At 69.8% G+C, this 55,242-nt stretch carries 55 protein-coding genes (1 of these 55 only partly in view); 20 read left to right on the plus strand and 35 right to left on the minus strand.

Annotated elements, in window-relative coordinates; translation table 11 throughout:
* The first annotated feature begins 142 nt into the window (after window positions 1-142).
* Both ACWIGI_RS21920 and ACWIGI_RS21925 read left to right on the plus strand, forming a co-directional pair.
* The gene (locus tag ACWIGI_RS21920; protein WP_454204285.1) at window positions 143-325 is read left to right on the plus strand and encodes a hypothetical protein; all 183 of its coding nucleotides are present in this window, start codon (window positions 143-145) and stop codon (window positions 323-325) included.
* Between the two features lie 318 nt (window positions 326-643).
* Entirely contained in the window at window positions 644-1,558 is a 915-nt protein-coding gene (locus tag ACWIGI_RS21925) for a LysR family transcriptional regulator (RefSeq protein WP_454204286.1), read from the plus strand.
* Between the two features lie 4 nt (window positions 1,559-1,562).
* Here ACWIGI_RS21925 and ACWIGI_RS21930 read toward each other — a convergent pair whose 3' ends face one another.
* From ACWIGI_RS21930 to ACWIGI_RS21950, 5 genes are all read right to left on the minus strand, one after another.
* The gene (locus ACWIGI_RS21930; protein ID WP_454204287.1) at window positions 1,563-2,375 is read right to left on the minus strand and encodes a carbohydrate ABC transporter permease; all 813 of its coding nucleotides are present in this window, start codon (window positions 2,373-2,375) and stop codon (window positions 1,563-1,565) included.
* Complete coding sequence (locus tag ACWIGI_RS21935) at window positions 2,365-3,258, minus strand: carbohydrate ABC transporter permease (protein WP_454204406.1); 894 nt, start codon at window positions 3,256-3,258, stop codon at window positions 2,365-2,367. Before ACWIGI_RS21935 ends, ACWIGI_RS21930 begins: the two co-directional genes overlap by 11 nt.
* Before the next feature lie 414 nt (window positions 3,259-3,672).
* The gene (locus tag ACWIGI_RS21940) at window positions 3,673-4,521 is read right to left on the minus strand and encodes a metallophosphoesterase (RefSeq protein ID WP_454204288.1); all 849 of its coding nucleotides are present in this window, start codon (window positions 4,519-4,521) and stop codon (window positions 3,673-3,675) included.
* Complete coding sequence (locus tag ACWIGI_RS21945; protein ID WP_454204289.1) at window positions 4,518-5,882, minus strand: ABC transporter substrate-binding protein; 1,365 nt, start codon at window positions 5,880-5,882, stop codon at window positions 4,518-4,520. Before ACWIGI_RS21945 ends, ACWIGI_RS21940 begins: the two co-directional genes overlap by 4 nt.
* 21 nt (window positions 5,883-5,903) lie before the next feature.
* Window positions 5,904-6,998, minus strand: a complete 1,095-nt coding sequence (locus ACWIGI_RS21950; protein WP_454204290.1) for an ABC transporter ATP-binding protein — start codon at window positions 6,996-6,998, stop codon at window positions 5,904-5,906.
* A gap of 165 nt (window positions 6,999-7,163) precedes the next feature.
* Between ACWIGI_RS21950 and ACWIGI_RS21955 the strand changes: the two genes are divergently transcribed.
* From ACWIGI_RS21955 to ACWIGI_RS21965, 3 genes are all read left to right on the plus strand, one after another.
* Window positions 7,164-7,856, plus strand: coding sequence for a hypothetical protein (locus tag ACWIGI_RS21955; RefSeq protein WP_454204291.1), 693 nt, complete (start codon window positions 7,164-7,166; stop codon window positions 7,854-7,856).
* A gap of 102 nt (window positions 7,857-7,958) precedes the next feature.
* Window positions 7,959-8,657: a hypothetical protein gene (locus ACWIGI_RS21960; protein WP_454204292.1), complete on the plus strand. Its 699-nt coding sequence runs from the start codon at window positions 7,959-7,961 to the stop codon at window positions 8,655-8,657.
* Between the two features lie 146 nt (window positions 8,658-8,803).
* Entirely contained in the window at window positions 8,804-9,229 is a 426-nt protein-coding gene (locus ACWIGI_RS21965; protein ID WP_454204407.1) for a transcriptional regulator, read from the plus strand.
* 51 nt (window positions 9,230-9,280) lie between these two features.
* On the opposite strand, the gene ACWIGI_RS21970 is transcribed toward ACWIGI_RS21965, so the two are convergent.
* From ACWIGI_RS21970 to ACWIGI_RS21990, 5 genes are all read right to left on the minus strand, one after another.
* A complete protein-coding gene (locus tag ACWIGI_RS21970; RefSeq protein WP_454204293.1) occupies window positions 9,281-10,216 on the minus strand; it encodes a phosphotransferase in 936 nt (311 codons plus the stop codon).
* Window positions 10,217-10,275: 59 nt separating this feature from the next.
* Window positions 10,276-11,028: a hypothetical protein gene (locus ACWIGI_RS21975; RefSeq protein WP_454204294.1), complete on the minus strand. Its 753-nt coding sequence runs from the start codon at window positions 11,026-11,028 to the stop codon at window positions 10,276-10,278.
* A 208-nt stretch (window positions 11,029-11,236) separates the two neighbouring features.
* A complete protein-coding gene (gene atzF / locus ACWIGI_RS21980) occupies window positions 11,237-12,949 on the minus strand; it encodes an allophanate hydrolase (protein WP_454204295.1) in 1,713 nt (570 codons plus the stop codon).
* Window positions 12,946-16,563, minus strand: coding sequence for an urea carboxylase (gene uca / locus ACWIGI_RS21985; protein ID WP_454204296.1), 3,618 nt, complete (start codon window positions 16,561-16,563; stop codon window positions 12,946-12,948). The genes atzF and uca overlap by 4 nt, the downstream gene beginning before the upstream one ends.
* A gap of 5 nt (window positions 16,564-16,568) precedes the next feature.
* A complete protein-coding gene (locus tag ACWIGI_RS21990; protein WP_454204297.1) occupies window positions 16,569-17,279 on the minus strand; it encodes a GntR family transcriptional regulator in 711 nt (236 codons plus the stop codon).
* 282 nt (window positions 17,280-17,561) lie between these two features.
* On the opposite strand from ACWIGI_RS21990, the gene ACWIGI_RS21995 reads away from it, so the two are divergent.
* Window positions 17,562-18,101 (plus strand): SRPBCC family protein, encoded by a 540-nt coding sequence (locus tag ACWIGI_RS21995; RefSeq protein ID WP_454204298.1) that lies wholly within the window; start codon window positions 17,562-17,564, stop codon window positions 18,099-18,101.
* A 53-nt stretch (window positions 18,102-18,154) separates the two neighbouring features.
* Window positions 18,155-18,553, plus strand: coding sequence for a DUF4440 domain-containing protein (locus ACWIGI_RS22000; protein WP_454204299.1), 399 nt, complete (start codon window positions 18,155-18,157; stop codon window positions 18,551-18,553).
* A 21-nt stretch (window positions 18,554-18,574) separates the two neighbouring features.
* Here the strand turns inward: ACWIGI_RS22000 and ACWIGI_RS22005 are convergent, their stop codons facing one another.
* Window positions 18,575-19,096, minus strand: a complete 522-nt coding sequence (locus tag ACWIGI_RS22005; RefSeq protein WP_454204300.1) for an O-acetyl-ADP-ribose deacetylase — start codon at window positions 19,094-19,096, stop codon at window positions 18,575-18,577.
* 439 nt (window positions 19,097-19,535) lie between these two features.
* Between ACWIGI_RS22005 and ACWIGI_RS22010 the strand changes: the two genes are divergently transcribed.
* Entirely contained in the window at window positions 19,536-19,799 is a 264-nt protein-coding gene (locus ACWIGI_RS22010) for a hypothetical protein (protein ID WP_454204301.1), read from the plus strand.
* A 55-nt stretch (window positions 19,800-19,854) separates the two neighbouring features.
* Here the strand turns inward: ACWIGI_RS22010 and ACWIGI_RS22015 are convergent, their stop codons facing one another.
* Window positions 19,855-20,670, minus strand: a complete 816-nt coding sequence (locus ACWIGI_RS22015) for an acyl-CoA thioesterase (protein ID WP_454204302.1) — start codon at window positions 20,668-20,670, stop codon at window positions 19,855-19,857.
* A 25-nt stretch (window positions 20,671-20,695) separates the two neighbouring features.
* A complete protein-coding gene (locus ACWIGI_RS22020) occupies window positions 20,696-21,295 on the minus strand; it encodes a TetR/AcrR family transcriptional regulator (RefSeq protein WP_454204303.1) in 600 nt (199 codons plus the stop codon).
* A 65-nt stretch (window positions 21,296-21,360) separates the two neighbouring features.
* Between ACWIGI_RS22020 and ACWIGI_RS22025 the strand changes: the two genes are divergently transcribed.
* The 3 genes from ACWIGI_RS22025 to ACWIGI_RS22035 all read left to right on the plus strand — a co-directional run bounded on the left by ACWIGI_RS22025 (window position 21,361) and on the right by ACWIGI_RS22035 (window position 23,793).
* The gene (locus tag ACWIGI_RS22025; protein WP_454204304.1) at window positions 21,361-22,254 is read left to right on the plus strand and encodes an oxidoreductase; all 894 of its coding nucleotides are present in this window, start codon (window positions 21,361-21,363) and stop codon (window positions 22,252-22,254) included.
* 179 nt (window positions 22,255-22,433) lie between these two features.
* Entirely contained in the window at window positions 22,434-22,946 is a 513-nt protein-coding gene (locus ACWIGI_RS22030) for a GNAT family N-acetyltransferase (RefSeq protein ID WP_454204305.1), read from the plus strand.
* Window positions 22,947-23,046: 100 nt separating this feature from the next.
* Window positions 23,047-23,793 (plus strand): class I SAM-dependent methyltransferase, encoded by a 747-nt coding sequence (locus ACWIGI_RS22035; protein WP_454204306.1) that lies wholly within the window; start codon window positions 23,047-23,049, stop codon window positions 23,791-23,793.
* An 89-nt stretch (window positions 23,794-23,882) separates the two neighbouring features.
* Here ACWIGI_RS22035 and ACWIGI_RS22040 read toward each other — a convergent pair whose 3' ends face one another.
* The 5 genes from ACWIGI_RS22040 to ACWIGI_RS22060 form a co-directional block, all read right to left on the minus strand.
* Entirely contained in the window at window positions 23,883-25,097 is a 1,215-nt protein-coding gene (locus ACWIGI_RS22040) for a hypothetical protein (RefSeq protein ID WP_454204307.1), read from the minus strand.
* Window positions 25,058-25,747, minus strand: coding sequence for a hypothetical protein (locus tag ACWIGI_RS22045; protein ID WP_454204308.1), 690 nt, complete (start codon window positions 25,745-25,747; stop codon window positions 25,058-25,060). The genes ACWIGI_RS22040 and ACWIGI_RS22045 overlap by 40 nt, the downstream gene beginning before the upstream one ends.
* Window positions 25,748-25,768: 21 nt before the next feature.
* A complete protein-coding gene (locus tag ACWIGI_RS22050) occupies window positions 25,769-26,329 on the minus strand; it encodes a hypothetical protein (RefSeq protein WP_454204309.1) in 561 nt (186 codons plus the stop codon).
* 175 nt (window positions 26,330-26,504) lie between these two features.
* Complete coding sequence (locus tag ACWIGI_RS22055) at window positions 26,505-26,843, minus strand: DUF4913 domain-containing protein (RefSeq protein ID WP_454204310.1); 339 nt, start codon at window positions 26,841-26,843, stop codon at window positions 26,505-26,507.
* Window positions 26,844-27,003: 160 nt separating this feature from the next.
* Window positions 27,004-28,239, minus strand: coding sequence for a site-specific integrase (locus ACWIGI_RS22060; protein ID WP_454204311.1), 1,236 nt, complete (start codon window positions 28,237-28,239; stop codon window positions 27,004-27,006).
* 120 nt (window positions 28,240-28,359) lie between these two features.
* On the opposite strand from ACWIGI_RS22060, the gene ACWIGI_RS22065 reads away from it, so the two are divergent.
* On the plus strand, window positions 28,360-29,163 hold the full coding sequence (locus ACWIGI_RS22065; protein ID WP_454204312.1) for a class I SAM-dependent methyltransferase: 804 nt from the start codon (window positions 28,360-28,362) through the stop codon (window positions 29,161-29,163).
* 6 nt (window positions 29,164-29,169) lie between these two features.
* On the opposite strand, the gene ACWIGI_RS22070 is transcribed toward ACWIGI_RS22065, so the two are convergent.
* The 4 genes from ACWIGI_RS22070 to ACWIGI_RS22085 all read right to left on the minus strand — a co-directional run bounded on the left by ACWIGI_RS22070 (window position 29,170) and on the right by ACWIGI_RS22085 (window position 32,912).
* Window positions 29,170-30,372: an ABC transporter permease gene (locus tag ACWIGI_RS22070; protein WP_454204313.1), complete on the minus strand. Its 1,203-nt coding sequence runs from the start codon at window positions 30,370-30,372 to the stop codon at window positions 29,170-29,172.
* Window positions 30,369-31,247, minus strand: coding sequence for an ABC transporter ATP-binding protein (locus ACWIGI_RS22075; protein ID WP_454204314.1), 879 nt, complete (start codon window positions 31,245-31,247; stop codon window positions 30,369-30,371). The genes ACWIGI_RS22070 and ACWIGI_RS22075 overlap by 4 nt, the downstream gene beginning before the upstream one ends.
* Before the next feature lie 385 nt (window positions 31,248-31,632).
* On the minus strand, window positions 31,633-32,538 hold the full coding sequence (locus ACWIGI_RS22080; protein WP_454204315.1) for an alpha/beta fold hydrolase: 906 nt from the start codon (window positions 32,536-32,538) through the stop codon (window positions 31,633-31,635).
* 20 nt (window positions 32,539-32,558) lie between these two features.
* Complete coding sequence (locus tag ACWIGI_RS22085; RefSeq protein WP_454204316.1) at window positions 32,559-32,912, minus strand: hypothetical protein; 354 nt, start codon at window positions 32,910-32,912, stop codon at window positions 32,559-32,561.
* A gap of 204 nt (window positions 32,913-33,116) precedes the next feature.
* Between ACWIGI_RS22085 and ACWIGI_RS22090 the strand changes: the two genes are divergently transcribed.
* Together ACWIGI_RS22090 and ACWIGI_RS22095 are read left to right on the plus strand one after the other, a co-directional pair.
* The gene (locus ACWIGI_RS22090; RefSeq protein WP_454204409.1) at window positions 33,117-35,753 is read left to right on the plus strand and encodes an alpha/beta fold hydrolase; all 2,637 of its coding nucleotides are present in this window, start codon (window positions 33,117-33,119) and stop codon (window positions 35,751-35,753) included.
* Window positions 35,754-36,058: 305 nt separating this feature from the next.
* Window positions 36,059-37,102, plus strand: a complete 1,044-nt coding sequence (locus ACWIGI_RS22095; RefSeq protein ID WP_454204317.1) for an FAD-dependent oxidoreductase — start codon at window positions 36,059-36,061, stop codon at window positions 37,100-37,102.
* Window positions 37,103-37,142: 40 nt separating this feature from the next.
* Here the strand turns inward: ACWIGI_RS22095 and dinB are convergent, their stop codons facing one another.
* On the minus strand, window positions 37,143-38,369 hold the full coding sequence (dinB, locus tag ACWIGI_RS22100; protein ID WP_454204318.1) for a DNA polymerase IV: 1,227 nt from the start codon (window positions 38,367-38,369) through the stop codon (window positions 37,143-37,145).
* A gap of 101 nt (window positions 38,370-38,470) precedes the next feature.
* Between dinB and ACWIGI_RS22105 the strand changes: the two genes are divergently transcribed.
* A complete protein-coding gene (locus ACWIGI_RS22105) occupies window positions 38,471-39,694 on the plus strand; it encodes a serine hydrolase (protein WP_454204319.1) in 1,224 nt (407 codons plus the stop codon).
* Here ACWIGI_RS22105 and ACWIGI_RS22110 read toward each other — a convergent pair.
* On the minus strand, window positions 39,685-40,575 hold the full coding sequence (locus tag ACWIGI_RS22110; RefSeq protein WP_454204320.1) for a sterol desaturase family protein: 891 nt from the start codon (window positions 40,573-40,575) through the stop codon (window positions 39,685-39,687). The two genes, ACWIGI_RS22105 and ACWIGI_RS22110, sit on opposite strands and share 10 nt — an antisense overlap.
* Window positions 40,576-40,623: 48 nt before the next feature.
* Window positions 40,624-41,376: a helix-turn-helix transcriptional regulator gene (locus ACWIGI_RS22115; protein WP_454204321.1), complete on the minus strand. Its 753-nt coding sequence runs from the start codon at window positions 41,374-41,376 to the stop codon at window positions 40,624-40,626.
* Window positions 41,377-41,492: 116 nt separating this feature from the next.
* Between ACWIGI_RS22115 and ACWIGI_RS22120 the strand changes: the two genes are divergently transcribed.
* The 3 genes from ACWIGI_RS22120 to ACWIGI_RS22130 all read left to right on the plus strand — a co-directional run bounded on the left by ACWIGI_RS22120 (window position 41,493) and on the right by ACWIGI_RS22130 (window position 44,966).
* A complete protein-coding gene (locus ACWIGI_RS22120; protein ID WP_454204322.1) occupies window positions 41,493-41,822 on the plus strand; it encodes an ArsR/SmtB family transcription factor in 330 nt (109 codons plus the stop codon).
* Complete coding sequence (locus tag ACWIGI_RS22125) at window positions 41,822-43,846, plus strand: heavy metal translocating P-type ATPase (RefSeq protein ID WP_454204410.1); 2,025 nt, start codon at window positions 41,822-41,824, stop codon at window positions 43,844-43,846. The genes ACWIGI_RS22120 and ACWIGI_RS22125 overlap by 1 nt, the downstream gene beginning before the upstream one ends.
* Window positions 43,847-43,949: 103 nt before the next feature.
* The gene (locus tag ACWIGI_RS22130) at window positions 43,950-44,966 is read left to right on the plus strand and encodes a DUF1353 domain-containing protein (protein WP_454204323.1); all 1,017 of its coding nucleotides are present in this window, start codon (window positions 43,950-43,952) and stop codon (window positions 44,964-44,966) included.
* 54 nt (window positions 44,967-45,020) lie between these two features.
* Here the strand turns inward: ACWIGI_RS22130 and ACWIGI_RS22135 are convergent, their stop codons facing one another.
* The gene (locus ACWIGI_RS22135) at window positions 45,021-45,167 is read right to left on the minus strand and encodes a hypothetical protein (protein ID WP_454204324.1); all 147 of its coding nucleotides are present in this window, start codon (window positions 45,165-45,167) and stop codon (window positions 45,021-45,023) included.
* A 677-nt stretch (window positions 45,168-45,844) separates the two neighbouring features.
* Here ACWIGI_RS22135 and ACWIGI_RS22140 point away from each other — a divergent pair.
* Window positions 45,845-46,996, plus strand: coding sequence for a DUF5925 domain-containing protein (locus ACWIGI_RS22140; RefSeq protein ID WP_454204325.1), 1,152 nt, complete (start codon window positions 45,845-45,847; stop codon window positions 46,994-46,996).
* An 88-nt stretch (window positions 46,997-47,084) separates the two neighbouring features.
* On the opposite strand, the gene ACWIGI_RS22145 is transcribed toward ACWIGI_RS22140, so the two are convergent.
* The 7 genes from ACWIGI_RS22145 to ACWIGI_RS22175 all read right to left on the minus strand — a co-directional run bounded on the left by ACWIGI_RS22145 (window position 47,085) and on the right by ACWIGI_RS22175 (window position 52,557).
* Window positions 47,085-47,228, minus strand: coding sequence for a DUF3309 family protein (locus ACWIGI_RS22145; RefSeq protein WP_454204326.1), 144 nt, complete (start codon window positions 47,226-47,228; stop codon window positions 47,085-47,087).
* A 282-nt stretch (window positions 47,229-47,510) separates the two neighbouring features.
* Entirely contained in the window at window positions 47,511-48,518 is a 1,008-nt protein-coding gene (locus ACWIGI_RS22150) for a hypothetical protein (protein WP_454204327.1), read from the minus strand.
* On the minus strand, window positions 48,515-49,351 hold the full coding sequence (locus ACWIGI_RS22155) for a hypothetical protein (protein ID WP_454204328.1): 837 nt from the start codon (window positions 49,349-49,351) through the stop codon (window positions 48,515-48,517). Before ACWIGI_RS22155 ends, ACWIGI_RS22150 begins: the two co-directional genes overlap by 4 nt.
* Window positions 49,348-50,385 carry a hypothetical protein gene (locus tag ACWIGI_RS22160; protein WP_454204329.1) on the minus strand — a complete coding sequence of 346 codons (1,038 nt, stop codon included), beginning with the start codon at window positions 50,383-50,385 and terminating at the stop codon, window positions 49,348-49,350. Before ACWIGI_RS22160 ends, ACWIGI_RS22155 begins: the two co-directional genes overlap by 4 nt.
* Complete coding sequence (locus ACWIGI_RS22165) at window positions 50,382-51,374, minus strand: hypothetical protein (RefSeq protein WP_454204330.1); 993 nt, start codon at window positions 51,372-51,374, stop codon at window positions 50,382-50,384. The genes ACWIGI_RS22160 and ACWIGI_RS22165 overlap by 4 nt, the downstream gene beginning before the upstream one ends.
* 153 nt (window positions 51,375-51,527) lie before the next feature.
* A complete protein-coding gene (locus ACWIGI_RS22170; RefSeq protein ID WP_454204331.1) occupies window positions 51,528-51,875 on the minus strand; it encodes a hypothetical protein in 348 nt (115 codons plus the stop codon).
* A gap of 241 nt (window positions 51,876-52,116) precedes the next feature.
* A complete protein-coding gene (locus ACWIGI_RS22175) occupies window positions 52,117-52,557 on the minus strand; it encodes a response regulator (RefSeq protein ID WP_454204332.1) in 441 nt (146 codons plus the stop codon).
* Window positions 52,558-53,097: 540 nt separating this feature from the next.
* On the opposite strand from ACWIGI_RS22175, the gene ACWIGI_RS22180 reads away from it, so the two are divergent.
* Window positions 53,098-53,799 carry a GAF and ANTAR domain-containing protein gene (locus tag ACWIGI_RS22180; protein WP_454204333.1) on the plus strand — a complete coding sequence of 234 codons (702 nt, stop codon included), beginning with the start codon at window positions 53,098-53,100 and terminating at the stop codon, window positions 53,797-53,799.
* Here the strand turns inward: ACWIGI_RS22180 and ACWIGI_RS22185 are convergent.
* Both ACWIGI_RS22185 and ACWIGI_RS22190 read right to left on the minus strand, forming a co-directional pair.
* On the minus strand, window positions 53,794-54,417 hold the full coding sequence (locus tag ACWIGI_RS22185; RefSeq protein WP_454204334.1) for a TetR/AcrR family transcriptional regulator: 624 nt from the start codon (window positions 54,415-54,417) through the stop codon (window positions 53,794-53,796). The two genes, ACWIGI_RS22180 and ACWIGI_RS22185, sit on opposite strands and share 6 nt — an antisense overlap.
* A gap of 8 nt (window positions 54,418-54,425) precedes the next feature.
* Window positions 54,426-55,242, minus strand: partial view of an N-acyl-D-amino-acid deacylase family protein gene (locus ACWIGI_RS22190; protein ID WP_454204335.1) — the end only. Its footprint extends 926 nt past the window's final position; only the last 817 of its 1,743 coding nucleotides appear in the window; its start codon lies beyond the right edge, outside the window; its stop codon occupies window positions 54,426-54,428.

A 55,242-nucleotide genomic window follows, 5' to 3' on the forward strand; every position in this document is an offset into this window, starting at 1 on the left:
GGGGTGGGGGGGGGGGTGGGGGGGGTGCGGGGGGGGGGGGGGGGGCCCGCCGGTATGGGGCGGCTGGGGGGGATTTTTGGGCTTTTGGGCCATCTGGGGCACGGGGGGGGGGGGGGGCTGGGGGGGGGGGGGGGGCGTCTGCATGCCCGCCCCGCCGAAGCGCTGGAAGGCCGCCTGGCGGGAGGTGCCGAAGATCTCGCCGATCTCGGCCCAGGTGCGGCCCTCCTCGCGGGCCTGGCGCACCAGCGAGCGCAGGACGTCGTCGACGACGCTGTCGAGATTGCGGGCCGCGCGCAGGGCGGCCATGACCGACGGGGTCGGATGACCCTCGGCCGGATACAGGACCTCGGCGACGAATTCGGCGTTGGAGGAGAGCATCTTCGCCAGGACCGCGCGCTCGTCGGCGGGATCCCGGTGCTGGGAATCGTTCATGTGTAAATGCTGCCTTTACGCGAACGACGTTGTCAAGGAATCGTTTACATCACGAAACGGCCCGGGGTTTGCTCGCACCCCCGGGTTATCGCCTTGGCGCGCAGCAGCGTTCACACGCCGGCCACGGGATCGGTCCTCGGCGTGCGAATCGGATTCATCGGCGGTTATCCGGCGCCGCTAGCGTGACCCCCAGCCGGAAGGAGGCGGTGCCATGGAGCTTCGGCATCTGGTGTCGTTCCTCGCGATCGCCGAGGACCTGCACTTCGGGCGCGCGGCGGCGCGCCTGCACATCACCCAGCCGAGCCTGAGCGCCCAGCTGCGCAAACTCGAGAAGGCCGTGGGTGTCCAACTGGTTGCCCGCAATTCGCACGAGGTGCGATTGACCGCCGCCGGGCGCGAATTCGAGATCCAGGCGCGCCAGATCGTCGCCCACGTCGACCGGGCGGCCCGCGCCGCGCGGGCCACCGCGGCCGGACGCTCGGGCACGGTGAACGTCGGCTACAACGTGCCCGCCAGCCGCCACGTGCTGCCCGACGCGCTGGTGCGCATGACCGCGCGGCACCCCGACATCGCGGTATCGCTGTGGGAGAAGCGCACCGGGCCCCAGCTCGCCGCGCTGGCGTCCGGATCGCTGGATGTGGCGCTGGTGTACGGGCACCCCAGCACCGCCGACTTCCGGTATCGGCGCATGCTGCACCGGGTTCCGCTGGTGGCGGTGGTCGGGCGCGGGCACCGATGGGCCGAACGGGCCGGGGTGCCGTTCGCCGAACTCGCGAGCCAGGAGTGCGTGCTGTTCGAGCGCGAGCAGTGCCCGGCCATGTACGACGCGATCTTCCGCGCGGCCGCCCAGTCCCGAATCGCCCTGACCATCGGACATTCCGCCGATGACCCCGGCGCGACCGCGCACATGGTCTCGGTGCGGCCGATGGTCGGGTTCGCCTCGCTGCCGCGCGCGATCTCCATGGGCATGGGGACCCCGGGCAGCAGTTCGGTGGCGGTGAAACTGGTCGATCCGGTGCCCACCCTCGACCTGTACGCGGTGTGGCGCGCCGAGGAGGACAACCCGGCGGTGGCGCAGTTCGTGCAGTGCCTCACCGAGGCCGCCGCGGTGCCGATCCCGGCCTGAGCTCTCACTTGAGGCCCGAGCGCACGAACCCGTCCACGATCTGGCGCTGCAGCACCACGTACAGCACCAGCACCGGCAGGCACGCCGCGCCCGCCACCGCCATGAGCGGGCCCCACTGATCGCCCTCGGTACCCATGAAACTCCGCAGCCCCAGTTGCACAACGGCATTGGAGCGGCGCAGCACCACCGCGGGCCAGAAGTACTCGTTCCAGGCGTTGATGAACAGCAGAATGCCCAGCGCCGCCAGGGCCGGTCGCAGATTGGGCACGACCACCGTCCACAGGATCGACCACGACGAGCGACCGTCCACCCGGGCCGCGGCCACCAGCTCACGGGGGAAGGCCGCCATGTGCTGGCGCAGCAGCAGGATCGCCAGCGCCGAGCACAGCGTCGGCAGGACGGTGCCGATCAGGGTGTCCAACAGTCCGAACCGGTTGAGCAGCAGGTAGTTCGGCAGCATGGTGACATGGAACGGCACCAGCCAGGTGCCCACGAACGCCAGGTACAGCAGCCGTTGCAGCGGGAAGGTGTACATGGCGAAGGCGTAGGAGGCCAGTAGCGCGATCAGCAGCTGCCCGGCGGCCGATCCGGCCGCGACGAGAAAGGTGTTGAGCAGCAGGCGCGCCAGGTCCACCTGCTGCGCGGCGTCGACGTAGTTGGCGGTCGAGACCGGCCACGGCAGGACCGAGAGCGAGTACACGTCCTCGGGACGGCGCACGCTGGTGGCGAACATCCAGTAGATCGGGAACGCACACAGCAGGGCCGTGCCGGCGGGCAGCAGATGCCCGCCGAGGCGGCGCAGCCGGTCAATCGTCATGGAAGCTCACCTTTTCCGAGAGCCACACCAGTACCCCGGCGATGGCGGCGAATCCCAGGAACAGCAGCACGCCCGCGGCCGCGCTGAGTCCGGCGTCGAAGCTGTGGAAGGCGTACTCCCACAGCAGGTAATAGATGTTCGTGGTCGACTGCGCGGGCCCGCCCTGGGTCATCGAGTCGATGATCGGGAAGGTCAGCACCGGGCTCAGCAGCACGGTGGTCAGCACCAGGAACACCAGCGTCGGCGAGAGCAGCGGCAGGGTGATCCACCGCCGGATCTGGCCCGTGGTGGCCCCGTCCACCCGTGCCGCCTCCCCGTAGTCCCCGCTGATCGCCGCGACCCCCGCCGAGACGACCAACTGCGCGAACCCCAGCAGTTGCCACCCGGTGATCACGATGACCACCGCGAGCGCGGTACTCGACTCGTACACCCAGTTGCGATCCGAGCCCAGCACCCGATCCACCAGCCCCGACCCCGGATGCAACAGCCACCGCCACACCGCGGCCGCGGCCACCGGGGCGACCAGGAACGGCGCGAACACCAGCGCCTGATACACCCCGCGCGCCCGCCCCGAGATCCGCTGCCCCGCGAACGTGAGCGCCACCGGCAGCACGACCGTGAACGGCAACAACCCGACGATCAACACCGCGGTGCGCGCCAGCGAGTCCCGGAACGCCGGAAGATCCAGCAGCCGCCGGTAGTTCGCATCCCCGACCGGCCGCATCGGCACGGTCGGCAGCAGATTCCACGAATAGGTCGACAGCTCCACCGCCTGTGCCAACGGCCGATAGGTCCACACCACCAGCAACACCAGCGCCGGCGCGAGATACAGGTACGGCACCGCTCCCCGCCCGGCCCGCCGCACCCGCTCCCCGGTGACCAGCGGTCGACCACGGCGACCGGGACCCGAACTCGCTCGGCCGGCGGTGGCCGTAAGGTGCGGGAGCCGACGTGGACGAGGCCGGGGTTGATCACCCGTCCCCGTGACCGATGCCCCGATCCCGGCGCGTCGAATCAGGCGGAGTGCGGGAGAGCGGTTGGACCGCATGGGTCTCGCCTGCGACTTCTTGTCTACTGATGCTGGGCTGCCTACCGGCGTTCGCGCTGCCCCAGCCGGATCCTCGACGCCGCGATCGCCGTTATCCGAATCGCGTGCACCGGCGGTTTGCTCCCGTGCACCGGCGCCGGTGCCGGTGTTATCACGGCTCGGCGGTGGCGCGCTCACGGTAGCCGCGGCCGGCCCGGGTGAACCGGATTGTGGGAGTTGCGATTCCCGGTCGTCGATGACGAACACGGGTTATCCGTGGCCGGGGGACAGGGCGGCGAGGCGGCGCAGTTCGGCGGCCTCGTCGCGGTCGTACAGCGGGGGTGTGGCGGCCACCTCGATCGCGGTCAGGACAACGGTGTCCTCGACCAGATCGATGCGGGTGTAGCCGCACCCCGCGGTGGCCCGCTGGCGGCCGGCGGGGGCCATGCCCTCGATCCGGTAGGCCACCGCGGGGCCGATCCAGGCCGGAATCCCCGCCACGGTGCTCGCGGCAGTGAGGTGGTGGTGACCGGAGATGATCTGGCGCACATCGGTTCCGGACAGGACCGCGGCCAGCTCGGCGGTATTGCGCAGACCCAGGACCCGCGCCGCGGCCAGCGTCGAGGGCAGCGGCGGGTGGTGGATCGCCAGCAGGGTGCCGCGCGGGGCCGGGGTGCTCAGCTGGTGTGCGAGCCAATCGAGCTGGCTCGGTTCGAGGTTCCCGTCGTGGCGGCCGGGGATGGTGCTGTCCAGCGCGATGACGCGCAGGCCGCCGACCTCGAGCACCGAGTCGTGCGGCTCGGCGGAATCGGTTGTCCGGCCGAGCAGTTCGGCGCCGAAGCCGATGCGTTCGTCGTGGTTTCCCATGACGTAGACGATCTCGGCATCGAATCCGGCCGCCACCGGTTCGATCGCCGCACGCAGGCGGCGGTAGGCGGCGGGGTCCCCGGTGTCGGTGAGATCGCCGGTGAGCAGGAACGCGTCGATGGGTCCGCCGTACTCGCGCAGGCGGTCCAGCACCCGGGTCAGGTTGGCGTAGGTGTCCACGCCGTGCTGCACCGGGGCGTCGTCGGCGCGAATGTGAGTGTCGGTCAGCTGGACCAGCGTGCGGGCGTTCATGCGGCGGGCAGGAGGTCGGCGCCCTGGGCGCGAGCAGCGGCGAGCGTGGTCTGCGGATCCTTACCCTGGAAGACGACGGCCTCGACCGCGTCCATCATCCCGTCGCGGATCTGCAGATAGTTGGTGCCCGGCAGGGACACCCACGGTTCCATGACCGCCAGCTGGGCCACGTTCGGCGCGAGCAGCGGGTTGCGCCGGGACCAGTCGTACAGGGCGTTGGGCTCGGTCAGCAAGCCCGTGCGCAGGGGCAGGTACCCGATCTTCTCGGCGATGACGGTGTAGGCCGACTCGCTGGTCAGGAACTTGATCAGCTCCCAGGCGGCGCGCTGCTTGGCCGGATCCCCGGACAGGATATGCAGTCCCGCACCGGAATTGGTGGGCACCACGGGCTTGTCGCCGAACCGCGGCATGGGCGCCGAGCGCAGCTCCCACTTGTCCTTGGCGCCGGTGACGAAGGTGCCCTGGATCGCGCTGGTCTCGAGGATCATCCCGACCTCGCCGCGCGCGAACGCCTCGTACCCCTGCTTCTGATTGAGCCGGGGCATCGCCCCGGTGTTCACCAGATCCTGTGCCATGCGGGTCACTTCGACCGCGGGCGCGTCCGCGAAGCCCAGCGCGCGCCGGTCCTGCGACAGCACCCGGCCGCCGTTGGAGCGCACCAGCGATTGGAAGCACCAGTCCTTGGCGCTCTTGGTCAGGCAGTCGATGTACACCCCGCCCTGCCCGGTGCGGGTGGCGATGGCCCGGGCGGCGTCGGCGACCGCGGCCCAGGTGGCGGGCGGGGAGTTCGGATCCAGGCCGGCGGCGCGGAACAGGTCCGCGTTCAGGTACAGCACCGGGGTCGAGAACACGAACGGCACCCCGTAGGTGTGCCCGTCACGGTCGTCCAGGGTGCGGGCGCGCTCGGCGTACGGCAGCGTGCCGTCGAAGTTGCGCTGCACCTCGTCCCGGCCCAGCAGCACGTCCAGGGGTTTGGCGCGCAGCTGGTCGATGGTGAATTCCAGGTCGCTGAAACCCAATTGGGCCACATCCGGGGGAGAGCCGGCCACCAGCTGGTTCTGGATGCTGGAGATGGTGTCGCTCGCGGGATTGGGGCTGTTGCCCTGCGGCTTCTGCGCGGTCACCGTGATGTTGGGGAACTTGCGGCCGAAATCGGCGATGAGCCCGTTGAAGGTGTCGGTCCAGGCGCCGGCCAGACCGTAGTTGTAGGACTCGAACACGATCGAAACCCGTTGCTCAGGGCCCAGTTCCGGGATGCGCTCGGCGCTGGACTCGGTGGCGACGGTGCCGCCGAGCCCGCACGCGCCGAGCGTGAGGGCCGCCGCGAGCGCCAGGCTCGCGTGGGACAGGGTGCGTTTCACGATGGTTCTCCTCGGGAGGTGTCAGTGCACGGCCGCGGCGGCGGGCTGCCAGCGCAGGCGCAGACCGGAATCGGGCTGGAAGAGGTGGATGTCGGCGGGATCGGCCCGCAGGCCGATGAGCGCGCCGCGGGTCACCCCGCACGGGCGCGGTAGGCGGGCGCACAGCGACCCGGCGGCGGTATCGAGGTGCACGAGTTCCTCGCTGCCGAGGTTCTCGACCATGCGGACCCGGCCGCGAATGCCGCCGCCGGAGTCCAGGCGCAGGCGTTCGGGGCGGATACCGGCGATGACCGCGGTCTCGGCCGGTGCGGTGGCGGGCAGATCGAGGTCGGCGTCGAGGTCCGCGGCGCGCAATCGCAGGGCGCCCGCGTGGGAAATCACCTCGGCGGGAAACAGATTCATGGGCGGTGAGCCCAGGAACCCGGCCACGAAGGTCGAGCGGGGCCGGTCGTAGAGCGTCTCGGGGGTGCCGACCTGTTCGACGCGGCCCGCGTTCATGAGCGCGATCCGCGAGGCCATGGTCATGGCCTCGACCTGATCGTGGGTCACGTACACGAACGTCGAACCGAGTCGCTGATGCAGGGCGATCAACTCCGCGCGGGTCGCACTGCGCAGCGCCGCATCCAAATTCGAGAGCGGCTCGTCCATCAGGAACGCCCCGGGATCGCGCACCATCGCCCGGGCCAGCGCCACGCGCTGGCGCTGCCCGCCCGAGAGCGCGGCCGGGCGGCGATCGAGCAGGTCGCCGAGGTCGAGCACCCCGGCGACCTCGGCGACCCGCCGCGCGATCTGCGCGCGACCGTGCCGGCGGGCGCGCAGCGGGAACCCGATATTGCCCGCGGCCGTCAAATGCGGGTACAGCGCGTAACTCTGGAACACCATCGCCAGATCCCGCTGCTGCGGGGACTGTTCGGTGATGTCACGCCCGTCCAGCAGAATCCGCCCGTCCGTGGGCGATTCGAGTCCCGCGAGCAGGCGCAGCAGCGTGGATTTGCCGCACCCGCTCGGGCCCAGCAGCACCAGGAACTCACCGTCGGCGATGTCGAGACTCACCTCGCGCACCGCGCTGTGCCCGCCGAATTGTTTGGATACCCCGTCGATCTGCAGCCGAGCCATGGGCCCAGTCTCTGGCCGAGGAGGTGCTCACGGCGGTGGCGATAGGCAACCGCGATCGCCCGAATCGCAGTGCCGCACCACCGCTCACCGGGCGGCGAGCTCGGCCACGGTTGTGCCGACGCGCGGGGAGGCCGCGCCGTCGCCGCTCGACAAGAAGGACCCGACATGCAGCACAGCACCCGCATCCTGGCCACCGGCCTGACCACGCTCGCGGCGGTCGCCGCGCTCGAACTGCCCGCCGCGGCCGCCCCGGCCGACCCGGTGGTCAACTACACCGCGACCACGTCCGCGACGAGCACCGTGATTCGCACCGACGCCGGCACCCTGGCCGTGGACGACGGTGTGTTCACCGTGCGCTCGGCGGCCGGTGACATCCTCGCCGGGACCGAATTGTCCTTCCGCGTCGATGATTTCGTGTTCCCCATCACCGCCGAGATCGCCGATCGCCGCGCCGTGCTCACCCCGCGTTTCGACCTCGAGCACGCGCGCTATCAGCCGGTGGCGCTGCCGTTCGAGAACCAGGCGCCGTGGAAGACCGAATACGATCGCGAGGTGGCCGCCTGGAACCGCATGGGCACCACGATCAGCATGGGCGCGACCATCGGCACCGTGGTCGGCGGCATTTCCGGTGCGGCGCTGGGCTGTTTGCTCGGCGGTGCCGGGGGCGCGGTGCTGACCGGCGCGCTCTCGGCCATGTTCGGCGCGCTGCCGGGAGCGCTGGGCGGATGCCTGGCCGGTGTCGCGGTGGTCGGTTTTCTCGGAACCCTGGCCGGGCAGCTGCTGGTGACCGCACCGGTCGCCGTGCTGGCCGCCGCGCAGTACTTCACCACGATCAATTCGCCCTTCCCGGGCAAATGATCGGTTCGGCAACTCCCGATTTGCTGGAAGAGGGTTCGGGGCCCGCGGCACGCCTATAACCTCGGAACGCGAGCGGAGGTGCGGGGTGAGGATGCCGATGTTATGACCGATACGGAGAACGAGCACGCGTTGTTCGAGCTGGTTCGCAAGGCGGGTTTCGAGGGACCGCCGTGGACTCTGCTGGCGGAGAGACTGGTTCGGCACGGATTGGCGGTGGTGGGGCCGTGGATCCGGTCGGGCCGGATATTCTCGGTCGCGGCGCAGAAGGGCTGGCCGCTGCAGCCCACCATGCAGGAGCGCAGAACGGTCGCGGGCCGGCTCCACGAGGACTTCCTCCAGGAGACGGTGACCCTGGCGCTGGAGAAGTTCCGGCGCAAGGCCATCGAGGGCGAGGGCTGGCGCTCGGACGGGGGCACCAGTCTCGCAACGTATTTCATCAACGCCTGTGTGCAGGCGTTCGTCGACTACTTCCGCCGCAGCCGCCGTTCGGGCGAGCTGTACGACGTCCACATCGATTACGCCCTACCGGGGTTGGTCGAGGACGGACCGGCCGCGGTGGAACTGGTCCCGTGCCGTACCGATGTCGCCGCGCTGGTTGTGAATCGGATGGCCTGGCACAGCAGGCTGGCCCGGCTCGGGGATCGCGATCGCGGGCTGGTATGGGGCAAGACCGTTGGCCTGCGCGGGGCCGAGATCGCCGAGTTGTTCGGCTGGCCATCGACCAAGGCGGTCGAGCAGCGCTGGTCCAGATTGAAGCGCGATACCGAGTGGATTCGCGGTCTCACCGGGACGGAGGAGTGATGGGCAACGAGAACGAGGATCTCGCACGGCGGGTCGCCGCGCTGCTCGAGGAATCCTCGCTGAATGATCCGGTGCTGCAACGCCTGCGCGAGCGGGTGCCGCAGGACCTGGTCGACGCCATCGTGCGTCGGGTGCCCGGCGGCACCGTGTGGCAGCCCTCGGATTTCGCGACCCGGCTGAACAAACTCTTCGAGACGGTCCACCCCCCGGGCCGGGCGCCGCACACCAACTCCGAGGTCGCCGCCGCGCTGACCGCGGCCGGTCACCCCATCGCCAAACCGTATCTGAGCCAGTTGCGTTCGGGCAGGCGCACCAATCCCTCGGATCAACTGGTGGTGGCCCTGGCCAACTTCTTCCGGGTCCGTCCCGCCTACTTCTTCGACGACCGGTACGCCGCGACGATCGATCACGACCTCGAGCTCCTGTCGTCCCTGCACGCCTACAACCTGCGCCGCCTCTCCTCCCGCGCCTACGACCTCAGCGAGGAGTCCGCGGACCTGCTGACCGCGATGGCCGAGAAGCTCCGTGCCAGCGAGGGCCTGCCCGAGATCCCACCCGACGTCATCGATTAGGAGGCGGGTTGCGGCGGGCGGTCGGCGCGATTCCGGCTCCCGGCCGGCGGGTCAGCGCTCGAATCGCCGTTGGAGCCACTCGCGGGTCAGCACCGCCCGGCTCGCCTGGTAGCGGCGCAGATTCGGCGAGCGCGGCGGCGCGGGCAGCCGGGAGTTGCGTTCCCAATACCCGGTCAGCGCACAGAACAGCGCCTCGATCGCGGACGGGTCGACCGCGGCCAGGACCGGCCGGGTCAGCAGTGCGGTGTCCGGATCCACCCCGGCGTCCAGGAGTTCGGGCAGCAGGGAGGCCAGGTCCACCCACGCCGCACCGCGACACGACCACGCCCAGTCGACCAGCAGAACGGTGCCGTCGGGCCGCAACCGCATGTTGTCGGGCCGCAGATCGGTGTGCAGCAGCGTGGTACCCGCGACCTCGGCGGCCCAGTCCGCTTCGCGCGCGGCCAGTTCCGTCAGACGCGCGCGTGACCACGCGTCCAGGTCATCCGGCGGGCCCTGCGCGAGAAAGTTCCGCCACCCGGTGAGCTCGGGCCCGAGCGAGTCCTCGATGGTCGGGACAGCGTCCATCGGCGACGGTGTCAGCGTGCGCGACGAGAGCTCGACCGCGTCCAGCGCGGCCGCCAGCTCCGCGGGCCGATCGAACCGCGGATGCCGCCCGGGGACCGCCTCGAACACCATGACCAGCCATCCGCCGCCGTCCAGCGAGCAGAGCAGACGCGGCGCGGGTGTCCCCGCCGGAAGCGCGGCCCCGGTAGCGGCCTCGGTTCGGTAGGACTCGATCAGTCCGTCCCCGACCTCGATCGCCTTTCCGAAAACCACCCGCCCGTCACCCAATTCGAGCAGCGCCGCCATCCCGTGGCTGAACCCGCCCACCACCGTGCCGGCCCCGGTGACCGCGGCTCCCAGCCGCTCCTCGACCGCTGCCCGCACTCCGTCGGGCAGCTGCTCCCACCGCACCCGGTCCGCACCCCGCGCCACGTTGGCCATCGCGTCATCGTGCCGCGCCGGACCGGATTCGGCGACGCAATATCGATCCGGCGCGTGGGTCAGCCTTCGGTCGCGAGGGCGCAGAAGTGGGCGCGGGCGGCGGACACGGTCTTGTAGGCGGTCTTGCTCAGGCCGGGTGCGCTGGTGATGGTGCACTGGGCGGGGGCGTTGTTGCCGTTGGTGAAACGGGACTCCGCGATCACGACGGGCACCATGAGGTCGTTCTCGTACGACCAGAAGGTGTGGGTCGTGGACTGGTAGCCGTCCTTGTGGGAGGTCAGGGCCAGGCCGTCCGGCGTGGGGTTGATGCCCATGGCGGGGAACTCGCCGGCGCGGGTGTACTCGGTGGCAGTGCCCGTCGCGTGGTAGACGACGAACCGGTACCAGTACGGGCCGACCTCGACGGGGATGATCAGTTCGTCGCGGCCGTCGGAATCGGTGTCGGCGACCCGGGGCGCGGCGGAAGTCTCGGCGAGCTGCTCGGTGATCGTCTGGGCGACGGCGCCGTCGAGGGTGACGACCTCGACGGTGAGCAGGCCGTCGGTGCCGTGGCGAGCGTCGAAGGCGATGCCGGTCGAATCCTGCGCCCGCACTCGGCAATCCGTTCGTGCGGTGCCCGGATCCGGACAGTCCGGCAGGGCCGCCGGAGCCGCGGCGGTGGTCGTCGTCGGCGTGGTCTGCTCGGCGCTCGAGGTCGTCGTCGCGGCCGCTTCGGCGGGCTTGGGATCGGTGTCGAGACCGCTGACGCTGTCGCAGCCCGAGACCAGGACGACGGTGGCGAACGCGAAGCAGACCGCGGAGTTCCTCCCCATGCGGGAGAGCATAGTGATCAACTTCGGATTTGCGAATTTGCCCCCGGAGCGGGGGCGAACAGCGCGGGACAGACGGGCACGGGTGTGGGGCACAGAAGATTTCATCGCCCGCGAGTGTGCACGCGGCGGGGGAGTTCACGGCGTGTCGCCGCACCGACCGCACACTCGCGGGATCGAGGAACCGTAGGTACCTCGCTGAAACCCGTTGTCAGCGTGGACGGGACAGGTACGCGAGCCAGCCGCCGTACTCGGTGATGTCGGTGGCCGTGGCGGTCGCGTCGTGCGTGGCGGTGAAGCCGACCACCGAACGCCCGTCCGCCAGTTCGACACTGGTCAACGCCATCGGCGCCGGCAGCGCCGCCAGGAACCGGCCCAGCCCGGCCTCGGACACCAGGAACAGCTCGCCCACGATGGGCGCGCCCGCACCCGGCCCGGTGCGCACCAGACCCGGCTTGAGCGGGACGGTGTCCATGGCGGTGAGCCGGTACGCGTCGGTCGTGTGGATCTCCCCGGCGAACCGCGCACCCAGTTCCTCGAGCTGCCAGTGCAGTGGCTGCCCGCGCAGATGCGCGCCGAACACCGCCAGGTGCACCCCGTGCTCGACGAACAGCGGTGCGGGACCACCGGTCTGCAGGCGCGAGGCGATATCGACGGCGACCTGATCGGCGAACGCCGGGACCACCACCATGACCCCGAACGGCGCACCCGCGGCCGTCGGCACCCCGGGCACGGCCACCGCGGCCATGTCCAGCAGATTGCAGAAGTTGGTGAAGGTGCCCAGCCGCCGGTTGATCCCCACCGGATCCTGTTCCACCGCAGCCAGACTCGGGTGCTCGGTGGTGGTGGGCAACAGCATCGCGTCGAACGACTCGAGCAGCAGCGCCGCCTCGGTGCGGGCCCGCGCGAGCGCGTCCAGATCCCGGGCGAACGCGGCGCCGGTGGCGTCGGCGGCCGCGCCGATGATCGCGGCCACGGTCGGATCCGCACCGGCCGGACCCGATGCCAGGAATTCCCCGACCGCCGCGTACCGCTCGGCCACGATCGCCCCGTCGTACAGCAGCCTGGCCGCGTCCAACAGTGTTGTCAGATCGACGGTTTCGACCTTGCACCCGGCCTCGACCGCCGCCGCCACGGTCTGTTCGAACGCCGCGGCGTACTCCGGGCTCAGCGCCTCGAGATTCGCGGCCACGGGAACGGCCAGGCGCGGGGTGTGCGGCGCGGCGAGCCGGACATCGGCAGGCCAGGCCCGGCTGCGCGGATCCCGCGATTCGGGCCTGGCCATGACGCGCGCCGCGGTCGCGGCCAGCTCCAGCGAACCAGCGAACACGGTGAGCGCGTCGTAGTCCGCGCACGCGGGCACCACCCCGTGCGTGGGGATGATCCCGAGCGTGGCCTTGATCCCGACGATGTCGTGGAACGCCGCGGGCACGCGCCCGGAACCCGCTGTGTCGGTGCCGATTCCGATATCGGCGACACCCAGCGCCACCGCGACCGCCGAGCCCGAGCTCGAACCGCCGGAGATCAGCGCGGGATCCAGGGCGTTGCGCACCGCGCCGTACGGGCTGCGGGTGCCGACCAGGCCGGTGGCGAACTGATCGAGGTTCGTCTTGCCCAGCACGATCGCACCGGCGGCGGTGAGCCGTTCCACCGCCGCGGCGGTGTCACCCGGGGTGTACGCGAATTCCGGGCAGCCCGCCGTGGTGGGCAGGCCCGCGACATCGACGTTGTCCTTGACCGCGACCAGCAGCCCGGCCAGCGGCAGGTCCGCGCCCGCCGCGACCCGCTGTTCCACCGCGACGGCATCGGCGGCGACCTCGGCCTCCGGCCGCAGGGTGATCCACACTTCGGGCCGATCGGCCGCGGCGATACGCGCGTACGCGGCCGCGACACGAGCGGACGGGGAGATCTCCAGGTTGGTCATTCAGCGACTCCGATCACGGCTAGTGGGGTTCCGGGTTCCACCTTGGCGCCGGGCGCGGCGAGTACCCGCAGCACGGTGCCGGTGGCCGGACTGGGCACGGGCAGTTCGAGTTTCATGGCTTCGAGGACAGCCACCGGATCACCCTCGGTCAGGCGATCGCCGACGGCGATGTCGACGCGCCACACATTGCCGACCATCGGTGCGGTGACCACGGTCGCGCCCTCCGGCAGGTCGGCGAGCAGATCGTCCCGGGGTTCGGCCGGCGGCGCGGCCACCACCGAGCGATCGAATTCCCCGGCGGCGTGCCAGGCGGCCTTCTCCGCGGCGAACGCCGCGGCCTGACGGGATTCGAAAGCCGCGATGTCCGCGGCGTTCTCCTCGAGCAGGCGCAGATGATCGGCCAGGGCGAAGGTGCCCTCGCTGACATCGGCGTCGAAACGGCCCGCCTTCGCGGCGGCGCGCTGTTCGAGCAGCTGTTCGGCGCTGACCGGCTCCCAGACGATGCGGTCGAAGAACCGGAACAGCCACGGGGTCCCGTCCTCGAACGGCGCGGACTGACGGTAGCTGGACCAGATCGGGATGGTGCGCCCGACGAGCTGATAGCCGCCGGGGGAGGCCATGCCGTACACGCACAGGTACTTGCCGCCGATGCCGACCGCGTCCGAGGGCGTCCAGGTGCGGGCGGGGTTGTACTTGGTGGTGACCAGGCGATGCCGGGGATCGAGCGGAACCGCCAGAGGCGCACCGAGATACACATCGCCCAGGCCGAGCACCAGGTATTCGGCGTCGAAGACCGTGCGGCGCACGTCGTCCACGCTGTCCAGGCCGTTGATGCGGCGGATGAACTCGGTGTTGGACGGCAGCCACGGCGCGGTGTCGCGAATACCGCTGCGGTAGCGGTCGATCGCCTCGGCGATGGAGGGATCGTCGAAGGACAGCGGCAGGCGGATGGTGCGGCTGGGCACCACCAGGTCACCGGTGGCGGGCAGTTCACGTTCGAGTTCGGTGAGCAGGCCCAGCAGCCGATACTGCGGCAGCACATCGGGATCGAAGTGGATGTGCAGCGACCGCACGCCGGGGGTGACGTCGATGATGCCGGCCGGGGCGGCGGCGGTCAGCGCCCGCGAGAGCGCGTGCACGCGCATCCGCAGGCCCAGATCCAGAACCATCTCCCCGTACTCGACGAGGATGTTGTCGTCGCCGCCACGCAGGTAGCGCACCGCGGGACGGTCGTTCTCGTGCTCGATCGCGCCCAGGACGCCCCGATCACGCAGTGCCGCACCCTCGTCGGCGAGGACGCCGGTGGCACGGGTCGCGGTGTCGGCGCGCAGCGCGGTGGCGGTGTCGTCGCCCACGGGGGCGAAGCGCAGCGCGTCGCCGGGACGCAGTTGCCCGAGCTTCCAGCGGTGCGCCGAGACCACGGTGAGCGGGCAGGCGAAGCCGCCGAGGCTGGGACCGTCCGGGCCGAGCAGGATGGGGGTGTCGCCCGAGACGTTGAGCGCGCCGACGCTGTACGGGTTGTCGTGCAGGTTGGACGGGTGCAGGCCCGCGTCACCGCCGTCCGCGCGCGACCATTCGGGTTTCGGTCCCTCCAAACGGATTCCGGTGCGATTGGCGTGACTGCCGACCCGCCACGGCTGGGCGTAGAACTGCGCCATGTCGGCGTCGGTGAAGTACGCGGGCGCGGTCTGCGGGCCTTCGCCGACCGCGAGTTCCCAGTCGTGGGTGAAGGCGGGGCGGTGCGCGAGCGGCACCGGACCGGCGACCGGATCGGCGTCGGGGGCGATTGCGGCGATGCCGAGCACGTCACCGTCGGCGACCGCGCGGCCGTTGATGCCGCCGAAGCCGCCGAGGGTGAACGTCGAGGCGCTGCCGTGGTAGAGCGGTGCGTCGATGCCGCCGCGCACCGCGAGGTAGGTGCGCAGACCGGCGTCCACGGGTGCGCCGATGTCCAGAACCGAGCCGGCCTCGACGGTGATCGGTTCCCACTGGGGGACGGGGTCGCCGTCGACGGTGACGGTGACGGGTGCGCCGCCGACGCAGATCACCGCCGCACCCGCGAAGCGCAGGCGCGGACCCTGCAGGGTGCACTCCAGGCCGGGGGCGCCGGGGGCGTTGCCGACGGCGATGTTGGCCAGGGTGAACGAGAGGTCGTCCATCGGGCCCGACGGCGGAATACCGACCTCCCACAGCCCGATTCGGCCCGGATGGTCCTGCACGGTGGTCATGGTGCCCGCGCGCACCACGTCGACGCGGCGGCTGGCGAAGTCGATCCCGGCGAGGCTGCCGGTGATGTGGTCGCCCGCGCGGACGATCGGTGCGGCGGCGGCCGCGCGCAGCTGGGCGAGGTTGGTCTGCACGCCGTAGACGCGGGTCTCGGTGAGCGCGGCCCCGAGCCGGTCGAAGGCGTCGGCGCGGGTGTCGCCGTGGGTGATGACCTTGGCCAGCAGCGGGTCGTAGTAGGCGCTGACCTCGGTGCCGGTGCCGATCCAGGAATCGACCCGGGCCTGCTCGGGAAAGTTTGTCTCGGTGACCAATCCGGCGCTGGGGCGGTAGTCGTTGCCGGGATCCTCGGCGTACACGCGCGCTTCCACGGCCCAGCCGGTCAGCGCGGGTCCGGCGTCGGGCAGGGCGTCGAGCATGGCCGCGTCCCCGCCGGCCAGGCGCAGCATCCACTCGACCAGGTCGACGCCGGTGATCGCCTCGGTCACCGGATGTTCCACCTGCAGGCGGGTGTTCATCTCCAGGAACGAGGCGGCCTCGCGTTCGGTGTCGTACACGAACTCGACCGTGCCCGCGGACCGGTAGGCGACCGAACGGGCCAGCGCGCGTGAGGTTTCCAGGAGTTCGGCGGTGACCTCCTCGGACAGGCCGGGCGCGGGGGCCTCCTCGATGACCTTCTGGTTGCGGCGCTGCAGCGAGCAGTCGCGGGTGCCGAGGCTGACGACCCGGCCCGCGCCGTCGCCGAAGACCTGCACCTCCACGTGGCGGGCGCGAGAGACGAAGCGCTCCAGGAAGACTCCGGCAGAGGAGAAGTTGGCCAGCGCCAGGCGCTGCACCCGGTCGTAGGCGGCGACCAGCTCGTCGGTGGTGAAGCAGGCCTGCATGCCGATGCCGCCACCGCCGCCGATGGCCTTGAGCATGACCGGGTAGCCGATCCGGTCGGCTTCGGCGACCGCGTGTTCCACCGAATCGAGCACGCCGCTGCCCGGGACCAGGGGCACGCCCACGGCACGGGCGGCCTCGCGGGCGGTGTGCTTGTCGCCGAACACACGCAGCTGCTCGGGGGTGGGGCCCACGAACGCCAGGCCGGAGTCGGCGACGGTGGTCGCGAATTCGGCGTTCTCCGAGAGGAATCCGTAGCCGGGGTGGATCGCGCCGGCACCGGCGGCCAGCGCGGCCTCGATGACGCGATCGGCGCGCAGATACGATTCGGCGGCCGGGCCGGGGCCCAGGCGCAGGGCGGTGTCGGCCATGCGGACGTGGGCCGCCCCGAGATCGGCGTCGGAGTACACCGCCACGGTCTTGAGCCCGAGGGCCCGGGCGCTGCGCATGATGCGACAGGCGATCTCCCCGCGATTGGCCACCAGCAGGGTGTCGAAATTCAGGCTCATGTTTCCTACTCCTCGGTCGCCAGGGACATGGCGACCATGGCCCGGCTGACTCGGTCGAGAACGACATCCAACGATTCGCCGATATGCAGGCGCAGCAGGTCGTAGGCGAGCGGAAGGTTGTCCGCCAGCACGGCATCGAGGATCGCCAGGTGTTCGGCGATGGTGACCTCGATGCGGTTGTTGACCATGAAGTCGTACATCCGCACGTGGCGGATGCGGGCGTTGACCGCCACCAGGGCGCGCACCATCTCGGTGTTGCCCGACGCGGTCAGCAGTGCGATGTGGAATTTCTCGTCCACCACCACGAACGAGGGCTCCTGCTCCGGCGGGTTCGCCCGCAGGGCCAGCCAGCGTTCGCGTTCGGCCCACAGCAGGGCATGATCGTGGCGCACACCGGGATTGGTGATCGCGCGCTGAATCCCGCCCAGTTCCAGGGTGATTCGCAGCTCGTACAGGTCGCGAACCAGGGGAATGCTGGGGCGGACGGGGCTGAAGCCGACCTCGTCGCGGCGCAGCAGGCCGTCCGAGCACAGCATGGCCAGCGCCTCGCGGGCCGGGGTGCGGGAAATCCCGAAGCGGGTGGAGACTTTCGGTTCGGTCAGGCGCTGACTGAATTTGATGCGCCCGTTCATGAGTTCGTCGCGCAGGGTGGAATACACCATGTCGCGCAGGTGTCCGCTCGCTGCGGCGGAGCGTGAATCCACTGTGGTCGACATGCTTGAATACGCTATTGGCCTGGGGTTTCCCGAAAATCACCTCCGGTAACGGGAGAGTAAGCAACCCCTCACAGCGCGGGGGCGGGTGGTGAGATGCGGACTCGGCCGCACGCTAGGTCGTTGCAATCGCATCGGCCGTGCGAGTGCTGGGCGCTCGGTGCGGCGGTGCAGGGGAATCGTCGTCGTACTGCTGATCAGCTCGGGTGCGAGGGTTTCGCGCCGATCGCTTGCCCGAGTCGATGTGCCGCGTTACGCTGAATTGTCTCAGACAGTGAGGTGGGTATGGCTGACCAGTGCGACTCGGCGTTCGGCCGATACCTGCGCCCACCCGAGGGCGTGATCCGCACCCGCACCGAGCACGCCCGCACCGACGCCATGTCGGTGCTCATCGCCGCACCGCGCGAACGGATCTGGGAGCTGGTCACCGATGTCACCGCGATGGGCCGGTGGAGCACCGAGAACCGGCGCGGCTACCGGCTGTACCGCGGCCCGGGCCCGCGCACCGGTTCCTGGTTCGTCGGACTGAACCGGATCGGCCCGGTCGTGTGGGCGACGCCGTGCGAGGTGACGGTCGTCGCGCCACCGCGGCATTTCGAGTTCCGCGTGCACGTCGTCGGCCCGCACTGGGGCTACTGCCTGGACCCGCACCCCGACGGCACCCTGGTCACCGAGTATCGGGAATGGCCGCACTCCTCGGCCTTCCACCGCCTGCTCCGCGTCACCGGCCCCCTCGGGCTACCGCGCGACAATCACGCCCTGCACGGCATTCCCGCGACCCTGCATGCCCTCAAGGCCCACGCCGAGTCCGGCAGCAGGTTCTGACCGACGCCCGAGGCGTGGCTTTCGGCATCACGCCATCTCCGTACGATCGCAGGGTGACCGACAACCGCGCAGCGGGCGACATGGCAGATGTGGTGCAGACGCTGCACGAGGACCTCGCGACCTGGCTGGGAACCGAGGCGGGCCCCGAGGTCTTCGAACGCTTCGCCGCCGCCCAGCACCCGGAATTCACCCTGGTGGCCACCGACGGCACGGTCGCCACCCGCGAGGCCCTGCTGTCCGGCCTGCGCGATGCTCGAAACGCGGTCCCCGGCTTGCGGATCGACACCGACGAGGTCACCGAACTGACCCGTGCGGGCGATACGGTCGTGGTGCGCTTCCGTGAAACCCACCGCGCACCCGCGGGCGTCACCGCCCGGCGCGTGACCGCCGTGCTGATCGCCGGAGCACAGGGCTATCGCTGGCATTCGGTGCACGAGACCGCGATTCCCTGACCGGTCCCGGCGCGGCCCCGGTCACCGACCCAGTTCGTGAATCGCCGCCTCGAAGATCGAGTACGCGCGCTCGTCGAACAACACGAACCGCACCAGGTCCAGGGCCGACTCCGCCTCGTTGACCGTCTCCACCGCGATGCGCGCCCCGTCGTCCATCGGCCAGCCGAAGATTCCCGTGGAGATCGCCGGGAACGCGACCGTCCGCGCACCCAATTCGGTTGCCACCCGCATCGATTCGCGATAGCAGGAGGCGAGCAGTCCGGACCGGTCCTCGGCCTCCGACCACACCGGGCCTACCGTGTGGACCACCCACCGCGCCGGCAACAGTCCCGCCGTGGTCGCCACCGCCTGCCCGGTCGCCAATCCACGGCCGTAATGCGAGGCCCGCAGCGCTTGGCACTCCGCCAGAATCTCACCCCCGCCCTTGCGATGAATGGCTCCGTCGACCCCGCCGCCACCCAGCAGCGACGAGTTGGCCGCGTTGACCACCACGTCCACCTGTTGTTCGGTGATGTCCCCGCGCACAGCCTCGATCCGCGTCATTCCCTCATTCTGCCGATTCCTCCGGGTTTCGAGTCCGATCGCGCGAGGCCGGGCACGCACGTGCCGTTGTGAACCCGGCCCGGCCGTCTCCACGCCGACTTCCGACCCGGCCCAGCGGTCGCAATCCCGGTGGATGCCGGCGACATCGGCGACTCGCGCGCGCCTTCGGAAGCATTCGCCGGCGCCGCGCGCACGGTGCTTCCCGGCCGCCCGGACAAATCCGTTGTGCCACATCGCGTGCTGTCACGGAACGGATTCGGACGGGGCGCATTTCCGGCAGGCCGGTGCATCAGGCATGATGCACGCCGGTCCCGGGAACTCCCGTGCTACACGCACGGAGCCCGGAATCGGCTCCGGTCGCACGAGCCCGAAACCGACTGTGCGGCAAGAAACGATGATCGACCCGCGGCAACCGCCGCGACACGAGGTGAACAGTTCTATGACAACGATGGGCGATGCCGAGCCCGCAACGGCACACGATCCGGACCTGGCGGAACAGGCAATAGTCCTGGTGCGCGCACACGCGCCCGATGCCCGCTTCGGCAATTTCACGGCCGCGCCGGTCCCGAACCGTCGCGACACCTGGCAGGTCACCCGCGTGAACGCCGACGGCCTGATCCTGCGCGACGGCTGGACCTTTCTGGTCAACCTGCGCACCAAGGCCGTGACCCGCAAGTCCTGGAAGTCGCTGAACCCGGAGTAGCCCCGGGTCACCCGGCGGACCGTGGTTCGCCGGTATCGCTACACCGGGGGGATGATCACGCCTTGAAATAGACCAGTTGATGGCTGGTGGCGAGCAGGGTTCCGCCGCCGGTCCACAGCTCGGCAGTCTGATCGGCGAAGCCGGCACCGAAATGCTGGGAGCGCGCGGTGGCCAGCACGGGCTCGTCGCCGACCTTGCCGACCGCGGCGGCGTCGGCGTGGAAGTAGATGCTCAGCGAGACGGTCCCGGCGGGAACCAGGCGCCCCAGCCGGACCATGATCCGGGGAACGAACACATCGCTCAGCGCGGTCAGGGACACGTGGTCCAGCAGCCGCGGCGGATGATCGCGGACCCACAGCGTGGTGGTGGAATCGCTCGCCGTCGCCGCGTCCAGCGTGCTGAGACCGCCTGCGGTGAAGCGCATTTCGTAGTTGTCCATCCACGCGATGGCTTCGGGGGTGTGTTCCGGGGCGACCTCGCTCGCCACCGGAACCGGCGGCGGCTCGATCTCGGTGGTGCCGAAGGATTCGCGGCGCACGCCGAAAACCGCTGTGGCGGTGGTGGTCACCACGTCGTCCTGGGTGAGCGTGAGGCTCCAGTGCTGGGTGGATCGGTTGGTCCGGGTGGGATTCGCGGTGACGGTGAAGGGGCCGTCTGCGATCGGCGCGGCGTAATTGACGGTGAGCGAGAGCGGTTCGCCCAGGCGCTCGGGGTGCTGTACGACGGCCTGCAGCAGCGTCGCCGCGGTGATGCCGCCGAACGGGCCGACCATGTTCGCGTAGCGGGGATCGGTGTGCCCGGAGTAGTCGTTGCCGCCGGTGGCGGTGAGCCGGACGGCGTCGTCGAACGGATGGTGGATGGCGTCGGTCACGGGATTCTCCTGCGGGGAAGGGGTGTCAGGGGCGCGGCATCAGGCCGCGGGTCAACCGGGTCACGGTCTCATCGAGCAGATCATCGATGCCGTCGCGGTCGACGAGGCCGGCCCCGGCGAAACTCGCCAGGCCCTGCAGCGCGACCGCGACCGTCCAGCCGATCCGCAGCGGGTCGCCCGCCACCACCTCACCGCGCGCCTGGCCCTCGGCGGTGATGGCCACCGGCACCGCGAACGCGCGGGTGACGGCCTCGGCCATCGCCGCGCCACCGGAGGCGCTGTGCTTGCGCGCGAACATCAGCGTCAGCAGCGTCGGATTGTCCAGCGCGAACGTGAGATACGCGCGAGCCAGTGTCCGGAAGCGGTCCTCGACCGGCAGTGACGCGTCGGTCGCGGCGGCTTCGAACGCGTCGCCGAGCCGGCGGAAACCTCTCAGCGCCAACGCGTCCAGCAGTGCCTGCTTGTCGGGGAAGTGGCGGCTGGGCGCGTTGTGGGTGACGCCGACCTCGCGCGCGACCTGGCGCAGCGACAGGTGTTCGACTCCGTTTTCGCGCAGCGCTTTCTCCGCGCCGTCGAGGAGTTGATCTCTCAGGTCACCGTGGTGGTATCGACGATCGGGGGCCATAGTGCCTCGAGCCTACAGCTATGTGGACATTGACCACTTTGTGGACAGTGTCTACATTGGTAATCATGACGAACTCACAGTGGAACGCATCCGATCTCCCCGATATGAGCGGCCGCACGGTGGTCGTGACCGGCGCGAACAGCGGCCTGGGTCTGGTGACCGCCCGCGAAGTGGCTCGCGTCGGCGCCCGAGTCGTCCTGGCCGTACGCGATGTCACCCGCGGGCAGGAGGCCGTCCAGCACATCGACGGCGACACCGAGGTTCGCGAACTCGACCTGGCCGACCTGGCCTCGATCCGTCGCTTCGCCGACCGCTGGTCCGGCGACCTCGACGTCCTGGTGAACAACGCGGGAATCATGATGGTGCCCTTCGGAACCACCGCCGACGGGTTCGAGCGACAGTTCGGCACCAACCACCTCGGCCACTTCGCGCTGACCACCCTGCTGCTGCCGCACATCACCGACCGCGTGGTCACCCTCTCCTCGCAGGCGCACCGGCGCGGCACGATCGATCTGACCGATCTGGACTGGCAGCGCCGCGGTTACAACCCCGTAGCGGCCTACGCCCAGTCGAAACTGGCCAACCTGCTGTTCACCCTCGAGCTGCAACGCCGCTTCGACGCGGCCCACGATTCGCGTCGCGCGCTCGCCGCGCACCCCGGCTGGGCCGCGACCAACCTCCAGAGCCACACCGCCCGCCCGATCCTGGACATCGCGATGCGGGCGGGCAACAGGTACATCGCCCAGACCTCCGACATGGGCGCGCTCCCGACCCTGTTCGCGGTGAGCCAGGATCTGCCTGGCGCCTCCTACGTCGGCCCCGACGGGTTCTACGAGTACCGCGGCCACCCGACCCTTGTCGGCCGGACGGCGGCCGCCGCCGATCCCGAGCTGGCCGCCCGCCTGTGGCAGGAGTCCGAGTCCCGCACGGGCACAACCTTTGTCACGACCGGGGCGTGAGGTCGAGACATGTTCCGGGCCGGCGGTGTTCGCTGATCGGCCGCCAGTAGTGCCCGTACTTCGCAGGGATGGCGGATATCCATTTGCCGCGCCTGCGAGTGGATACCACCATCAGGTGCATGGACGTGGAATTGTCTCCTGCACTCGCCCCGGGCGTAGGTCCTCCGCAACGAATCGACTTGGGCGACCTACTGATCCGTCGCTGGCAGCCAGATGATCTGGTTGCCCGGTTCGAGGCGATAACGACGTCCTTCGCCCACCTCCACCCCTGGATGGCCTGGCTGGCCGAACCGACCACCCTGGAGAAACAACGCGCATACGGCGAGATCGCCGCACAAAGCTGGCCCACGACCGACGGTGATTTCGACTACGGCATCTTCTCCACCGACGGAGCGGTACTGGGCGCGATCGCGATACAGGACCGCGTAGGCCCCGCGGCGCTCGAGATCGGCTACTGGTGCCACGCCGAACACACCGGACGCGGTGTGATGACCCGCAGCGCGGAAGCCCTGACCCGGGTCGCGCTGGCCCTCCCGGGCATAGATAGGGCCGAGATCCACTGCGATGCGGCCAATCAGCGCAGCGCCGCTGTCGCCCGCCGAATCGGCTACCGCCTCGACCGGATAGCGCCCCGCGAGAAGCGGGCCCCGGCCGAGTCGGGTCAGGGAATGTGGTGGATCAGGCAGCGGTAGGTCTCGAAGAGTTTGGGCAGAGCTATGCGGATATTTCACCGGAAGGCTTGGCTGACAAGCGTTTACAGCGTGCCGAGTGTCGTCGTGCCAGGATGGCTTCATGAGTCAGGAAGATCGCGCGTCCGCCGGTCTGCCCCGCGCGAGCGCGTACGACAGCATCGCCGAGGGCTACACGTCGGACAACGAAACCAGCCTGTACAACGCCTACTACGCGCGGCCCGCGATGCTCGAACTCGCGGGAGCCGTCGCCGGTCGGCGGATCCTGGACGCCGGCTGCGGGTCCGGTCCGCTGTTCGCCGAACTGCGCGCCCGCGGCGCCGAGGTGACCGGCATCGACTCGAGCCCCGGCATGCTGGAACAGGCCCGCCGGCGCCTCGGCGACGATGCGGACCTCAGGCTAGCCGACCTGGCGGAGCCGCTGCCGTTTCCGGACAACACCTTCGACGACGTCGTAGCTTCCCTGGTCCTGCACTACCTCGAGGACTGGGGACCGACCCTGGCCGAGCTGCGCCGCGTACTGGTCCCCGGCGGTCGACTCGTCGCGTCGCTCGAGCATCCGTTCGCCAATTTCCTCGGGCAGTATCTGGCAGGCGCCGACACCAACTACTTCCAAACCCGAAACCGCGTCGAGGACTGGACCTTCGGCGACCAAACAGCCCGCCTGAGCTTCTGGGACCGCCCCCTACACGCGATGACCGATGCCTTCACCACAGCGGGCTTCCGCATCACCACGATCGCCGAGCCCCCGGCCCTACCCGCGGCCCGCGACAAGTTCCCCGAAGTGTTCGGTGACAACCCCGACACCAGACTGCTGTGCTTCCTGTTCTTCGTCCTGCACACCGACTGACCCCAGCGTGCCGAGACGCGATAGTGCTTGCTCGACAGGTGTGCACTCTTCGCCGCGATTGGCCCGGATACCGAGTGCGCCTTGTCCGGCTACGGTTCGACGACCTCGAGCGCGCAGTCGTTCTCCTGTGTGAAGCCCGCGACGACGGCGTCGGCAAGCAGGAGCGGGGTGCGCTCGAGGGGGACGAAACACAAGCCGTACGACTCGGTTCGGCTGATTCGTGTCAACGCCATGCCAGCCTCGCGGCTCTGGCGGGCGACCTCGCGTAGGTAGGACTCGGCGTCCGCGGGGTGCCGCATCGGGCCTCGAACCGGTATCGGGTTGCGGTCCCACGACATCGCCGGGCGAGTGGGGAGCGGCCATAACTCGTCATCGAGGGTGTTGGCGTCCGCTTGCGGATCGACCCACACCAGAAACTGGTCGACACCCCACATCTTGCCCCGCAAGCCCGCGAGAATAGCCGCGCGCGAAAAAGCGTACCGCTCCCGGGAAGGCGCATCGGCGAGTTCGGGGTATCGGTCCCGTACATCGCCTTCGAAATTGTATGTCTGGAAGACGAGGTCCGCGATTCCGGAGGCGAGGAAACTGTCCGGGGCAAGCAACACCCCGACCGATATCAGCGCGTATTCGACAGATCGTTCCGGCGAAGAGTACCTATTCCTGTCTCTACCTTCGGACCAGGTGTATCCGACGTACGTCGAGTTGTCCCGCCTCGCAACATCATCGGCGGCACTACTCGACCTAGCGGTCGCCGGGGTGGTTGGTTCCAACGCCTCTACTTCGGGGTGCCGCGACGTGTCGAGGTTCTCGAACGGCAGCGATCCCGCTGGGGCGATCGCGCTGCCGCATCGGTATCCGGTGAGTGCTGTCGCGAGCCTGAGAATCGCGTTGAAATAGTCGGGAGTTTCCTCATCCAGTTCTCGCGCGGTCTGCTCGACCGCGTCGAGAATTTCGGCAGGCACGTCGCCGGAGATGTCCGGTCCGCCGTCACCCATGGGTGCCGCGATTCCCCACTCCTTGCGGCCTTCCCGCCATCGGACCACCTCGGCTCCGCCCGCGCCATCGACTTCCCCGGCTCCGGTCACTACACAGTCCACCGACAGTTCGGCAAAGTTCCATGTCCATTCCACGGACTCCTGCGCCCGATCCTCGACCACGAGGTAGGCGCCGTCCGGGCGTACCGCGCCCACCAACTGAAAATCTGGTCGATCCGATCGTTCACCGGTGGGCCGGACCCTCAGCCGATCCCACACCAGCTTCGGCGTCAACCCGTCGACGATGAACCAGTTGGACGAATACCCCACGCCAATTCCCTACTCTCTGAACAACGCGCCGGACGATACCGCAGTTGTCCGACAACCGATCTCATCGCCGTCTTCACTCTCATCCCATTCGAGGCCCAGTCGAAATGCTTGTAACCCTTGGGATTGCGGTGACATCCATGCGCGGAAACGCACGTCTCGTCCGGGATCGTCGATGCCGCGATCGCGCACGGCGTCCTTGACGACATCCGCGATATCGCGCCCTGCGGACGGGCCGTGGGGGTACATCTGCGTGCAACGTCACCGGCTTCGTAGACTTCCACGCGATGCGTCGCGTAGGCACAGAACCAGCCCTGTGCGATCCAGTCGGTGTGTTCGGCTGCGGTGAGCTGCCAGATGACATAGGTCGCGTCCGGATGGAGGAGCGGCAGATCCCAGGTCAGCGATTCGAACACTCGGTCCAGGTTGGAGTCGAACTCCGCGAGGTTCCGCGCCGTGGGTTCCTTCTCCCCGATGACCCCCACGTCGTGTCGACGCGATTCATCGGGCCAAGCCAGCCATGAACACCCGTACTCCAGCGCCGCCAGGTCCGCGGCATCCCGCGCGGCCATCGGCTCTATGCGGAACCACACCGTGGCCGCGTGCAGCCCCCGGCCGAGGGTCGTGATCGTGCCGCCACGACGACTCGACACCGGTCGAACCCACGGGCTGCCCTACGGTGCGTTGCCGGAAAGCATCAGTGGTCCCGCGCTCACCCAATGCAGGAGGGGCGACGTAAAGCAGTTCCCGTCCAGTTTGGTCAGATCCGGGCCGGACAGGGAGTACGAAACAAAGTGATACGGACCGAGATCGCCCTCCAGATAGTTGACGGGTCCCAGGGTCACGTACTCGGCCGGTCCGTCTAGTGGGAGCATCCCGTTGTCCACCGTCGGCAGGCGGACGCTGACGTGTCCGACACCGCCGTCGGTAATGCAGGTTCCGGTCCCGCCGAACCCGGGGCGGGTGCCCGTCGTGACATCGGCATCGAACACCCCTGCCCGGTTCGGGTCGAGTTCCTGTCCGTCCAGCCGCCCGGAACAGGTAATCGAGAGGCCCCTGTTGCGAATCTGCTGCTGGGACGGCTCCAGTCCGATTCCCGGAGGCAGCGCTGTCTCCTGCCCCGCGACGAAACATGTCGCGCTGTCGACGGGATCTGCTCCGGCGAGCGATTGCGGCACGTGGGCAATTCCAGCGATGGCAAACATCGACATGCCAAATAGAACCGAGCGATGCATGATCCCCTCCGGTATGCAAGAACCACCCGATGCTAAACGTAGTCAAGCCTTCCTGGTGGACGATTGACCAGATGTAACTCGGCAACGTGGTCCGGTCCGGCGTCGGCCGAACGCACACCTCTGATCCTGTTGCGTACGAGACGCATTGGGGGCACGTGGCGTGACGGCTACGACTTCATCCGCGTGCCGGGAAGAGGCCGGGTGGGGCCGCGACCAGTTGCAGCGGCGGCATCTCATCGGAGTGTCCGGAGGCTGTCGAGCAGAACTGGAAAGGGCCTTCCGGGTCGAACAGGACGGTCATATGTGGATCGGCGTGGTCGAGGAACCACACGCTCAGACCCGTACTGCCGTCGGTCCGACAGTGCTCCCATGCCCGCCAGAGGGCATCCAGCCGCGCCACTGCCTCCGAGTGCAGCCACCACTGCGGGCACCACACCCGGCGGCCTTTCCCGACTTCTCGCCGGTACACGAGACTGAGGTAGTTCTCCACGAATTCGACGACGGATATGTACACCGGCGGAAGGTTGTTCGAGTCCACAGGACAGTGAACATACTCGGCCACACAAGGTTTGGGGTACCGATACCAGGGCGCAGGGCAATCCCGAACGGCGGCTCTCAACGTCGCAGGCCTGGCACGACCCGGGCGTCAATTCACCGCTCCCGTACCGGAGATCTCACAAACCCAGTTTCGTAACCGCGTTGTCCTCCAGCGGATTAGCCGTCCGAATGTACCCGTGCACCGTGCGCGGATTGGACCACCGCCCCTGGCGCATGATCTCGCGATCGCTCGCGCCGCCGAGGGCGGCCTGGGTCGCGAAACCCGCGCGCAGGGAATGGCCGGAGAACAGCGTCGGATCCAGTCCTGCGCGCGCCGCATAGCGTTTCACGAGCTCTGCCACGGCGCGACCGGACATGGCGGTCGCCGCCAGACCGCCGTGGCGGGTGATCGTGGGGAACAGGGGGAGATCGGGATCGGTCAGGGTCGTGCCGGTGAACCCGTGACAGCGATGGATGTGCGGGGCGGCGGGCGGGGACTCGGCGAGCCACGCCGCGAGCCCGGCGGGTCGGGCACTGTGCGCCTCGCGCAGGCGAATCCAGTCTGCGAACGCGCAGACCGGGCACGTGTGCGGATGCGTGCCGCGGGGGAGTACCACGCGCTGCTCGTGCACGCCGGTGGGATCTGTCTTGGTGGTGGGCAGCTGGATGAGCAGCAGCGGCTCGCCGCTGGTGTGATCGGTGACCACCCGCACATCGGCGATGCGCAGGCCCGCCAGTTCACTGCGCCGCAGCGCGCCCGCGAAACCCGCGAGCAGCAGCAGCGTGTCACGCCGGCGCGCGGGTTCGGTGGGCCAGCCCGGCTCGGGCAGCTGACCCAGCAGCTGATCGAGCGTGTGCAGCAGCACCGGCCGCTTGCGCTTGGGCTGGGTCCGGCGGGTGCGGCGAATACCGCGCAGGGTCAGGCGCACGACATCGGCGCGGGTCGGGGACGGCAGGCCGTTCGCCGCGTGCACCGCCGCCAGCGCCGCGGCCTTGCGTTCGAGAGTGGCCGCGCTGAAAGCCCATTCACCACCGTCGCGGCGGGCGTCGGCCGCCGCGGCCAGATACACCGCGACGTCCAGCGGATCCGCGGGCAGCGCCTGGCGCCCCTCGGCCACACACCAGCCCGCCCACGCGATCCAGTCGGTGCGATAGGCCCGCACCGTATTGGCCGACTGCGACGCCTCGAGATAGTGCCGCAGCGACCCCGCCTGCTCGGCGTCGAACCGCTCGCGCACCAATCGCAGTGCGGCGGAATCGACGAGCACGCTGCGCACTCCGCGGCGAAGTTCGGTTCGCACCGCCTCCGGCACCGCGATCACCGCGTCGGCCTCGAACGGCGCGACGGCCTGCGACTCCCTCTCACCGGTCATGGATCCGACCCTACGGCACCGCCGCGTGCGAACTCGCGTACTGCAGCACCGGATTCGCGACGGCCATCTCACCCGCAGTGGGAGGATGGAAGGCTCGTTTCCCGAGAAGGACACTCGCTCATGACCGGTCCCACGCTCTCGTCCGAATACGGTTCCCCCGACGCCCTGCGCGTGCGCATGGCCACGCACGACAGCTACAGCGAACGATCCCAGGACCCCACCGCCGAGGTCCTCGCCGCCCTGGCCCTGACCGGCGGCGAATCCCTCGCCGATATCGGCTGCGGCGACGGCCGATTCCTGGCGCACCTGCGCGAGCGCGGCCATCGCGGGCGCGTCGTCGGGGTAGACACCTCACCGGGTATGGTCGCGACGGTCCGGGGGATACCCGGCGTCGAGGCGATCGTCGGCGACGCACGGCAATTGCCCTTCCCCGCAGCCGAATTCGACCGCGTCACCGCACGGCACATGCTCTACCACGTCCCCGAGCCGCTCGAAGCCCTGCGCGAATTCCGGCGGATCACCAAGCCCGGCGGCACGATCGTCGTGGCCATCAACATCGCCGCCAGCTACGCCCGCACCGAGGCGGTCATCCTCGACCGCGCCCGCGCGTTCGGTCTCGCACCCGACGGCGAGTTGTCGTTCACCGTGAGCCTGGAAACCCTGCCCGGTCTCCTGCGACAGGTCTTCCCCTACACCCGTATTCAGCGCTTCGACGACGCACTGGTCTTCGACACCCCGGCCCCGCTCATCCGGTTCGCCGAAGCCATGTTCTCCTTCTGCGGCATCGCCGCCGACAGCCCCTATCGCGCCGCGATACTCGAACAGATCACCGGCGACTTCGAAGCCTGGTTCGCCGCCAACCCCGGCGGGCGGTGGCGCGATCCCAAGGGATTCGTGATCGCCACCGCCCGCGTCCCCGGCTGATCCGGGTCAGTCCTGCACCCGCAGCGCCTGGCGAACGGTGAGGCGGCCCTGGGTCTGCATGAGCGAGCGGCGGTACACCTTCTCCGCGGTCACCACGATCCCGTAGGTCGCGATCGCGGTGATCGCCAGCGCCACAATCGGTTCCCACCACGCCGCCGTGCCCTCGGCCAGGCGCGCGGGCATCGCCACGATCGAGATGATCGGCACGTAGGAGGCGATCACCCGCCCGGTGCCGGTGATCAGCAGCCCGCCCAGCAGCACGATGATGATCAGCATCGACAGCGGTGTGGAGGTGGCCTGCAGATCCTCACTGCGCGTGGCCAGCGCGCCCGCGACCGCCCACATGCTCGCCAGCGCCAGGAAGCCGACCACGAAGAACACCAGGAACCAGCCCGCGGCCCCGCCGATCTGGCTCACCTGCCCGCCCTTGCCCGTGGCCGCCAGCCCGATCAACCCGGCGGCGGCGAACAGCAGCAACTGCCCCAGCGCCATCACGGTGTTGCCCAGCACCTTGCCGATCAGCAACTGCCGCAGCGGAATAGCGCTGGCCAGGATCTCCACGATGCGGTTCTGCTTCTCCTCGACCACACTCTGCGCGATCGCCAGGCCGAACATGATCGAGGCGAGGTAGAACACGAACGCGAACACCAGCGTGACGATCCGCGCGAGCCCGGGATCGATGGCGCCCGGCTCGAGCACGTCGTACTCGACCGCACCGCCGCGCGAGAGCTGCTCGACCGAGGTCCCCGCGGCGATCGCGTTGCGCTGCACCGCGAGTTGCGCGGCTGCGGCGGTGAGATAGGTCGAGGCGTTGTCGTTCTCGGCGGCCTTGCCGTACAGCCGCCAGCCGTTCGCGTCCGGCGCCAGGCCCACCTCGGCGGACTCCTCGCGCACCTGCCGCACCACCGCCTCGGCGTCGGGCGCCTCGTGCGCGACGAAGGACACCTTCTCGTCCGCGGCCTCGGCGAGCTGATTCGCCACCGTGACCACCTGCGCCGCGTTCGCACCGGTCACCGCCACGTCGAGCGTCTCGGTGCGATTGCCGGCGAACGCGCTGACCACGAGCGATCCCACGATCAGCAACGTGGTCACGAGGGTGGAGATGAGGAAGTTGCGGTCGCGCAGTTTCACCGAGATCTCGCGCGCGGCCACGATGCGCCAGATGCCCGCGGGCGCCGCGTTCTCCCGATTAGATGCCTGGACGCTCATGCGGTCACCTCACGATAGATCTCCGACACCGACGGCCGCACCTCGGCCAGTTCCCGGACCGAACCGTGGCCGAGCGCAGCGGTCAGCAGCGTGTCGGTGCTCGCCCCGTCCAACTCGAGCAGCACGGCCGAACCGGTCTGCTCGATGACGCGGATGCCCGCGAACTCGCGCACCCACCCCGTATCCCCGTCCAGCACGAGCCGATAGCGCAGCGGCCCCGAACCGCGCAGCTGGTCCGCCGAACCCTGCGCGACCACCCGCCCGCTCGCGAGAATGACCAGCTGATCGCAGAGCCGCTCGACCAGATCGAGCTGATGCGAGGAGAAAAGCACCGGAACGCCCTGCCCCGCATACTCACCCAGCAGCTCGGCCATGGAGTCGATGGCGACCGGATCCAGCCCCGAGAACGGCTCGTCCAGAATCAGCGCCGCGGGCCGGGTGATCACCGCCGCGGCGATCTGCACCCGCTGCTGGTTGCCCAGTGACAGCGATTCCAGCTTGTCCTTCATCCGGTCGCCGAGCCCGAACCGCTCGAGCAGTTCCTGCGCCCGCGCGGTCGCCTCCGCCGCCCCGACCCCGCGCAACCGCGCGAGGTACACGAGCTGATCCCGCACCGGCTGCTTGGGGTAGAGCCCCCGCTCCTCGGGCATGTACCCGAACGACCTCCGGTCAGCGACCGTCACCGGCCGCCCCGCCCACCGCACCTCCCCGCCGTGGGTGGCCAAGACCCCCATGATCATTCGCATGGTGGTGGTCTTGCCCGCCCCATTGCCACCGACGAACCCGGTCAGCGCGCCGGGCGGCACACTGAACGACACGTCGTCCACCGCCACCGCGTCCCCGAAGCGCCGCACCAGATGCGCGACTTCCAACATTGGCTCTCCCCACGTCATAGTCGGCCGTATCCGCCGCCACTCTTCCAGGCGGCCGTCGGTGCGGCCGCCCATTCGCCCGGGACGCGCGTCCCGGCCCGGCCGCAAGAGCCGCGAATCCCGCAGCGAGCGGGACGAACTCGGAGCGAAGCCGCTCGGCACCGAATCGTCCGGTCGCGCTTCCACACCACCACCCGCACCGTCCGCGTCGTCGACTTCCCAGCGTCCCACGAGGTTGCCGACCGCACGCCGACGGGCTGCGCGCCCTACGCGGGCCCACCTCGAACGCATCCGTTCGGAGTGGTTCCAGCCGGGCCTGGTCCGAACCCGCTGACCCGGTGCCGGGGAGCACAGGGCGCGCCTGAATCGGTGTATCGATCAGGGTATTTCACAGGAACGAGGAGATGATGGGGAGAAGCAGATCGGCTCGGAACATCACGTCGTAGTGCGTCGTGCCCGGGACGATTTCCAACTTGGCGGCGCCGTCCTGTTCGGCATCGAGGAGGTCGACCAGCTCGACCGTGTGGGAGCGCTGAATGGCGTCCGACTCGGCGGTGACGACCAGGGTCGGGGCATTGATCGCGGAGATCTGCTCGGTCCAGTCGTAGTCCCGGGTGAGCAGATCCCGGGCCTTGGTGACCAGGGCCGGCCAATCCTGCGGATTCGGTGCGCTCCGGAGATAGATCTCGTGCACGGGCGAACCGATCATGGCGGCGGGGTCCATCGCCGCCATGCCCGCCTGTGTTTCGGGTGTCCATCCGTCGTATCGGTAGGGTGCCGAGGTGACGACGAGCTTGTTCACCAGATCCGGATTTCGGGCTGCGAGCTGGAGGGCGACGCCACCGCCCAGTGAGTAGCCGAGCACGTCGGTCTGCTCGACACCCAGGTGGGCGATCAGGTCTGCGACGTCGTCCGCCATGAGTTCATAGCGCAGTGGTCGGTCGATGTCGGCGGTGCGGCCGTGGGCCTGGAGCTCGACGGCTATGACCTGCCTGGTTTCGGCGAGCTCGGGAATCAGTGCTCCGAAGGTGCCGTCGATCGTGCCCAGGCCTCCGTGAACCAGCACCAATGGCGCTCCGGCGCCGCGGATTTCGTAGTAGAGCTCCATACCGTTGATGGGGGCGTAGAAGCCTTTTCCGTCGGTGCTCTGCTTGTCGCCGGTTCCCGGAGTCGCCGTAGCGGCAATCGGCGCGATGTCGGCGCGGGCCGTGTCTTCGGTGGTGCATCCGGTGGTGAGCATTGTCGCAAGCGCCAGCGCGGCCACGGCGTACAACGACGTGTTGATTGTTCTCATGAGTGGTCTTCTTCCTCGAGTCAGCTACCGAAGGTCTGCCGCACCTCGATCCGGCCCTCCCAGGCCGGCCAGTGCTTACGGTGCAGTTCGGCGAACCGGAAGCCCCACTCCGCGGCCTCTTCGACGGTCTCGACCTCGTAGATCGCGTAGGCGGCAACCGTTTCGGACACCGGCTGGTCGAACCCGTTGGTGGTGCTGATCTCGCCGCCGGTGAGGGTGATCAGCGTGGACCCGGCTGTCGGGGTGAGGCCCGCGGTTTCGGCCAGTACGCCCGCCTTCGTTGCTTCGGCGCCGAATTCGGCGAGTGCATCGAACAATTCGGCCGGTGGCATACCGAAGTCGGCAGCGGATTTGAGCAGAGTCATGACACGCATAGCGGAATCCTTCGCGTTGTGATTCTTCTTCACCGACGCCGGGCGTCGGCTTTCTCGACCACTTCACTGTCGCGGACCGCACTGTAGGAAAACTTCCGGTCGGCTGTAGGTCCGTGCAAAGGTGATCCGGTGCGATTCGAGGTACTCGGTCCGGTCACCGTGCGGACATCAGCGGGACAAGCGGTACATGTCCCGGACCGGAAGGTGCGGGCCTTGCTGGCCGGTTTGCTGGTCACTCCGGGTCGACCGGTTTCGGTGGACCGGTTGATCGATGATCTATGGGGTACAAGGCTTCCCGCCAACCCGATCAGCACGCTGCACACTCGGGTATCGCAATTGCGTCGAACCCTCGAGAGCGCCGAACCAGGTGGCCGGGATCTGATCGTCACCCGCGCACCCGGGTATCTCATCCAGGTCGAGCCCGCGGATCTGGACGCCGGACGCTTCCGTGCCCTGGTCGCGGACGCCCGCCGGACACAGGATCCGCGCGCCCGGGCAGCGCTGTTCGCCGACGCTCTGAGTCTGTGGCGCGGTCAACCCTTCGCCGACGCGCCCTTCGCCCAGGCCGTCAGCGACCGGCTCGAAGAAGAGCGGCTCGGCGTGCTGGAGGAGCAGGCCGAGACCCGGCTCGAGTTGGGCGAACACCGGGAACTCACACCCGTACTGGCAGAACTCGTCGCACTGCACCCGCTGCGCGAACGGCTGCGCGGCGCCTACCTGCGCACGCTGTACCGGTCGGGGCGGCAAGCCGAAGCGCTGGATTCCTACCAAGATCTGAGAGTCCGGCTCACCGAGGAGCTGGGCGTGGACCCCAATCCGGAAATCGAGTCGCTATATCTGGAAATCCTGAACCAGGATCCTGCCCTCCGCCCAGCGGCGAACGGTCGGCCGCGTGCCGGGATCCCCGCTGCGGTCACCGAATTGGTAGGGCGCAAGCACGATCTCGACTCGCTCATCGGCCGGCTGGAGAACCACCGGCTGATCACCCTCACCGGACCGGGCGGCGTAGGGAAGACCACGCTCGCCCTCGAGGTCGCTCGCCGGTTCGACGGCGGGGCGAAGGGCGGCGCCTGGTTGGTCGACTGCACCGTATTGCCCACCGGCGCATCGCTGACCGAGCTGACCGAGCTTCTCGCAGCGACGGTTGCGCCCGGCGTCGACGGACCGCTGATCGTGCTGGACAACTGTGAACATGTGATCGAGGCCGCGGCCCGTCTCACTCACCGACTGCTCCGCGACGATCCGATGCTGCGCGTCCTGGCCACCAGCCGGGAACCGCTCGGCATCACCGGCGAGCAGCTGTGGCCCGTCCCACCCTTGATCCAGGCGGACGCCATTCGACTGTTCCTGATCCGCGCCGCCGAGTCGGATCCCGCCTTCACTCTCATGACCGGCACTACCGCGGCTGTCGACGAGATATGCCGTCGGCTCGACGGACTCCCGCTCGCCCTCGAACTCGCGGCCACCAGGATCCGATCGTTCGATGTCGGCGAACTCGTGTCCCGCCTCGACGATCGCTTCCATCTGCTGACCCATGGACAGCGGGACACTCCCGGCCGTCAGCAAACGCTACGGGCCGTGATCGAGTGGAGTTGGGATCTGCTGAGCCAGGACGAGCGAGCCGTCTTGCGCCGCTTCGCGATTCATGCCGGTGGTGCCACGCTTCGAGCAGCCGAAGCCTTCTGTTCCGGTCCCGGAGTGGCACCGGAGCAGATCGCCGATCTGCTGGCCAGGCTGGTGGACCGTTCGCTGGTCGTACGAGAGACGACCCAGGTGGGATCTCGGTTCCGTCTGCTCGAATCGGTCAGGGAATTCTGCTTGGAACAACTCGCCGAGGCCGACGAGCTGGTACCCACCGGGCATCGGCATGCCCGGTACTACGACGCGCTGTCCCGCCAGGCCGAGCCTCGCCTGTACGGCCACGGCGAATTATTCGATCAATTCGGCAACCTGAGCCGGGAGGCCCAGCCGACGATCGCCGTCCCCGGACCCGTCATTCATGCGCTTCGTTCCAGGGACGGGACCACGATCGCGTACCAGAGACAAGGCGACGGGCCGCCGCTCATCCTGGTGTGCGGCGCACTCAACGATCGCGGCACGCTCGAACCACTCGCTCGGCGGCTGGCCGAACGATTCACCGTGTACAGCTACGACCGGCGCGGACGCGGCGCCAGCGGTACCGGACCCTACGCTGTCGACCGGGAGATCGATGACCTCGCGGCCGTGGCCGAGCGCGCCGGTGGCCGTCCGTTCGTAGTCGGTCTGTCCTCCGGCGCGGTGCTGGCCGGGCACGCTGCCGCTCGAGGCGTCGATCTGGGCGCATTGGCTCTGTTCGAACCCCCGTTCATCGTGGACGGGACGCGGCCCGCCGTGCCCGCCGAGATGGCGGAGCGGCTCGACGAACTGGTCGCCGCCGGCCGCCGTGGCGAGGCGGTCGAGCACTTCCTGACCGTTGCCGTCGAGATGACCGCCGAGGTCGTCGCCGCCATGCGCGACACCCCGCAGTGGCAGAACCTCGAAGACATGGCCCACACGATCAACCACGACCTCGCGGTGATGGGTGATTTCGGCCTCCCGCAGGACTGGTCTCACCGGCTCAGGACACCGACCTTGATCATCCACGGCGAACTCAGCCGCCCCTGGCGCAGGCACGCCGCCCGAGTCGTCACCGATCTGCTGCCCCGGGCAACCCTGCACACCCTGACCGGTCTCCCGCACGACGCCGATCCGGAGAGCATGGTGCCGATCATCGAAGAGTTCTTTCTCGATTGCGGTTCGCGCGGCAGTGGTAACGACACACCACGCCGGACTGTGACATCTCCAGCGAGCCTCACTGGATGAAAGGTCGAGCGGGTCACTGCTGCGGGATAGAGCAGCCGCCTCTCCGCTGCTCGCCCCTGTAATGACGGTCGCGAATCTCGCAGTGGGCGGGACGAACTCGGCCTGAAGACGCTCGGCACCGAATGCGAATGTGCATACACTGCAACGGGTGGGGCTGATCCGGGCGCGACGGGCAGGTGGGTCGGGCCGGTCGGGGAGTGGATGCGACCGACCGTTTCGGGTCGGGAAGCGCGGGGGCGGAGGGGGTTCCATCCGTGGGATCGGGCGGGACCGAATTCTCATCGACGAGCAAGGAGGGTTGCCGCATGGTGACGGTTATCGGTGGCGGTATCGCGGGAGCGGCGCTGGCCGGGGCACTGGCGTTGCGCGGGGAGCGGGTGCGGCTGTACGAGCAGCAGGGGCGCGACAGCGGGGGCGGAGCGTTCCTGTTCATCGATGACCGTGGGCACCGGGCACTCTCGGAACTGGGTGTGCCGGGCGACATGGTGCGGGCCGCGTCCTACCCGGTGGCCGGCGGGCTCGTCTACGCCAACAGCCTCGGGCGGCGCGGGGCGATCAACGGGCGGGGACACCGCTTCTGGATGCGGGACGCGCTCGTGCAGATCCTGCGCGAATTCATCGCCGAGGCGGGGGTGGACACCGTGTACGCCGCCCCGATCACCGATGTCACTGTGACACAGCGCGGTTGCGTGCTGCACCGGGGCGAGGACACGACCGTGGTCGATGACGAACTCATCGTCGGGGCCGACGGCATCGACTCGGTGGTGCGCGCGGGCCTCGAGCCCGAGCGCGGCACCGAATACGCGGGCGACGTGGTGCTGTACGGCATGACCGGCAGACCCGTCACCCTCGACACCCAGCCCGCGACCCTGCACTTCTTCGCCGAGATCGAGAACGGCGCTCCCGCGAGCACCCTCGGGCACATCTGGCGCCCGGGTGATCCGGCCGCCCTGTGGTTCCTGCGCGTTCCCCGCGAAGCGCTACCCGGCACCGACGACCTGGGTCGCCGCCCGATCGGCGAGTGGGCCGAGACCATCACCGCGGCAACGCCTTCCAATCAGTCCCTGATCAGGACGTTCCTGGAGACCACGGAGTCGGTGCACGTCAGCAACGCGCGCAACGTGCCCCTCACCGACGCCGCGACCCCCACCGATCCGGTGGTGCTGATCGGCGACGCCGACCACGCCATCACCCCCGCCGCCGGTGTCGGCGCGCGCGACGCTCTGGAGGACGCGCACGCGGTGTACGAGGCCCACCTGTCCGGTGCCTCGCCCGCCGCCGCGATGGCCGAGCGCCGCCGCCTCATCCTCGCCGACCGCGAACAGGCCCTGCGCGCCCGGGCACGCTGAACGAGACCGCCTGCGGCCCGGGCAGATCTACCACTGCCGGTCAGTCGGGAAGGATCGGGACCGACATGCCCTCGCCGCGGCCGAGCAGGGCCGCGCGGGTCACGGTGCCCGCGCCGAACCGGTCACGCAGGGCGTCCAGGGTCGAATCGAGGGTCGACTCCGCGCGGGGTTCCAGGGGGAGCGTCAGCTGCATCGTGGCGGCGTGTTCGAGATTGGTCAGGGACAGCCCCACCAGGGTCAGGCCGCGTTCGTGAATCGTCGGCAGCGCCGCGGTCAGCAGGGTGCGGGCGGCGCCGGCGATCGCGGTGCCGCTGTCGGTTGCCTCGGCCAGGGTGTGGGAGCGGGTCGCGCGGGCGAAATCGTCGAAGCGTAAGCGCAGCACGACCGTCCGGCACACCCGGTCGCCGGCGCGCAGGCGGTGCCCGAGCCGATCGGCCAGGCCGTACAGGTAGGCCTCGATCTCGGCGTCGGTGCGGGTCCGGCGGCCCAGCGCCCGCTGCGCGCCGATGGACCGGCGGCGTACGCCGGTCTCGACCCGGCGCGGGTCCCGCGCCCAGGCCAGGGCGTGCAGATGCCGCCCGGCGCCGGGGCCCAGGGCCGCGCACAGCGGGCCCTCGCCCAGTTCGGCGAGTTGCCCGACCCGGGTGATACCTCGCTCGCGCAACTCGCGCGCGGTCACCGCCCCCACGCCCCACAGTCGCTCCACCGGCAGCGGATGCAGGAACTCCAGCTCTCGATCCGGCGGAACCTCCAGCAGCCCATAGGGTTTGGACACCGCGCTGGCGACCTTGGCCAGGAACTTGGTGCGCGCCACCCCGATCGAGATCGGCAGCCCGACCTCGTCGCGCACCCGCAGCCGCAGCGCCCGCGCGATCTCCAGGGGCGAGCCGGAGATCCGCCACAGCCCGCTCACATCCAGAAACGCCTCGTCGATCGAGATGCCCTCGACCTCGGGGGTGGTGTCCCGGAAGATCTCGAACACCGCTTTGCTCGCGCGCGAATACGCCGACATGCGCGGCGGCACCACGATGGCGTGCGGGCACAGCCGCAGGGCCTGGCGTGCGTTCATCGGCGTGCGCACCCCGTACGCCTTGGCCTCGTAGCTGGCCGCCAGCACCACCCCCGACCCCACGATCACCGGCTTACCGCGCAGGCGCGGATCGTCCCGCTGCTCGACCGAGGCGTAGAAGGAGTCCAGGTCGGCGTGCAGGATCGCCGCCCGCGCGGGGCGGTCGTTCGCGCTGCTCACGGAACCGGACACGAACATATGTTCGCATACGAGGGTTGCGGGGTGGTCGCTGAGCGCCGTTCGACGCTCGGACCTGCGGCAACGCCGCCCCGCGTCCGGTGATCTCTATCCTTGGTCGAATGAGCCCAGGCGCGATGGTGATGGTCGATCCGAATCTGGACACGGTGACCACGGTCGGATACGAGGACGATCCGGCCGCCGCCGGTGTCACCCCGGCCGCGGTCGAGGCGATCTGGGCGGCGGTGCGCGATTGGTACCGGCTCGGCACGACCCCCGCCATTCAGCTCTGCCTGCGCCGCGACGGCCACGTGCTGCTGAACCGCGCCATCGGCCACGGCTGGGGCAACGCGCCCAAGGACGGCCCCGATGCCGAGAAGCGGCTGATCACCCCCGACATGCCGTTCTGCGGATTCTCCACCGCCAAGGGCGTTTCGGCGGCGGTGATGTTCATGCTCATCGAACAGGGCGCGTTCGCGCTGCACGATCCGGTGTGCGAGTACATCCCGGAGTTCGCGGCGAACGGCAAGGGGCGCATCACCATCGCCGATGTGCTCTCGCATTCGGCGGGCGTCCCGTTCATCACCCCGCCCTACCGCGGCACCGAACTGATCGTGGACGAGGAACTCGCCGTGCGCGGGCTGGCGGACATGAAACCGAGCTGGAAGCCCGGCCGTTTCCGGGTCTACCACGCGCTCACCAGCGGCCTGATCCAGCGCCTGCTGGTGCGGCGCGCGACCGGCATCGCCATGCGCGATCACCTGCGCACCCGAGTCCTGGAACCGCTGGGCTTCCGCTGGAACAACTTCGGCGTCGACCCGGCCGACGTCGACCTGGTCGTCCCGAGCGTGAAGGTGGGCCCCGGCCCGTCACGCATCTGGCAGCATCTGGCCGGCCGGGCGCTGGGCGGCGGCCTCTCCGGCCCCACCAGCGAGGCCGACACCCGCGCTTTCCTCACCGCCGAACTGCCCTCGGGCAACCTCATCACCACGGCCTTCGAACTCTCCCGGTTCTACGAGATCCTCACGCGCGGCGGCGAACTAGACGGCGTCCGCATCATGACCCCGGACACGCTGCGCGCGGCGGTGCGGCCCGCGCCGTGGATACCGGGGGTCGCCGGGCGCGTGTCGGTGGCCGGCTACGAGCTGGGTGCGCGCCGCTCGAAGTTCGGCCGCGACACCCGATCCCATTTCGGCCGTAGCGGACTCACCACCCAGTACGGCTGGTCGGATCCGGACCGCGGGGTGTCGGGCGCGATCCTGACCAACGGCAAGGCACTCGCCGACACCGCCCGCCCGCATCAGCTCGTCGCGCTGATCTCCGGGCTCGTCCCACCTCACGCCTGAGTCGCGCGCGGTTCGGCACGAACGCCGTTCGCCGGGATGAACGGGTACGTGAGCTGGTCCAGGTACCCGACCGGGAAATCCGGCGCCGCGGCCATGCCGAGCTGGTCGGAGGTGAAGCGCCGCGCCGGATCGTAGGAGTACGTGCGGAACAGGTGATCCCAGATCAGGGTGAACAGGCCGAAGTTCACGTCCCCGACGCCCGCCCATTTGAGGTGATGGAAACGGTGCCCCGCGTTGAGCGCGAGCAGGTATCCGGCCGGTCCGACCCGGTAGTCGGCGTTGGAGTGCTGCAGCAGCAGTTGCACCGCCGTCGCCAGCGCGAGGGCCGCGGCCACCTGGATCGGCAGGCCGATGAGAACGAGCGGCATGACCCCGGCCGCCATCTCGACGGTCTGGTGCAGCGGATGCTTCATCAGGCCGTTGAGCCCGTAGAACCGGGTGATGCTGTGGTGCACGGCGTGGAAGCGCCACAGCACGCCGATCTTGTGACTGGCCAGGTGGACCACGGTGATGCCGAAGTCCGCGACCAGAATCGCGAACAGCACCTGCCAGCCGAAAGGCCAACTCGCGGGCCAGAGTTCGGGCGCCGGGACGATCGCGCTGAGCAGCGGGATGGCGGCCACGCTCACCAGCAGCAGGGTCTCGTTCACCGCGGCGTGGACGCGGTCGCGACGGCTGTCCGCCTGCTCGCCGTTCCACGAGGTCTCGTAGGGGATGAGCCGTTCGACGGTGAACGACAGGGCGATCGCCGCGGCCAGCAAGACCAGCAGCCAGTATTTCGGGGCCCCGGCGCCGGCGAGCGCGATGCCCAGGCCGTTCACCCCGAGCAGCATGAGCGGGACGTAGCCGTAGCGGGCGAGGCGTTGTGCGAAAGTGTGCATGCGGTCGATCCTCGGTCGCGGCACCCGCGCGCGGCTTGAACGATTCGGCTACGGCGCATGCGCGATGTGCCAGAGCACGTTCCGGCTCAGCGCCGAGGGCGCGAGACCGAAGTTCTCCCGGCAGGTGCGGGTCAGGTGCGCGCTGTCGGAGAAACCGGCGGCGTGCGCGGCGGTGGTGAGATCGCGTCCGGCGGCGACCTCGGCGATGGCCAGGGTCAGGCGCAGCCACAGCGCGTAGCGCCGCAGCGGCAGCCCGACCTGGGCGCTGAACAGGTGGGTGAGGCGGCTGGTGGAAAGACCGGCGCGCGTGGCGATGTCGGCGGTACCGACCGTGCCGTTGGCCACCAGGGCGGGCAGCAGGTCCAGGGCATGCTGGACGGCGGGATGCCGTGGCGCGGTCGCGGCGCGATCACCCTCTGGTGCGAGCGTGTCGATCAGGTCCGAGACGAGCCGATCGAGCGCGATGCCGGTCGCGGCGCCGGTGATCAGCGCCGGTCCGCCCGTCCAGCCGAGTGTTCGCGCGCGCAGGTCGGCGGCACGGCCCGCTGCGGATTCCGGATCGAGGAAGACCGCGGCGCCGGCCGTCGCACCCCGCGTGATCCGGTGGGTCGTGTCGGCGGGAATGACGAATTGCGTTCCCGTGCACAGGCTGTCGTCCGCGTCGGCAACGGTCATGGCGTGGTCGGCCGCCATGATCTGCACCGCGTGGTGCGCATGTGTTCCGGTGGGGCCGATCGAGCCGGTGAAGGCGAAGACGCCGGGGCGAATCAGGACCGCGCCCCGCCAGGTGGTCGCGGACATGGAAGCACCCTAGGGCACGGCCGGGCAGGCGGGGGAGGTGCGCGATCCCCTGACTCGCCGAGCGACGCGCGGACCACCTCACCAATTAGTACAGAATATTCTGTACTGTATGCCGCATGGTCACCATGGTGCACAGTGACGCGCTGTCCCGCTTCGGGTACGCGCTCTCCGATTCCACCCGCGCGCAGATCCTGCTGGCCCTGCGCGGCGCGCCCGGTTACCCCTCGGAACTGGCCGAGCGCATCGGGGTCTCCCGGCAGATCCTGTCCAATCACCTGGCCTGCCTGCGCGGTTGCGGGCTGGTGGTGGCGGTGCCGGAGGGCCGGCGCAGCCGGTACGAACTGGCCGATCCGCGCATCGCCCGCGCGCTGGACGACCTGCTGGGCCTGGTACTGGCCGTGGATCCCGCGTGCTGCCCGGACGCCGAACGGGACGGGTGCTGCTGATGGGCGAGGCGTGCTGCGGGGAACGCGAACACCGTCCCGCCGACGACACCGACCAGCGCCTGTGGCAGGTCCGGGACATGCGCCTGGCGCTGGCCGCGGGCGCACTCCTGATCGCGGGCTTCCTCGCGCGCCGACTGGGCGCCGAGACCGCGGGCGCGATCGCCTATCTCGGGGCGGTCGGGCTGGGCGGGTGGACCTTCGTCCCCGGCACCCTGCGCGCGCTCCTGCGCGGACGCATCGGCGTCGGCACGCTCATGACCATCGCCCTGGTCGGCGCGCTCGCGCTGGGCGAGTACGCCGAGGCCGCCGCGCTGGCCTTCCTGTTCTCGATCACCGAGGCGCTCGAGGAGCATTCGCTGGCGCGCACCCGGCGCGGCCTGCGTGCGCTGCTGGCCCTGGTCCCCAAGCGAATCACGGTGCTGCGGGCGGGAACTCAACACGACATCGAACCCGCCGAGCTGGCCGTCGGCGCGGTCATGGTGGTGCGCGCGGGCGAACGCGTGGCCAGCGACGGGATCGTGCGCGAGGGCAGGTCGGCGGTGGACACCTCCGCCATCACCGGTGAGTCCATGCCCGTGGAGGCCGGTCCCGGCGACACGGTGTTCGCCGGTTCGGTGAATGCCAACGGGGTGCTGCTCGTCGAAGCCACCGCGACGGTCCGGGACAACTCGCTCGCCAAGGTCGTGCGGATCGTCGAGGACGCGCAGCGGCGCAAGGGCGTGCGCCAGCGCATCGCCGATCGCGTCGCTCGCCCGCTGGTCCCGGCGATCATGGTGCTGGCCGCCCTCATCGCCGGATGCGGTGCGCTGCTGGGTGATCCGGCACTCTGGTTCGAACGCGCCCTGGTGGTCCTGGTCGCGGCCGCGCCGTGCGCCCTGGCCATTTCCGTGCCGGTCACCGTGGTCACCGCGGTCGGCGCGGCCACCCGGCTCGGCGTGCTGGTCAAGGGCGGGGCGGCCCTGGAAACCCTGGGCGCGGTCCGCGCGGTGGCTATCGACAAGACCGGAACCCTCACCGCGAACCGGCCCGCCGTCACCGACGTCGTACCCGCACCCGAGGTGCCCGTCGAACGAATCCTGCGGGTCGCGGCCGCGCTGGAAGCGCGCAGCGAACACCCCCTGGCCGCGGCGATACTCGCGGCCGCACCGAATCCCGACCCCGCCGTTGATGTCTCGACCATCCCGGGGGCCGGGCTCGAGGGCACCGTCGACGGCAAGCCCGCCCGGCTCGGCAAGCCGGGCTGGGTGGATCCGGCCGGGCTGCACCGCGAGGTGATCGGCCTGCAGGACGCGGGGGCGACCGTCGCGGTCGTCGAACACGACGGGGAAGTGCTGGGCCTGATCGGTATTCGCGATGATCTCCGCCCCGAGGCCGCCGAAGCCGTCGCGGCTCTGCACGCGGCCGGGGTCACGGTCACGATGCTCACCGGCGACAACACCCGCACCGCACACGCGCTCGCCGCCCGCGCCGGGATCACCGCCGTGCACGCCGAATTGCGGCCCGCCGACAAGGCCGACCGCGTCACCCGGCTGCGCGCCCAACGGCGGGGCGCGGTCGCCATGGTGGGCGACGGCATCAACGACGCCCCCGCCCTGGCCACCGCCGACGTCGGTATCGCCATGGGCGCCATGGGAACCGACGTCGCCATCGAGACCGCGGACGTCGCCCTGCTCGGGACCGACCTGCGCCACCTCCCGCAGGCCCTGGCCCATGCCCGCCGCGCGCGCACCATCATGCTGCAGAACATCGGGCTGTCGGCCGCGATCGTCCTGTCGCTCGTCCCGCTCGCGGCCCTGGGCGTTCTCGGTCTGGCCACCGTCGTGCTGATCCACGAGATCGCCGAGGTCTTCGTCATCGCCAACGCATTCCGGGCGGGCCGGCTCCGCCCGCTCGTGCCCGTGAGTTCCCCTGCGCCCCGGCCGATTCCATCGCCGGCCGCCGCACAGGACTGCGCCTGCTGTCCGGACGAGAGCGGGGCCGTCTCCACCCCGGTTGCGCTGACCCTCACCGTGCGCGAGCGCTGACACGGCCCGCCGGACCGGGCACCCGGTCCGACCTGCGGAATTCGACAGCGAAACGCCGTCAGAACTAGATCGGTTCGTATCGTCGGGCTGTCATCCTGGATCGATGAAGCTCCAGGTGGAGCAGGACAGCGGACCGTTCTACGACGCGGGCGGGGCACCGGCCGAGGCGGCCGCGGACGCTGTCGCTCCCGACGCGGTGGTGGTGAACATGCCCCCGGCGGCTGCGCCGCCCGGCCCGCCCGGGCCGGTGACACCCGAGGGCGGCGGGCCCGACGACACTCCCAAAGAGCCCGAACCCGACCTCACGATCGTGCTGGATCGGCGCTTCAACGACGAGACCCGGCGCGAGGAGTTCCGGCTGCTGCGCCGGATCGGCTACAACGACGATGCCCCCGGGATCGGGCTCGGCACGATTCTGGTGCCCGCCGACCTGGAGAACTGGACCACCGACCTCACCTCGGTGCCCGCGTTCCTGACCTGGCTGGTGCCCAAGACCGGGGCGCATCTGCCCGCCGCGATCCTGCACGACGGGCTGGTGCTGAACGGCGACGAGCCCGCGAGCTACATCGCCCAGCGCGAGATCTTCCGCGACGAGGCCGACCGCATCTTCCGAGATGCCATGGCCAAGACCGGAACCGGGCTCATCCGGCGCTGGATGGTGTGGGCCGCGGTCACCGCCGCGACCATGCACCACGCGCGGCAGGTGGACTGGACGCCGCTGCAGAAACTGCACTACCGCGCCGCGCTCTACGGCACGCTGATCGTCATCGTGCTGCTCGGACTGTGGTCGACCCTCGACCTGCTGGACACCCCCGGAATACCGGGCGTCCCGTGGATCGGTGAGGAACCGGTCCAAGCTCTCGTCGGTGGCATCGCGGGCGCGCTGGTCATACCGCTGCTCCTGGGAACACTGTGGGGCAAGTTCCGGATCGCGGGCTGGATCATCGGGCCGCTGGTCGCACTGATCATCCCGGCGGTGCTGCCGATCCTGGCCATCGGCGGGCTGTATGTCGCCGTGGAGCGGCTCCAACGCCGGCGGCCGCGGCTCGCCCAGGCGCTGGCCGTGGTGCTGGTGACGGCGACCTTCGTCGTCTTCGCGGTGTCCTGGTGGCTGGCCTGAGGTCCGAACCCGGGGATCCCCGACCCGGGTGCGGGCCTCATCGGCGCACCGGCGTCAGCGGCCGCGGGCCTCGGTGTGGGCGAGGCGGGCCAGTCCGTTGTGATACCCGGTGTCGTAGCCCTCGCTGAAGCCGTACGGATAGTCACCGACCCCGGCCGGCACGACCGGGTCCGGTGGATCGCTCTCCGGGTTGTGGAGCATCGCTTGCTTGAACCCTTGGCGGTAGCCGCTTCGATACCCTCGGGTGTAGGCGGGCGTTTGCATCTGAGGACTCCTCGATTCCGCACTGTGGATCGTTGAGGATGCGCGAAGAGTGGGTAGTTCCCGGTGATTTCGCGTTCGATGCACGACGGGCGCGCTGGTCGTTCCGTCGTCGATGTCTCCGCACACCATCGTGGTGGTGAAAGATCACCATCGGCGCCGCCCCGCGGTACCAGCTCCGGCCCGGCGGCAACCCACTGAATCACGGCCAACCTGTGCCGCGTGGAGAGCGAATGCGGCTGTCTCGATTCTCGCACGGGCCTTCGGCGACCATCGAGCATTCGGCGCAGCACGCGTGGAAGTTCCGGAATATCCGATTCGAGATGGGTTGCGGTGCAGTGGAAACCGGGGCGGGAAGTGGCCTCCGATCCGGTATCACCGGAGGCGGAGGCCACCGCGCCAGCAAGCAGGCGGCCTATTCCATTGCCCGCCGGATATTTCCGCGCTGACGATTCCCGACGGTAGCAGTGGATTTGCGCTCGCGCGGGGTCAGCGCGCTGTTTCTGTCAGAGGTGAAAATCGGCCGCCGGGCGCTTGTCACGGGTGACAAACCCGCGCCCCGTTGAAGATCGAAAATTCGGTGGACCCGCCCGGGCGTAATCCGGATCATCGTCGGAATGACTTCCACACCCCAGGAACGACTTCGGCTGGTCGGTCGCGAAGAGGCGGCGCCCGCGGCGATGTCGTGGGTGATGAGCCTGGACGACTCGGATTCGCCGCGCGACATCATCGACGCGCTCGGGCTGGCGCCCTTCGTGAGCGGCGAGCAGCCGCACGCGTTGTCGGCCGAGCTCGAGCGGGTCAAACCCGACGCGCCGCTGTGCCCGGAGGACGCGCGGATCCTGCGCACCAGCGACGACGAAAGCACCCGGACCACCCTCGCGGCCGGTGACGGCTGGATGCTGCGGGTGCTGCGCCGCACGAACGGCACCGCCATGTTGCACGTCAGCGCCGTCACCGAGGAACTGGCGCGCACCGTCATCGACGTGTGCTCCAAGGACGCCACCGTCGCCGAGGAATCCGACGACACGCAGGTGTCCATGGGCTTCTGGCACAGCGGCGCACACGGTTTCAACCGCCGCGAGCGCGCCATCGGCGCCTCCACCTGGGCGGAGATCGAGCAGAACTACGGCAACGACATCGGTGCCGCGCTGGGCAGGCTGATGGCCCTGCGCGCCGAGGACGTCAGCGGCAGGCTACTGCTCCTGCACGGCCCGCCCGGGACCGGCAAGACGTCGGCGCTGCGGGCGCTGGCCCGGGAATGGTCGTCCTGGTGCCAGGTGGACTGCGTGCTCGATCCCGAGGTGCTGTTCTCCAATCCCGGCTACCTCATGGAGGTCGCGATCGGGGTCGACACCTACGACGACAGCAAGCGCAAATGGCGGCTGCTGGTGCTGGAGGACTGCGACGAGCTGATTCGCGGCTCCGCGAAAGAGTCCACCGGACAGGGGCTTTCGCGCCTGCTCAACCTCACCGACGGCATGCTCGGGCAGGGCCGGGACGTGCTGGTGGCCATCACCACCAACGAGAACCTGTCCCGCCTGCACCCGGCGGTGGTGCGCCCCGGCCGCTGCCTGGCGCAGCTGGAGGTCGGACGGCTCTCGCCCGTGGAAGCGGCGGCCTGGCTCGATCGCGAACTCGGCAACCGCCCGAAACCGGCCGTGGAGCCGGGCGGAATGACCCTGGCGGAGTTGATCGAAGCGCGTGATCACCCCACCCGGATCCAGGCCGCACCGGAGGACACCACCGCGGTGGGCAGCTACCTGTAGCGCGGGTCCGGGGCCGCTCGGATGGCGGCGCCCGGGTCCGGCGCACCGAGACAGGCTGCCCCGGAGTCTTTTTCGCTGCCATGTCGCGCTACCGGATCGCGCGTTCGACCAGCAGCAGGGTGAGCATGACACCCGCCGCCGCGACAATCGGGTAGTAGCCCGGCGACCGGCAGTAATCGTAGGTCGATGCCGCGGCGATCAGCGCCACGAACAGGAAGAGAAAACGTTGCATCACGCTGCTCGCCCCCTAAGAGGAATTTCAGCGTAGGAGCGCAGAACATCAACTGCCACAGGCTGACTCGCCTGTGGCAGTGTCCGGTTATACAGCGTCAGAGTAGGGGCGGCGCTGGTTCCGTGCCGAACGCACAGGGCAGTGCCGGGACCGTGCGCCGACAGGTGCTGGATTGCGGGGCGGGGCGGGCGGGCCGCCTCCGCCGGGCTGGTGCTCTGCGGACGCGCGCAACGCTTTCGGTGCGTAGCCCGTCGCCGGTTGCCAGGCGGTGGGCGCGCGGTGTCAGTCCTTCGGGCCGAGTTCGACCACCGTGCCCGGGTGCGCCAGGGAAGCGACGGTGATGCGGCCGCCCTTGGCCTGCTCGATGATCTGGCCCTGCCACGCCACGAAGCAGGAGGCGATCTCGCTGTTGTAGGCGCGGTCCAGGATCGGGGCCAGGGTCTTGGCCAGCTCGCCCTCTGCGGCGATCAGCTGGGCGCGGTAGGGGCCGTAGTAGGGCAGGATCGCTTCCAGGACAACGGCTTCCACGCCCTGTACCTGGGCTATGAGGGGATCGATGAGCGGCTGGTGCTGGGTGATCACCGGGGAGATCTCGGCCAGCACCGGGCCCACCAGGCGCAGGATCGGCTGGTAGACCGAGCCGAGCGCGAACGCCTCCGAGGAGAACGGGCCGGCCAGGGGAGCCAGGCCGATCAGGGACGCCAGGCCGCCCTGTTGTTTCGGCGCGGGCCAGCCCAGCGGGCAGGCGGGCTGGGTGTCGACCGGGGCGGTGGCGAACGGGTTGGCGGCGGCCAGCGGGGTGCCGGGGTCCGTGGCCGGAACCGAACCGCCGGGGCCGACGTTCAACGGGACCGACGCCGCGGGTCCGCCGCCCGAGGTGAGCGGAACCGAAGCCGCGGGCCCCGCGCCCGCATTGAGCGGTACTGATGCGGCGGGCCCGGCACCCGGGTTCAACGGGACCGATGCGCCCGGGCCCGCACCCGCGCCCGGCGGCACGCCGGCGCCGGGAACGCCGAGTGCGACGCTCGCATTCGGTGCCTGTCCCGCCGGCACGTCCGCCGGGGCCGGGGCGGAGACCGCACCTTCGGCGGCGGTCGGTGCGGCCGCGACCGGCGCGCTCGCCGCGGTGACCGGGGTCTGCGCGGTGGCGGTCGAGGCGACCGGCCGCTGCTCGTCGTCCAGCACCGTCAGTGCCGTGACGGCGGCCGCGCTGCCGATGACGGTCAGCGCGGCGACGGCGCGGATGGCCGCGGCTACGCCCGGTCGCCGGGTGGTGTCGGCGGAAGTCATCGCCCTGTACTCCTTGATGTCGTGGTGGCCGGACCCGCCGTCGTGCCGGGTTCGAAGAAGCCCTCCAGGTGCCACACGCCGGTGAAGCCGTTGAACGGCCCGCCGACGATGAGGCTGGTCCACTCGAGGGTGAAGGCTCGGGTGCGCGGGTCGTAGGTGCCGGTCGCCGAGGGGCCCTGGGCGGCGTCTGCGCTCGGGCGGTCGAACCAGCGCTGGGCGACCCAGTCCCAGACGCGTTGCACCTGTTCGGCTCCCGCGACCTGTGCGCCCTGTTTCTCCGGCGGTTTGGGGGCGCCCTGATTGAATTCCTGGTCGTTCCAGGACGCCGCCCAGGCCGAGAGATCGGCGGTGAGCGTGCCGTTGTCGTTGATCACCGTCGGCGGGGGCACCGGCCGCCGGGTCTGCGGGTCCACAGGATTGGTGGAGGTGCCGAATTCCACGGCGAAGAACTTGGTCGGCTTGGTGATGGAGGCGGCCAGCGAATTGCCCTGTGCGAAGGCGGGAATCGGTTCGCTCTGGTAGCCGCCGATCCGCAGCCCGCCCTCGGTGCCGGGCTCGAGGAGCGTGGTGGAACCGCCCTGCGCGGGCGAGTCGCCGTTGGGCATGTACGGGCCGTCGGCTGGGGTGCCGCCGGGCTGGACCATGCGGAACCAGGTGCCGGACACCGAGTCGCCGGCGACCGCGCCCGCGGTGAAGCGCAGTAGGCCCGTCAGTTGTTCTGGACCGCTCGCGGGTGCGCCGGAATCGCCTGCGCCACAGCCGGTCACCGTTACGGTGGCCACTGCCGCGAGCGCGGCGAGGACGCGCCCGGCCCGTCGTCCGAGAATTCTCATGCCGAGGCACCTCCTGGGGAACCGCCGGGGCGGGAATCGACACGGGATAGCCGCACGCCGGCTGCCGCACCGGCCAGGGCCAGCGCGCCGGGGACCGCGAAACCCCAGCCGAGCACGCGGAACGCGGTGACGCCCAGCGGAGCGGTCGAATCATCGAGCGCGGCAACGGCATCGAAGTTCTCGACGTTGTCGTTCAGGACGCCGACCAGACTCGCGAACCGGGCCGTCATGGGCTGCCAGCGGGCCTCGAGCGCGGCGATGCCCGCGCGGTCCGCTTCGGGATGCGCGGCCGCGAGTGCCCCCGAGTAGCGGCTGTTCAGCTCGCCGTCCGCGCCGACGATGGTCACGAAGTAGCCCTGGACCGCGCGCACGCGCTCGTGCGTGAGAATCGGCCGGAAGTCCTCGATCAGCGGTTGCGCGGCGGGCGCGGCCTGGAACAGCCCGCCGGTGGCGGGCACCAGCAGCAGGCCCGCTCCGGCGAGCGCGGCCACGCCGTACCAGCCCACCCCGCGCCGGCCCTGGGCCACGCTGCGCAGGCCGAAGCCGCCCGCTCCGATCAGCACGAGTCCGGGCAGCGCGAGCAGCCACGGCAGGGTGCCGAACGGCGTTGTGCCCGAAAGCTTTCGGTAGTTGTCCCGGTTGGCCTCGATCCGGTCGACCATGCCGGTCAGGTCGGACTCGATGGCCGGGTAGTCCCGCACGAAGGTATCGATGAGTGGAAACCGGCCCGGCTCCTGCCCGGCGGCCCGCAGTGCGAGCAGGTTCGCGCGGGCCTCGCCGAGCACCCGCAAGTCGGCGCGGTAGTTCCCCAGGCTGTCCGGGCTCATGTGCGGTTCGAAGGCCGCGATCATGGCCTCGCCCTTGACCGCTCGCGGGAACATGCCGGTGACCAGGGGGACGGTCACGAGCAGCACACCGAGCGCCATCAGGGCGAGGAACGGCAGGCGGCTGCCCGCTCGCGGCGGCGCGCTCTCGACGTGCGAGACGTAGTCGGCGTAGGCGGGGAGCCCGGCCGACGGTGGCGCCGCCGTCATCGCCGAATCCGGATGCGGGCCAGGCGGTTCGCCCCGAACACGCCGCCGGTGGCCACGACGGCCAGGGCCACGAGTCCGGCCATGAGCCACGAATTGCTCTGCTTCGCAGGAAGTTCGGTGACCTGTGCGACGGGGGCGGGGGCGGCCTGCGCGGTCTGCGGCGCGGGCGCGGTGGTGGAGGCCGCCGCGGGCGCGGCGCCTGCCGGAGCCGGCGCGGGAGCCACCGGATCGATCCCGGGCGCGGCGGCGGCCGGGGGAACGGCCTGCGGTGCGGCGGGCGCGAGCGGCGCGGCGGCGGGCGCGGCCTGGGGCAGGGCGCCGCGATACTGCCCGGCCAGATGCCACAGTCCGGTGAAGTTGTTGAACGGCCCGCCCACGATCTGACTGGTCCACTCGATGACGAAATTGCCTGCCGCGTCGATGCTTCCGTTGATCGGACCGGTCTTGCCCGGCAGTCCACCGCCGGGCTTGGGCGAACCCTGATTGAAGACCTGGTTGTTCCAGGTGACGCCGAGGCTGCTCAGATCACCCGTCAGGCGGCCGCCGTCACTGAACAGCTGCGGCAGGGCAGCGCCCGTACCGGTCTGCGGATCGACGGGGTTGGTGGCGGTGGCGAAGTCGACGCCGTAGAACCGGACCGGCGTGGTGACCCGTCCCGAGACCGCGTTGCCCGCGCCGTCGAACGCCGCGGCGGGCTGGGGCTGGTAGCCGCCGGTGACGAGGCCGCCGTCGCTGCCCGCGGACAGCGGGGTCACCGTCTGATCGCTGCACCGCGAATCGCTGTTCTGCAGGTAGGGTCCGCTCGCGTCGCCGGTGGGCAGGATCATCCGGAAGAAGCTGCCGGTGACCGCGCCGTTGGCGCACACACCGGGCGCGAGGGCGAACAAACCGTTCAGCGGTGCGGGATCGGCCTGCGCGGGCGGTGCGGCCAGCACCGTCAGCCCGAGCGCGGCGATGCCCGCAGCAAACCGGTACGAATTCTGACCCATGACGTTTTCCCTCGATTGATTCGGTGCTGGTGTGCTCCAACTTCTCGGACAGCACACACATGGCAACTCGAGTCGAGGAAAATGTAAGCGTTTGCGGTCAGTCTGATCGCAATGCGCTATATTCCGGCTTATTCCCGGAAACCCGCGCCGACCTCAGCGGGAGGCCAATTCCGCCCGCGTGGCGGCGAACCATTCCTGTGTTCCGACCAACCCCGCCGCGATGTCCTTGCGCGCGCCGTTGAACCCGTAGAGATTTCCCGCGTAGCGCGTGAGCACCGACCCCTCGTGCTCCTCGACCTCGTCGAGAACGGCCGAATCGTTCAGCAGATAGGCCACGTCCGCCACCTCACCCGGCGACCATTCGGCCCGGCACGCGTCCCAGCCCCGCTCGCGCACCGCGAGCGCCCGCTCCACCAGCACCGCCCGCAACGCCGCCCGATCCCCGTCGTCCGGCACCCGGGTCTTCAGGTGCTTCCAGTTCACCTTGTCCGCGTCACCCATCCCGACCACCGCCCTTCCACTCGCCCCTCCGCCCAACCTATCCCACCCTCACCTGCGCCGATGGCCCGCCCGCCGCACCGCCCGTCCTCACGAGCAACTCGGCCCAGCGCCGCACCACCCTCGCCGTGCAGACGTGCGAGTCGATCCCGACGCACCAGACTCGTTGCCGCTGAATGGCTTTGCCGAATCAGGGGATGGTGCGCTCGGAGTGGCACACCGCGTCCATCCCATATACCGACCGTCAGAGGGTGGGGAGGCGGGCGGTGCGGACGAAGAAGTCGTCTATCTGTTTGATGGCCTCCTGGAAGCGGGGGAAATCCACGGGTTTCGTGACGTAGGCGTTCGCGTGCAGGCGGTAGCTGCTGAGCACGTCTTCCTCGGCGGAGGAGGTCGTCAGGACCACCACGGGGATCGTGCACAGGTCGGGGTCGGTCTTGATGCGCTCGAGGATCTGGCGGCCGTTGTATTTCGGGAGGTTGAGGTCGAGCAGGATCAGGTCGGGGCGGGGCGCGGTCGAGTGGGGGTCGGCGCGGTAGAGGAAGTTCAGGGCCTCTTGGCCGTCCCGGGCCACGAAGACCGTGTTGTGCGCCTCGTTCTCACCGAGGGCCTCGAGCGTCATCATCTCGTCGCCGGGATCGTCTTCCACGAGCAGGACGGTGATGGGCTGGCCGAGAAGGTGCACGAACGCTCCTGGAGGGGGTGGGGTCCCCGGCTGACGGCGGGGTGTCGTGGAATGCGAGGACATGCCGTACGCGGCCACGACGGCGGCCACACCCAGACAGGGCGTGACGAGCGCGGAGCGGCCCGGCGGACCGCGGATGCTGAGCGCCGTGGCGAACGCTGGAGGGCAGAGCTGGAGGGTCGCCGGTTGCCGGCGGGGGCGCGGCTATCCGCCGGATCGGTGTCGCGGCGAGTCGCCACGCCGGTACGGCCGGAAACCGGTGATGTTCGTTACGCGCATCTGACGATGCCTTCCCAATGGTCGGAAATGAACCGTTGCCACCGGGGTCAGGGGTGGAAAAGGGCGAACCGAACATACTGGCCGGCAGTCGTTTTCGATTCGAAGCAGATGATAGCCCGGCGCACCCGCGGACGCCGTGCTCAGGGGCACACGGACCGGACATTATGTCCGGATCGGGCGCGGCGGGACGGTTGTCACCGTGTTGTGACCGCGCACCGGGGTAGTGCGAAAGGACAGGACAACGACGCACGGGAGGTTGGTATGTCCTATGACAGTGACGCACTGCTGAAGGTGCTGGCTCGTTTCGCGCGCCTGCTGCCCACCGAGTACGACGTGCCCACGGCCCTCGACGAGCTGGTCGACGGCGTGGCCACGGTGCTCGATCTCGCCGGCGCGGGAGTCTCGCTCTACACCGACGGCCAGCTGCGCTTCGTGACCGCGCCCAACGAGGCGATCGCCGCGATAGAACGCTGCCAGGAAGCCACCCGCGAGGGTCCCTGCATGGAAGCCTTCGAATCGGGCGTACCGGTCCCCGTCGCGGATCTGACCGCGCATATGGACAGGTGGCCGAACTACACGACCGTCGCCGCCGAGCACGGGATAGTGTCCGCGATGGGCATTCCCATGCACCTGGGCGAACCGGTCGGCGTGGTCAACCTGTACGACGTCACCCGGCGGGAATGGAAACCCGCCGAGATCGAGGCGGCCCGGGTGCTGGCCGACATCGCCACCGGCTACGTCGTCAACGCCGACAAGCGCCGCCAGCAGCAGCAATTGATGGAACAGCTGCAGCACGCGCTCAAATCGCGCGTGGTGATCGAGCAAGCCAAGGGCGTCATCGCCACGACCAACGACATCACCACCGACGAGGCGTTCGAGACCATCCGGCGCTACGCCCGGCAGAAACAGCTGCGCCTGCACGCGGTCGCGGCGGCCATCGTGGACGCGGGTCTGCGGCTATGAGTCCCGGCCCTGCGCGTCGGCAGCCGCCCCGGTCAGCTGTTCGAACGCGTCGGCGATGTGCGTGATGCGCGATTCCTCGAGCTCCGGCCGCGGGTAGGTCGAGCGGAAGATGGCCTCGCCGTCGAACATGTGAATCAGCGAGGTGGCCAGCAGCCGGGCCATATCCGCGGGCAGCGTGGGTGACAGCGCGGCCACGGCCAACTCCTCGACCTCGTCCAGCAGCGCCCGCGCCACCGGCTCGAGACGTTCGCGCAGATCGGCTTCGGTGCGCGCGGCCACCAGCAGTTCGAACCACACCGCGTTCGTTCGATGCCGAATCTGACCGCGCACCCGCATCATGAGTTCCACCAGATCGATGGGCCCGGTGCGGTTCTCGGGCCGAATCACCTCGGCCGCACTGCGAATGTGCCGGTGCCGCACCTCGTTCGCCGCGGCCACCACCAGATCGGTGCGGGAATCGAAGTGCCGGAAGATCGCGCCCTTGGATATGCCGGCGCGCTTGCTGATCTCACCGAGCGAGGCCCCGTGATAGCCGACCTCGCCGATGGCCTCGATGGTGGCCTCGACCAGCGCGGCGACGGTCGCCGCGCTGCGTTCGGCCTGGGTGCGACGTCCCATCGTCGCCGTCATCGGCCTCCCGCCCGCAGGAAGCGGCCGGTGCGGCGGGTGCCCAGCGCGGGCGCCGCCACACCGTCGCCGAACACGTATTCGCCGCCGATGAAGACCGCCGAGACGGTGGCGTCGTTGCGATTGACCATGCGGGACAGATTGTCATACGCGGGAATGACGTCCTCGGCGTAGTCCTCCAGGCTCTCGTCCAGGTGCGCGGGATCGATGACGATCAGGTCCGCGCGGTCGCCCTCGCGCAGGCGCCCCGCCTCGATGCCGTACCAGTCCGCGAGCTCGCCCGTCATGCGGTGCACCGCGTGCTCGAGCGAGATGATAGGCCGCCCGGCCTGTTCCGCGCGATGGATCCGGCGCAGGAACCGGAGCCCGAAGTTGTAGAACGCCATGTTGCGCAGGTGCGCTCCGGCGTCCGAGAAGCCCAGCTGCACACCGGGATCCGCGCTGTAGCGATCGAGGATCTCGGGCCGGTGATTGGAAATCGTGGTGCGCCAGCGCAGTTTGGTGCCGTACTCCACGACCAGGTCCAGGAACGCGTCGACCGGATGCAGCCCGCCGCGATCGAGGCCCACCTGCCCGAAGGTCTTGCCGATGACCGCGCTGTCCGGGCAGTCCACGATCTCGGCGTCGAAGAAGTCGCGATGCCACACCCGCATCCCGAACTTGGCGTCGTATTCGCGGCGGAATCGGCGCCGGTACGCCTCGTCGCGCAGCAGCGCGTTGCGCTCGACCTGATCGGCCAGGTGCAGGGCGGCCGCGCCCGCTCCGAACTCCTCGAAGATGACCAGATCGATGCCGTCGGCGTACACCTCGAACGGC

Source organism: Nocardia sp. NPDC055321 (genome assembly GCF_053645575.1).

What these genes read in the sequence shown, in the direction of transcription:
- ACWIGI_RS22010 (WP_454204301.1), top strand. Translation starts at nt 19,536, where the DNA reads ATGACAACGATGGGCGATGCCGAGCCCGCAACGGCACACGATCCGGAC.
- ACWIGI_RS22180 (WP_454204333.1), top strand. Translation starts at nt 53,098, where the DNA reads ATGTCCTATGACAGTGACGCACTGCTGAAGGTGCTGGCTCGTTTCGCG.
- ACWIGI_RS21975 (WP_454204294.1), bottom strand. Translation starts at nt 11,028, where the DNA reads ATGGGGAGGAACTCCGCGGTCTGCTTCGCGTTCGCCACCGTCGTCCTG.
- ACWIGI_RS21970 (WP_454204293.1), bottom strand. Translation starts at nt 10,216, where the DNA reads ATGGCCAACGTGGCGCGGGGTGCGGACCGGGTGCGGTGGGAGCAGCTG.
- ACWIGI_RS22095 (WP_454204317.1), top strand. Translation starts at nt 36,059, where the DNA reads ATGGTGACGGTTATCGGTGGCGGTATCGCGGGAGCGGCGCTGGCCGGG.
- ACWIGI_RS21990 (WP_454204297.1), bottom strand. Translation starts at nt 17,279, where the DNA reads ATGTCGACCACAGTGGATTCACGCTCCGCCGCAGCGAGCGGACACCTG.
- ACWIGI_RS21960 (WP_454204292.1), top strand. Translation starts at nt 7,959, where the DNA reads ATGACCGATACGGAGAACGAGCACGCGTTGTTCGAGCTGGTTCGCAAG.
- ACWIGI_RS21930 (WP_454204287.1), bottom strand. Translation starts at nt 2,375, where the DNA reads ATGACGATTGACCGGCTGCGCCGCCTCGGCGGGCATCTGCTGCCCGCC.
- ACWIGI_RS22135 (WP_454204324.1), bottom strand. Translation starts at nt 45,167, where the DNA reads ATGCTCCACAACCCGGAGAGCGATCCACCGGACCCGGTCGTGCCGGCC.
- ACWIGI_RS22060 (WP_454204311.1), bottom strand. Translation starts at nt 28,239, where the DNA reads ATGACCGGTGAGAGGGAGTCGCAGGCCGTCGCGCCGTTCGAGGCCGAC.
- ACWIGI_RS21940 (WP_454204288.1), bottom strand. Translation starts at nt 4,521, where the DNA reads ATGAACGCCCGCACGCTGGTCCAGCTGACCGACACTCACATTCGCGCC.
- ACWIGI_RS22005 (WP_454204300.1), bottom strand. Translation starts at nt 19,096, where the DNA reads ATGACGCGGATCGAGGCTGTGCGCGGGGACATCACCGAACAACAGGTG.
- ACWIGI_RS22125 (WP_454204410.1), top strand. Translation starts at nt 41,822, where the DNA reads ATGGGCGAGGCGTGCTGCGGGGAACGCGAACACCGTCCCGCCGACGAC.
- ACWIGI_RS22080 (WP_454204315.1), bottom strand. Translation starts at nt 32,538, where the DNA reads ATGAGAACAATCAACACGTCGTTGTACGCCGTGGCCGCGCTGGCGCTT.
- ACWIGI_RS22020 (WP_454204303.1), bottom strand. Translation starts at nt 21,295, where the DNA reads ATGGCCCCCGATCGTCGATACCACCACGGTGACCTGAGAGATCAACTC.
- ACWIGI_RS22155 (WP_454204328.1), bottom strand. Translation starts at nt 49,351, where the DNA reads ATGAGAATTCTCGGACGACGGGCCGGGCGCGTCCTCGCCGCGCTCGCG.
- uca (WP_454204296.1), bottom strand. Translation starts at nt 16,563, where the DNA reads ATGAGCCTGAATTTCGACACCCTGCTGGTGGCCAATCGCGGGGAGATC.
- ACWIGI_RS22065 (WP_454204312.1), top strand. Translation starts at nt 28,360, where the DNA reads ATGACCGGTCCCACGCTCTCGTCCGAATACGGTTCCCCCGACGCCCTG.
- ACWIGI_RS22165 (WP_454204330.1), bottom strand. Translation starts at nt 51,374, where the DNA reads ATGGGTCAGAATTCGTACCGGTTTGCTGCGGGCATCGCCGCGCTCGGG.
- ACWIGI_RS21955 (WP_454204291.1), top strand. Translation starts at nt 7,164, where the DNA reads ATGCAGCACAGCACCCGCATCCTGGCCACCGGCCTGACCACGCTCGCG.
- ACWIGI_RS21950 (WP_454204290.1), bottom strand. Translation starts at nt 6,998, where the DNA reads ATGGCTCGGCTGCAGATCGACGGGGTATCCAAACAATTCGGCGGGCAC.
- ACWIGI_RS22025 (WP_454204304.1), top strand. Translation starts at nt 21,361, where the DNA reads ATGACGAACTCACAGTGGAACGCATCCGATCTCCCCGATATGAGCGGC.
- ACWIGI_RS22185 (WP_454204334.1), bottom strand. Translation starts at nt 54,417, where the DNA reads ATGGGACGTCGCACCCAGGCCGAACGCAGCGCGGCGACCGTCGCCGCG.
- ACWIGI_RS22120 (WP_454204322.1), top strand. Translation starts at nt 41,493, where the DNA reads ATGGTCACCATGGTGCACAGTGACGCGCTGTCCCGCTTCGGGTACGCG.
- ACWIGI_RS22140 (WP_454204325.1), top strand. Translation starts at nt 45,845, where the DNA reads ATGACTTCCACACCCCAGGAACGACTTCGGCTGGTCGGTCGCGAAGAG.
- dinB (WP_454204318.1), bottom strand. Translation starts at nt 38,369, where the DNA reads ATGTTCGTGTCCGGTTCCGTGAGCAGCGCGAACGACCGCCCCGCGCGG.
- ACWIGI_RS21925 (WP_454204286.1), top strand. Translation starts at nt 644, where the DNA reads ATGGAGCTTCGGCATCTGGTGTCGTTCCTCGCGATCGCCGAGGACCTG.
- ACWIGI_RS22050 (WP_454204309.1), bottom strand. Translation starts at nt 26,329, where the DNA reads ATGCATCGCTCGGTTCTATTTGGCATGTCGATGTTTGCCATCGCTGGA.
- ACWIGI_RS21995 (WP_454204298.1), top strand. Translation starts at nt 17,562, where the DNA reads ATGGCTGACCAGTGCGACTCGGCGTTCGGCCGATACCTGCGCCCACCC.
- atzF (WP_454204295.1), bottom strand. Translation starts at nt 12,949, where the DNA reads ATGACCAACCTGGAGATCTCCCCGTCCGCTCGTGTCGCGGCCGCGTAC.
- ACWIGI_RS22035 (WP_454204306.1), top strand. Translation starts at nt 23,047, where the DNA reads ATGAGTCAGGAAGATCGCGCGTCCGCCGGTCTGCCCCGCGCGAGCGCG.
- ACWIGI_RS22160 (WP_454204329.1), bottom strand. Translation starts at nt 50,385, where the DNA reads ATGACGGCGGCGCCACCGTCGGCCGGGCTCCCCGCCTACGCCGACTAC.
- ACWIGI_RS22110 (WP_454204320.1), bottom strand. Translation starts at nt 40,575, where the DNA reads ATGCACACTTTCGCACAACGCCTCGCCCGCTACGGCTACGTCCCGCTC.
- ACWIGI_RS22070 (WP_454204313.1), bottom strand. Translation starts at nt 30,372, where the DNA reads ATGAGCGTCCAGGCATCTAATCGGGAGAACGCGGCGCCCGCGGGCATC.
- ACWIGI_RS22075 (WP_454204314.1), bottom strand. Translation starts at nt 31,247, where the DNA reads ATGTTGGAAGTCGCGCATCTGGTGCGGCGCTTCGGGGACGCGGTGGCG.
- ACWIGI_RS22150 (WP_454204327.1), bottom strand. Translation starts at nt 48,518, where the DNA reads ATGACTTCCGCCGACACCACCCGGCGACCGGGCGTAGCCGCGGCCATC.
- ACWIGI_RS22105 (WP_454204319.1), top strand. Translation starts at nt 38,471, where the DNA reads ATGAGCCCAGGCGCGATGGTGATGGTCGATCCGAATCTGGACACGGTG.
- ACWIGI_RS22145 (WP_454204326.1), bottom strand. Translation starts at nt 47,228, where the DNA reads ATGCAACGTTTTCTCTTCCTGTTCGTGGCGCTGATCGCCGCGGCATCG.
- ACWIGI_RS22115 (WP_454204321.1), bottom strand. Translation starts at nt 41,376, where the DNA reads ATGTCCGCGACCACCTGGCGGGGCGCGGTCCTGATTCGCCCCGGCGTC.
- ACWIGI_RS22085 (WP_454204316.1), bottom strand. Translation starts at nt 32,912, where the DNA reads ATGCGTGTCATGACTCTGCTCAAATCCGCTGCCGACTTCGGTATGCCA.
- ACWIGI_RS22130 (WP_454204323.1), top strand. Translation starts at nt 43,950, where the DNA reads ATGAAGCTCCAGGTGGAGCAGGACAGCGGACCGTTCTACGACGCGGGC.
- ACWIGI_RS21920 (WP_454204285.1), top strand. Translation starts at nt 143, where the DNA reads ATGCCCGCCCCGCCGAAGCGCTGGAAGGCCGCCTGGCGGGAGGTGCCG.
- ACWIGI_RS22170 (WP_454204331.1), bottom strand. Translation starts at nt 51,875, where the DNA reads ATGGGTGACGCGGACAAGGTGAACTGGAAGCACCTGAAGACCCGGGTG.